Source organism: Nonomuraea harbinensis (assembly GCF_019396385.1).
In the GTDB taxonomy this organism is placed as follows: Bacteria; Actinomycetota; Actinomycetes; order Streptosporangiales; family Streptosporangiaceae; genus Nonomuraea; species Nonomuraea ferruginea.
This window is the reverse complement of the sequence record NZ_JAHKRN010000019.1, coordinates 55750-111139: the sequence shown is the minus strand read 5'-3', so window position 1 is coordinate 111139 and position 55390 is coordinate 55750. Positions and strand designations below refer to the sequence as shown.

At 73.0% G+C, this 55390-nt stretch carries 53 protein-coding genes, 1 pseudogene and 1 riboswitch (1 of these 55 cut by a window edge); of the genes and pseudogenes, 31 read left to right on the top strand and 23 right to left on the bottom strand.

The features are described from left to right. Window positions 1–822, top strand: the 3' portion of a protein-coding gene (locus tag KME79_RS20960) for a GerMN domain-containing protein (protein ID WP_148031809.1). 63 nt of this gene lie to the left of the window's left edge; 822 of the gene's 885 nt are visible here — the last part of the coding sequence; its start codon lies off the left edge, out of view; its stop codon occupies window positions 820–822. A gap of 19 nt (window positions 823–841) precedes the next feature. Here KME79_RS20960 and KME79_RS20955 read toward each other — a convergent pair whose 3' ends face one another. The 3 genes from KME79_RS20955 to KME79_RS20945 form a co-directional block, all read right to left on the bottom strand. Next, the gene (locus KME79_RS20955) at window positions 842–2419 is read right to left on the bottom strand and encodes an ABC transporter permease (protein WP_219545871.1); all 1578 of its coding nucleotides are present in this window, start codon (window positions 2417–2419) and stop codon (window positions 842–844) included. Beyond that, the gene (locus tag KME79_RS20950; RefSeq protein WP_219545870.1) at window positions 2416–3318 is read right to left on the bottom strand and encodes an ABC transporter ATP-binding protein; all 903 of its coding nucleotides are present in this window, start codon (window positions 3316–3318) and stop codon (window positions 2416–2418) included. Before KME79_RS20950 ends, KME79_RS20955 begins: the two co-directional genes overlap by 4 nt. A 201-nt stretch (window positions 3319–3519) precedes the next feature. Next, on the bottom strand, window positions 3520–5010 hold the full coding sequence (locus KME79_RS20945) for an MFS transporter (protein WP_219545869.1): 1491 nt from the start codon (window positions 5008–5010) through the stop codon (window positions 3520–3522). Between the two features lie 59 nt (window positions 5011–5069). On the opposite strand from KME79_RS20945, the gene KME79_RS20940 reads away from it, so the two are divergent. The 3 genes from KME79_RS20940 to KME79_RS20930 all read left to right on the top strand — a co-directional run bounded on the left by KME79_RS20940 (window position 5070) and on the right by KME79_RS20930 (window position 8504). Beyond that, window positions 5070–7106 (top strand): AfsR/SARP family transcriptional regulator, encoded by a 2037-nt coding sequence (locus KME79_RS20940; RefSeq protein WP_219545868.1) that lies wholly within the window; start codon window positions 5070–5072, stop codon window positions 7104–7106. A 164-nt stretch (window positions 7107–7270) separates the two neighbouring features. Further along, entirely contained in the window at window positions 7271–8011 is a 741-nt protein-coding gene (locus tag KME79_RS20935) for a DUF2249 domain-containing protein (protein WP_219545867.1), read from the top strand. Between the two features lie 277 nt (window positions 8012–8288). Further along, the gene (locus KME79_RS20930; RefSeq protein ID WP_219545866.1) at window positions 8289–8504 is read left to right on the top strand and encodes a hypothetical protein; all 216 of its coding nucleotides are present in this window, start codon (window positions 8289–8291) and stop codon (window positions 8502–8504) included. A 195-nt stretch (window positions 8505–8699) separates the two neighbouring features. On the opposite strand, the gene KME79_RS47040 is transcribed toward KME79_RS20930, so the two are convergent. Further along, window positions 8700–12515 carry a DUF8744 domain-containing protein gene (locus KME79_RS47040; protein ID WP_308248994.1) on the bottom strand — a complete coding sequence of 1272 codons (3816 nt, stop codon included), beginning with the start codon at window positions 12513–12515 and terminating at the stop codon, window positions 8700–8702. A gap of 234 nt (window positions 12516–12749) precedes the next feature. On the opposite strand from KME79_RS47040, the gene KME79_RS20920 reads away from it, so the two are divergent. After that, on the top strand, window positions 12750–13544 hold the full coding sequence (locus KME79_RS20920) for a universal stress protein (protein ID WP_219545865.1): 795 nt from the start codon (window positions 12750–12752) through the stop codon (window positions 13542–13544). A 42-nt stretch (window positions 13545–13586) separates the two neighbouring features. Then, window positions 13587–14327: a hypothetical protein gene (locus KME79_RS20915; protein WP_148031817.1), complete on the top strand. Its 741-nt coding sequence runs from the start codon at window positions 13587–13589 to the stop codon at window positions 14325–14327. Window positions 14328–14335: 8 nt separating this feature from the next. Here KME79_RS20915 and KME79_RS20910 read toward each other — a convergent pair whose 3' ends face one another. Beyond that, window positions 14336–15223 (bottom strand): LysR family transcriptional regulator, encoded by an 888-nt coding sequence (locus KME79_RS20910; RefSeq protein WP_219545864.1) that lies wholly within the window; start codon window positions 15221–15223, stop codon window positions 14336–14338. Between the two features lie 72 nt (window positions 15224–15295). Between KME79_RS20910 and KME79_RS20905 the strand changes: the two genes are divergently transcribed. The 3 genes from KME79_RS20905 to KME79_RS20895 all read left to right on the top strand — a co-directional run bounded on the left by KME79_RS20905 (window position 15296) and on the right by KME79_RS20895 (window position 17189). Further along, window positions 15296–15682, top strand: a complete 387-nt coding sequence (locus tag KME79_RS20905) for a RidA family protein (protein ID WP_148031819.1) — start codon at window positions 15296–15298, stop codon at window positions 15680–15682. Window positions 15683–15725: 43 nt separating this feature from the next. After that, window positions 15726–16112 (top strand): VOC family protein, encoded by a 387-nt coding sequence (locus tag KME79_RS20900; protein WP_219545863.1) that lies wholly within the window; start codon window positions 15726–15728, stop codon window positions 16110–16112. A gap of 72 nt (window positions 16113–16184) precedes the next feature. After that, window positions 16185–17189, top strand: coding sequence for a LacI family DNA-binding transcriptional regulator (locus KME79_RS20895; RefSeq protein WP_219545862.1), 1005 nt, complete (start codon window positions 16185–16187; stop codon window positions 17187–17189). A gap of 21 nt (window positions 17190–17210) precedes the next feature. Here KME79_RS20895 and KME79_RS20890 read toward each other — a convergent pair whose 3' ends face one another. From KME79_RS20890 to KME79_RS20880, 3 genes are all read right to left on the bottom strand, one after another. Beyond that, a complete protein-coding gene (locus KME79_RS20890) occupies window positions 17211–17585 on the bottom strand; it encodes a DoxX family protein (RefSeq protein ID WP_219545861.1) in 375 nt (124 codons plus the stop codon). 105 nt (window positions 17586–17690) lie between these two features. Next, entirely contained in the window at window positions 17691–18584 is an 894-nt protein-coding gene (locus KME79_RS20885; protein WP_219545860.1) for a D-alanyl-D-alanine carboxypeptidase family protein, read from the bottom strand. 12 nt (window positions 18585–18596) lie between these two features. Beyond that, a riboswitch (cyclic di-AMP (ydaO/yuaA leader) is annotated at window positions 18597–18730 on the bottom strand. Between the two features lie 108 nt (window positions 18731–18838). After that, entirely contained in the window at window positions 18839–19285 is a 447-nt protein-coding gene (locus tag KME79_RS20880) for a hypothetical protein (protein WP_219545859.1), read from the bottom strand. A 213-nt stretch (window positions 19286–19498) separates the two neighbouring features. On the opposite strand from KME79_RS20880, the gene KME79_RS20875 reads away from it, so the two are divergent. After that, complete coding sequence (locus KME79_RS20875; protein WP_219545858.1) at window positions 19499–20950, top strand: family 43 glycosylhydrolase; 1452 nt, start codon at window positions 19499–19501, stop codon at window positions 20948–20950. A gap of 12 nt (window positions 20951–20962) precedes the next feature. On the opposite strand, the gene KME79_RS20870 is transcribed toward KME79_RS20875, so the two are convergent. Beyond that, window positions 20963–21547: a TetR/AcrR family transcriptional regulator gene (locus KME79_RS20870; RefSeq protein WP_219545857.1), complete on the bottom strand. Its 585-nt coding sequence runs from the start codon at window positions 21545–21547 to the stop codon at window positions 20963–20965. Window positions 21548–21692: 145 nt separating this feature from the next. Here KME79_RS20870 and KME79_RS20865 point away from each other — a divergent pair, with 145 nt between their 5' ends. From KME79_RS20865 to KME79_RS20850, 4 genes are all read left to right on the top strand, one after another. Beyond that, the gene (locus KME79_RS20865) at window positions 21693–22637 is read left to right on the top strand and encodes an alpha/beta hydrolase family protein (protein ID WP_219545856.1); all 945 of its coding nucleotides are present in this window, start codon (window positions 21693–21695) and stop codon (window positions 22635–22637) included. A gap of 143 nt (window positions 22638–22780) precedes the next feature. Next, window positions 22781–23275, top strand: a complete 495-nt coding sequence (locus tag KME79_RS20860; protein ID WP_148031827.1) for a signal peptidase II — start codon at window positions 22781–22783, stop codon at window positions 23273–23275. A gap of 72 nt (window positions 23276–23347) precedes the next feature. Continuing rightward, on the top strand, window positions 23348–24292 hold the full coding sequence (locus KME79_RS20855) for an ATP-binding cassette domain-containing protein (protein ID WP_219545855.1): 945 nt from the start codon (window positions 23348–23350) through the stop codon (window positions 24290–24292). Beyond that, window positions 24289–25050, top strand: coding sequence for an ABC transporter permease (locus KME79_RS20850; RefSeq protein WP_219545854.1), 762 nt, complete (start codon window positions 24289–24291; stop codon window positions 25048–25050). Before KME79_RS20855 ends, KME79_RS20850 begins: the two co-directional genes overlap by 4 nt. On the opposite strand, the gene KME79_RS20845 is transcribed toward KME79_RS20850, so the two are convergent. Continuing rightward, entirely contained in the window at window positions 25034–28183 is a 3150-nt protein-coding gene (locus KME79_RS20845; RefSeq protein ID WP_504739481.1) for an AfsR/SARP family transcriptional regulator, read from the bottom strand. The two genes, KME79_RS20850 and KME79_RS20845, sit on opposite strands and share 17 nt — an antisense overlap. Window positions 28184–28344: 161 nt before the next feature. Here KME79_RS20845 and KME79_RS20840 point away from each other — a divergent pair, with 161 nt between their 5' ends. Continuing rightward, on the top strand, window positions 28345–29541 hold the full coding sequence (locus tag KME79_RS20840; protein ID WP_219545852.1) for a cytochrome P450: 1197 nt from the start codon (window positions 28345–28347) through the stop codon (window positions 29539–29541). A gap of 15 nt (window positions 29542–29556) precedes the next feature. Here the strand turns inward: KME79_RS20840 and KME79_RS20835 are convergent, their stop codons facing one another. From KME79_RS20835 to KME79_RS20820, 4 genes are all read right to left on the bottom strand, one after another. Next, entirely contained in the window at window positions 29557–30195 is a 639-nt protein-coding gene (locus tag KME79_RS20835; RefSeq protein ID WP_219545851.1) for a GNAT family N-acetyltransferase, read from the bottom strand. A 63-nt stretch (window positions 30196–30258) separates the two neighbouring features. Further along, a complete protein-coding gene (locus tag KME79_RS20830) occupies window positions 30259–31020 on the bottom strand; it encodes an ABC transporter permease (protein ID WP_219545850.1) in 762 nt (253 codons plus the stop codon). Beyond that, entirely contained in the window at window positions 31017–32543 is a 1527-nt protein-coding gene (locus KME79_RS20825) for a DUF1349 domain-containing protein (RefSeq protein WP_219545849.1), read from the bottom strand. The genes KME79_RS20830 and KME79_RS20825 overlap by 4 nt, the downstream gene beginning before the upstream one ends. Beyond that, window positions 32540–33463, bottom strand: coding sequence for an ATP-binding cassette domain-containing protein (locus tag KME79_RS20820; protein WP_219545848.1), 924 nt, complete (start codon window positions 33461–33463; stop codon window positions 32540–32542). Before KME79_RS20820 ends, KME79_RS20825 begins: the two co-directional genes overlap by 4 nt. Before the next feature lie 354 nt (window positions 33464–33817). Between KME79_RS20820 and KME79_RS46415 the strand changes: the two genes are divergently transcribed. Both KME79_RS46415 and KME79_RS20810 read left to right on the top strand, forming a co-directional pair. Further along, window positions 33818–35200 carry a sensor histidine kinase gene (locus KME79_RS46415; RefSeq protein WP_219545847.1) on the top strand — a complete coding sequence of 461 codons (1383 nt, stop codon included), beginning with the start codon at window positions 33818–33820 and terminating at the stop codon, window positions 35198–35200. 112 nt (window positions 35201–35312) lie between these two features. Continuing rightward, window positions 35313–35951 carry a response regulator gene (locus KME79_RS20810; RefSeq protein ID WP_308248993.1) on the top strand — a complete coding sequence of 213 codons (639 nt, stop codon included), beginning with the start codon at window positions 35313–35315 and terminating at the stop codon, window positions 35949–35951. A gap of 7 nt (window positions 35952–35958) precedes the next feature. Here the strand turns inward: KME79_RS20810 and KME79_RS20805 are convergent, their stop codons facing one another. Beyond that, window positions 35959–36933, bottom strand: a complete 975-nt coding sequence (locus KME79_RS20805; protein ID WP_219545845.1) for an aldo/keto reductase — start codon at window positions 36931–36933, stop codon at window positions 35959–35961. Window positions 36934–37023: 90 nt separating this feature from the next. On the opposite strand from KME79_RS20805, the gene KME79_RS20800 reads away from it, so the two are divergent. From KME79_RS20800 to KME79_RS20790, 3 genes are all read left to right on the top strand, one after another. Then, window positions 37024–37656 carry a TetR/AcrR family transcriptional regulator gene (locus KME79_RS20800; RefSeq protein WP_219545844.1) on the top strand — a complete coding sequence of 211 codons (633 nt, stop codon included), beginning with the start codon at window positions 37024–37026 and terminating at the stop codon, window positions 37654–37656. 94 nt (window positions 37657–37750) lie between these two features. After that, the gene (locus tag KME79_RS20795) at window positions 37751–38647 is read left to right on the top strand and encodes an alpha/beta hydrolase (protein WP_148034617.1); all 897 of its coding nucleotides are present in this window, start codon (window positions 37751–37753) and stop codon (window positions 38645–38647) included. A gap of 54 nt (window positions 38648–38701) precedes the next feature. Beyond that, window positions 38702–39184: a GNAT family N-acetyltransferase gene (locus tag KME79_RS20790; protein ID WP_219545843.1), complete on the top strand. Its 483-nt coding sequence runs from the start codon at window positions 38702–38704 to the stop codon at window positions 39182–39184. On the opposite strand, the gene KME79_RS20785 is transcribed toward KME79_RS20790, so the two are convergent. Further along, on the bottom strand, window positions 39165–40337 hold the full coding sequence (locus KME79_RS20785) for an ATP-grasp domain-containing protein (RefSeq protein WP_219545842.1): 1173 nt from the start codon (window positions 40335–40337) through the stop codon (window positions 39165–39167). The two genes, KME79_RS20790 and KME79_RS20785, sit on opposite strands and share 20 nt — an antisense overlap. A gap of 50 nt (window positions 40338–40387) precedes the next feature. On the opposite strand from KME79_RS20785, the gene KME79_RS20780 reads away from it, so the two are divergent. After that, window positions 40388–40951 carry a TetR/AcrR family transcriptional regulator gene (locus KME79_RS20780; RefSeq protein ID WP_219545841.1) on the top strand — a complete coding sequence of 188 codons (564 nt, stop codon included), beginning with the start codon at window positions 40388–40390 and terminating at the stop codon, window positions 40949–40951. Between the two features lie 28 nt (window positions 40952–40979). Further along, window positions 40980–41876 carry an SMP-30/gluconolactonase/LRE family protein gene (locus KME79_RS20775; protein WP_219545840.1) on the top strand — a complete coding sequence of 299 codons (897 nt, stop codon included), beginning with the start codon at window positions 40980–40982 and terminating at the stop codon, window positions 41874–41876. A 4-nt stretch (window positions 41877–41880) separates the two neighbouring features. Here KME79_RS20775 and KME79_RS20770 read toward each other — a convergent pair whose 3' ends face one another. After that, window positions 41881–42612 (bottom strand): TetR/AcrR family transcriptional regulator, encoded by a 732-nt coding sequence (locus KME79_RS20770; RefSeq protein ID WP_219545839.1) that lies wholly within the window; start codon window positions 42610–42612, stop codon window positions 41881–41883. Window positions 42613–42650: 38 nt separating this feature from the next. Next, window positions 42651–43214, bottom strand: coding sequence for a GPP34 family phosphoprotein (locus tag KME79_RS20765; protein ID WP_219545838.1), 564 nt, complete (start codon window positions 43212–43214; stop codon window positions 42651–42653). A 107-nt stretch (window positions 43215–43321) separates the two neighbouring features. Here KME79_RS20765 and KME79_RS20760 point away from each other — a divergent pair, with 107 nt between their 5' ends. Then, on the top strand, window positions 43322–44158 hold the full coding sequence (locus KME79_RS20760) for an alpha/beta fold hydrolase (protein WP_219545837.1): 837 nt from the start codon (window positions 43322–43324) through the stop codon (window positions 44156–44158). After that, the gene (locus tag KME79_RS20755; protein ID WP_219545836.1) at window positions 44151–44714 is read left to right on the top strand and encodes a TetR-like C-terminal domain-containing protein; all 564 of its coding nucleotides are present in this window, start codon (window positions 44151–44153) and stop codon (window positions 44712–44714) included. The genes KME79_RS20760 and KME79_RS20755 overlap by 8 nt, the downstream gene beginning before the upstream one ends. Here the strand turns inward: KME79_RS20755 and KME79_RS20750 are convergent. Beyond that, window positions 44711–45604 carry an NAD(P)-dependent oxidoreductase gene (locus tag KME79_RS20750; protein ID WP_219545835.1) on the bottom strand — a complete coding sequence of 298 codons (894 nt, stop codon included), beginning with the start codon at window positions 45602–45604 and terminating at the stop codon, window positions 44711–44713. The genes KME79_RS20755 and KME79_RS20750 overlap by 4 nt on opposite strands. A gap of 77 nt (window positions 45605–45681) precedes the next feature. Here KME79_RS20750 and KME79_RS20745 point away from each other — a divergent pair, with 77 nt between their 5' ends. Then, complete coding sequence (locus KME79_RS20745) at window positions 45682–46035, top strand: winged helix-turn-helix transcriptional regulator (RefSeq protein WP_219545834.1); 354 nt, start codon at window positions 45682–45684, stop codon at window positions 46033–46035. 283 nt (window positions 46036–46318) lie between these two features. On the opposite strand, the gene KME79_RS46410 is transcribed toward KME79_RS20745, so the two are convergent. Both KME79_RS46410 and KME79_RS20735 read right to left on the bottom strand, forming a co-directional pair. Continuing rightward, a complete protein-coding gene (locus KME79_RS46410; RefSeq protein ID WP_281429443.1) occupies window positions 46319–47281 on the bottom strand; it encodes a response regulator in 963 nt (320 codons plus the stop codon). Continuing rightward, window positions 47278–48597 carry a sensor histidine kinase gene (locus KME79_RS20735; protein ID WP_219545833.1) on the bottom strand — a complete coding sequence of 440 codons (1320 nt, stop codon included), beginning with the start codon at window positions 48595–48597 and terminating at the stop codon, window positions 47278–47280. Before KME79_RS20735 ends, KME79_RS46410 begins: the two co-directional genes overlap by 4 nt. 111 nt (window positions 48598–48708) lie before the next feature. On the opposite strand from KME79_RS20735, the gene KME79_RS20730 reads away from it, so the two are divergent. Next, entirely contained in the window at window positions 48709–49392 is a 684-nt protein-coding gene (locus KME79_RS20730) for an ABC transporter ATP-binding protein (protein WP_219545832.1), read from the top strand. Next, window positions 49389–50120, top strand: coding sequence for an ABC transporter permease (locus KME79_RS20725; RefSeq protein WP_219545831.1), 732 nt, complete (start codon window positions 49389–49391; stop codon window positions 50118–50120). Before KME79_RS20730 ends, KME79_RS20725 begins: the two co-directional genes overlap by 4 nt. A 79-nt stretch (window positions 50121–50199) precedes the next feature. Here the strand turns inward: KME79_RS20725 and KME79_RS20720 are convergent, their stop codons facing one another. Further along, complete coding sequence (locus KME79_RS20720) at window positions 50200–50358, bottom strand: toxin-antitoxin system HicB family antitoxin (RefSeq protein ID WP_219545830.1); 159 nt, start codon at window positions 50356–50358, stop codon at window positions 50200–50202. A 36-nt stretch (window positions 50359–50394) separates the two neighbouring features. Here KME79_RS20720 and KME79_RS45030 point away from each other — a divergent pair, with 36 nt between their 5' ends. The 4 genes and pseudogenes from KME79_RS45030 to KME79_RS20705 all read left to right on the top strand — a co-directional run bounded on the left by KME79_RS45030 (window position 50395) and on the right by KME79_RS20705 (window position 54128). Further along, entirely contained in the window at window positions 50395–50775 is a 381-nt protein-coding gene (locus KME79_RS45030) for a hypothetical protein (protein ID WP_246640161.1), read from the top strand. A gap of 309 nt (window positions 50776–51084) precedes the next feature. Continuing rightward, window positions 51085–51594: pseudogene (locus KME79_RS45025) on the top strand (RNA-guided endonuclease InsQ/TnpB family protein); the annotation flags it as partial. A gap of 254 nt (window positions 51595–51848) precedes the next feature. Beyond that, window positions 51849–52322, top strand: a complete 474-nt coding sequence (locus tag KME79_RS20710; RefSeq protein ID WP_261808580.1) for a hypothetical protein — start codon at window positions 51849–51851, stop codon at window positions 52320–52322. A gap of 318 nt (window positions 52323–52640) precedes the next feature. Beyond that, complete coding sequence (locus KME79_RS20705; protein ID WP_219545829.1) at window positions 52641–54128, top strand: serine/threonine-protein kinase; 1488 nt, start codon at window positions 52641–52643, stop codon at window positions 54126–54128. 4 nt (window positions 54129–54132) lie between these two features. On the opposite strand, the gene KME79_RS20700 is transcribed toward KME79_RS20705, so the two are convergent. After that, window positions 54133–55005 carry a hypothetical protein gene (locus tag KME79_RS20700; protein WP_219545828.1) on the bottom strand — a complete coding sequence of 291 codons (873 nt, stop codon included), beginning with the start codon at window positions 55003–55005 and terminating at the stop codon, window positions 54133–54135. Window positions 55006–55390 lie beyond the last annotated feature (385 nt).

The following is a 55390-nucleotide window of genomic DNA, read 5'->3' as shown; positions in this document are numbered from 1 at the left end:
GTACCGGCGCAGGCCGTCCAGCAGGCCACGCCCACGCTCGTCGGGATCCGGGCCGCGCACCACAACGGCCTGGACCGGCTGGTCTTCGAGTTCCGCGGGCGGGTGCCCGACCAGCGGGACGTCCGCTACGTGTCCAAGCTGATCGCCGACGGCTCCGGCCGGCGGGTGAACGCGGTGGGCAGCGCGCTGCTGCGGATCCGCTTCGCCGGGGCCGACGGCCACGACCGTAACGGCAAGGTCACCTACGGCCCGGCCAGCCGGACGTACGCGCTGCCCGGCCTCATCCAGGTCGTCAACACCGGCGACTTCGAGGCCGCCTTAACCTTCGGCGCGGGGCTGGCCTGGCGCGCGCCCTACCGGGTCTACACGCTCACCCGGCCGAGCCGTGTCGTCATCGACATCGCCACGCCCCATCGGACGGTGCCGGTACGTGCCCACTTCCTCGACACCGCCAGGTACGAGACCGGACGGGAGCCGCACACCACCGGCGTACGGCGGCCGGTGATTCCACCCGCCACCGCCCACGGCGCGCTGCAGCGGCTGTTCGCCGGCCCCACCCAGGCGGAGAAGGCGCACGGGCTGCGCTTCGTCAGCTCCAGGGCCACCGGCTTCAGCAGGCTCACCGTGAAGAACGGAGTCGCCAGGGTCTACCTGACCGGCCGTCTCACCAGCGGAGGGTCGACGTTCACGGTCGCCGACCAGATCAGGCCGACGCTCAAGCAGTTCCCCTCCGTCAAGTGGGTGAAGATCTACGACGCCGGTGGCCACACGCAGCGGCCCTACGGCCCGTCCGACTCCGTCCCGGAGTCGCTGGAGCCGTGAGGCGGGCCTCCTGCGGCGATCATGGCGGCTGGAGCCGTCCGCCCGTCCTGCGCCGGGCTTCCACGACGGCGAGGGCCGCCATCCCGCCCAGGGTCCAGAACGTCACCATGGCGAGGTCCGTCCACGGCCACGGCCGTCCCGCCAGCGCGGCGAGCACCGTGTGCGACACGTGCTTGAGCGGGAAGACGTCCCCGGCGATGCGCAGCGCGCCGGGGAGTTCGCCCCCGATGACGAAGACGTCGGAGACGAAGGCCAGGGGGAGGAACGTGCCGAGGGTGATGGCGTTGACGGTCTGCTGCCTGCTCGCGAACGCCACCACGAGGGCTCCGAGCACGGTGAAGCACGCCGTGCCGAGGACGATCGCGGCGAGCATGCCGGCGAGCGCGCCGGGCCCGATCCTGACGCCGTGGCCGAGCGCGGCCACCAGCGCCAGCAGGACGGTGGTGGCCGTGGTGACCAGCAGTGCGGTGGCGAGGTGGCCGGTGTGGTAGGCCCAGCGCGGCAGCGGGGTGCCGGCCAGCCGTTTGAGCACGCCGCGCTCGCGATCGCCGGCGATCGTGTCGGGAATGTTCACGTACGAGGCCACGCCCACCGTGTAGGTGATCATCGCGGCGAGCATGAACACCGGCAGCCGCACCCCCGAGACCCGGGCGCCGGCGAAGATCAGTGAGATCAGCGCGAGCAGCAGGACCGGCAGGATCACCGTGAAGAACGCCGTGGACAGGTCCCTGCGCAACCGGACCAGCGCGTGCGTGACCTGATCGGTCACCAGCCGCCATCGCGCGGGGCGCCCCTGCCGCAGGGGACGCCGGTTCCGCGCCGCCCTCGCGGTCTGGGCATGAGCCTGGGGCCGTTCCCAGCGGAAGCGCCAGACGGCCACCACGGCGCCGCCGGCGCCCCATGCCGCCAGCACCGCCAGGTGGCCGGCCTGGAAGCCCGCTCCGGTGAGTAACGGGTTCATGGCGTCGCGGACGGCGTGCGCGAAGTGCCGCAAGGGGAAGACCCAGCCCACGACGTCCAGCCAGGCGGGCAGCCGGGCGCCGACGAGGATGACGTCGGAGATGAACGCCAGCGCCAGCAGCAGGCCGGTGCCGAGTAACTGCACCGCCGCCGCGTTGCGCAGCAGCGCCACCATCGCGAAGCCGAGCGCGGTGAAGCAGGCCGCCCCGAGCAGCAGGGTGAGCAGCAGAGCGGGCAGCGTGCGCCAGACCATCTGAGTGCCGTAGAAGAGTCCGCCGACGGTGAGCAGCACGGCCACCGTCGTGGCCGCGACCGCCAGCGACGCCCCTGTCAGCCCGGCGAGCACCGCCGAGGCCGGCACCGGCGTGCCGTGCAGCCGCTTGAGCCAGCCGCGGTCACGCAGATCCGCCAGGCGGATGGCGAGCGCGCCGAAGCAGCCCTGGGCGACGCCGAACACGGCCATGACGGGGATCACGAACTGCATGACGCGCACGTCCGTACCGGGCTGGACGACCTGGTTCCCCACCGCCGCCCCGACGATCACCGTCATCAGCAGGGGCATCGCGACGGTGAAGAACGCCGCCATCGGGGTGCGGACGAAGGAGAGGGTCTCGTGCCGGACCAGCCGCCCGATCATGATGGCACCTCGCCGACCAAGTCGAGATAGACGTCCTCCAGCGACGGCCGGGACAGGGTCAGCGAGGTCAGTTCGATGCCGCGCTCCAGCGACCAGCCGGTCAGCGCGTGCAGGTCGTGGGCGGGCCGCGCGGTCTCGACCGACACCGCCGCGCCACGCACCTCGACGCGGCCGGTGAGCGGTGGCAGGTCGGCTGCGGCCGTGCCCTCGGGCAGGAGGAAGGACAGCACGCTGGCCCGCTCGGCCGCGATGAGGGTGTCCGGCGTGCCGCAGGCGGCCAACCGGCCCGCGCGCAGCACCGCGACCCTGTCGGCGAGGTGCTGGGCCTCGTCCATGTAGTGGGTGGTGAGCAGGATCGTCGTGCCGAGCGAACGCAGGCCGTCGATCAGTTCCCACGCGTGATGGCGGGCCGACGGGTCGAAGCCGGTGGTCGGCTCGTCCAGGAACAGCACGTCCGGGCGCCCGACCAGGCCGAGCGCCAGGTCCAGCCGGCGCCGCTGCCCACCGGACAGCGTCCGCACGCGGGCGTCGCGCTTGTCCTGAAGCCCGACCTGCTCGACAACCTCGTCAGGATCGCGTGGGCGCGGGTAGAAGCCTGCGTACAGCCGCACCAGCTCGAAGACGGAGAACTCCTCCTCGAAGCCGGCCTCCTGCAGGACGATCCCGATGTGCTCGCGGAAGGCCCGGCCGCCGGTGGCCGGATCGAAGCCCAGCACCGACACGTGACCGGCGTCGCGCCCGCGGTGCCCTTCCAGGATCTCCACCGTGGTGGTCTTGCCCGCGCCGTTCGGTCCGAGCAGCGCGAACACCTCTCCCCGTTCGACGGTGAAGCTCACCCCGTCGACGGCCTTCACCGTCCCGTACTGTTTGCGCAGTCCCTCGACCATCACCGCTGACATGCCGGCTCCTCCATCCGCTGGGCCATCTCCACGAGCCGGTCGGCACAGCCCCATGCGTTGTCGTAGCAGCCGTTGATTCCGATGCTCATGCCCTCATCGTCCGGCGATCCCGGCTCGTGGGTCAGAGGCCACGGTCCCGCGATGGGACGGACCTTCGCCCCTCGTCCCGGCGGGCCGTCATCCCGCTTCCGGCGGCGGTGCTTACCGGTCCCCGCCGATCGGGCGGAGATGCCTCAGCAAGGTCATGGCGGTCACGGCCAGGCCGAGCACGAGCACCCCGCTCAGGGCCGTGACGACGAGCAGCCCCTGGGTGAAGGCGGCCTGCGCCTCCGCCACCAGGTCCGCGGCCTGTCCCGGCGGCAGCGCGGCGGCGGCGGTCAGCGCCTCGCCGAGCGAGCCGCCCGCGTGCGGCGAGGTGACCGTGCCGCCGTAGACGGCGGTGCCGACGCTGCCGAGCAGCGCGATGCCGAGCGCGATGCCCAGCTCGCCGCCGCACTCGGCCATCGCCGACGCGGACCCGGACCGCTCCGGCGGCGCCGCTCCGACGATGAGGCCGAGCCCCAGCGCGCCCACGGGCGCCATGCCGAGGAAGGCGATCGTGACACCCGCGATCAGCGTGCCGAGGCCGTCGCCCGCCACGACGACGGCGAACCCGGCGGCGGACATCACCAGCCCGGCCCCGACGACGAGGCCCGGCCGGAACACGCCCGCGACGAGCGGCGCCGCGAGCGACCCCGCGACCAGGCCCAGAGCGGGGACGGCCATCCACAGGCCCGCGGCCAGCGGCGAGAGGCCCTCGACGAGCTGCAGGTGCTGGCTCACGAACAGGTAGACGCCGCCCTGCAGCACCATGGCCAGCGCCAGGATCAGCAGGGCCGCGCTGAACGAGCGGTCGCCGAACAGGCGCAGGTCCACCAGCGGCTCCGCCAGCCGGCGCTGCCGCCGGACGAACGCCCAGCCGAACGCCAGCCCGACGCCGAGGGCCGCGTACGCCACCGGCTGCCCCGGATCGTCGGCCAGCTCCTTCAGTCCGTGGACGAGCGGCAGGATCGCGGCCAGCGACATCGCCACGCTCGCCAGGTCGAGCCTGCCGGAGCCCTCGGCCCTGGTCTCCGGCAGCAGGACCAGACCGCCCACCAGGACGGCCACCATGATCGGCACCCCCATCAGGAACACCGAACCCCACCAGAAGTGCTCCAGGAGCACCCCGCCGATCACCGGCCCGGCCGCCGCCCCGCCCATGAAGCAGGCGGTGAACACGCCGATGGCCAGGGCGCGCCGCCTGGCGTCGGCGAACAGCCCGGCCACCAGCGCCAGCGCGGACGGCCCGATCGTGGCGCCCGCGATCCCCAGCAGCACGCGGGCGCCGATCAGCATCACGGTCGTGGTGGAGTACGCGGCCACGAGCGAGGCGGCGGCGAACGCGGCCGCACCGATCAGCAGCAGCCTGCGCCGGCCGATCCGGTCGCCGATCGAGCCCATGGTGATGATGAATCCGGCGATCATGAACCCGTACACGTCGGTGATCCACAGCAGCTCGGTTGCGCTGGGGTTCAGGTCGGCGGCCAGGTGAGGCAGCGCGAGCATCAGCACCGTGTTGTCCACGGCGAGCAGGAGCGTGGCCAGGGCGAGCACGAGCAGCCCCAGCCACGCCCGCGCCCCGGTCCTGGGGGAAGTCGTGGTGGTCGTCATGCGATCAGCCTGGAGGGCGGACGTTCGGGTCCTGTTCGGAACTGCTTAGGGTGAGATCCATGCGCTTCGCCGTACTCGGGCCGCTCGAGGTGATCGCCGACGACGGGCGTGCCGTGCGCGTGCCCGAGCTCAAGGTACGGGCGCTCCTGGCCTGCCTGCTCGCCGGAGACGGGCAGGTCGTGGCCGCCGACCGGCTGATCGGGAACCTGTGGGGGCCGGAGCCGCCGGGCAACCCGCTGGGCGCGCTGCGCGCCAAGGCGTCGCAGCTGCGCAGGGCGCTGGACGAGGCGGAGCCGGGTGCCAGGGAGCTGATCGTCACGCGGTCGCCGGGCTACCTGGTCGACGGCGACACCGACGCCCGCCGCTTCCGCGAGGTCGCCGGCCGGGCCGGAGCCGCCCGGGACCCCCGGGAGAGAGCCGCCCTGCTGGCCGAGGCGCTGTCGTGGTGGCGCGGCCCGGCCTTCGCCGGCTTCCCCGGCGAACCGCTCGTGCGGGGGGCCGCGGCCCGGCTGGAGGAGCAGCGGCTGACGGCTCTGGAGGACTACGCCGACGTACGGCTGGCTCTCGGGCAGGACTCGTCCCAGATCGGCGAGCTGGCCGAACTGGCCGCTCAGCACCCCACGAGGGAACGCTTCCACGGGCTGCTCATGCGCGCCCTCTACCGTTCGGGGCGGCAGACCGAGGCGCTGGAGGTCTACCGGTCCCTGCGTGAGCGCGTCCGCGACGAGCTGGGCCTCGACCCCGGCCCCGAGCTCGCCGCTCTCCACCAGGCGATCCTGGAGCAGAGCCCCGGCCTGCGCCGCCCGGCGGTCGTCCCGGCGCCCGCCCCCGCCCGGCTGCCCGAACCGCTCACCGAGCTCGTGGGCCGCGACGAGGCCCTCGACGAACTGGCCGCGCTGCCACCCACGACCCGGCTCGTGACGCTCACCGGCACGGCCGGCGTCGGCAAGAGCCGCCTCGCCCTGGCTGCCGCCCACCGGCTCGCCGGCGACTTCCCCGGCGGCGCGTACCTGGTGGAACTGTCATCGGTCACCGCGGGCCCGGACCTGGCCGAAACCATCGCGACGACACTCGGGGTGCCCGGCGGAATGGGGGAGTCGATCGCCGCGGTCTTCGGCGATCGCCGGGCTCTGCTGGTGCTCGACAACTGCGAGCATGTGGTGGAGGCGGTGGCCGAGCTTGTGGAGCGGCTGCTGCGCGGTGGGTCCGGGTTGTGCGTCATCGCCACCAGCCGGGAGCCTCTGGGGGTGACCGGCGAGGTGGTGCGGGAGGTGCCGCCGCTGGACGTATGGGCGGCGATGCGGCTGTTCGCCGCCCGGGCCGCCGACGCGCAGCCGGGTTTCGCGCTGACGGCCGGGGACGCCGACGCCGCCGAGGTGATCTGCCGCCGCCTCGACGGCATCCCGCTGGCGCTGGAGCTGGCCGCCGCCCGGACGCGTTCGCTGGGCGTGGCGGCCCTGGCGGCGCGGCTGGACGACCGCTTCCGGCTGCTGTCGGCGGGACGCCGGGCCGGCCCCGCCCACCAGCGGACCCTCAGGGCGGCACTCGACTGGAGCTGGGAGCTGCTCACCGAGCCCGAACGCGTGGTGCTGCGCCGCCTGGCCGTCCACGTGGGCGGCTGCACGCTGGAGGCCGCCGAACGGGTCTGCGCCGTGCCCGTGCCGATCCAGGGAGCGCCGCCCGCCCGCGGGCCGGACCTCGCGCCGGACGACGTCGCCGATCTGCTGGCCCGGCTGGTGGACCGGTCGCTGATCGTACGGTCGGGCGACAGGTACCGGTTGCTGGAGTCCGTGGCCGCGTACGGGCTGGAGCGCCTGCGCGAGGCAGGCGAGCACGACCGCGTCCTGAGCTGGTACGCCACCTACTACACCCAGCTCGCCGAGTGCGCGGAGTCGTACCGGAGCGGGCCCGCGCGGCACCGCTGGATCCGGCGGCTGGACGCCGAGGCCGCCAACCTGCGCGGCGCGCTCGATGCCGCCATGAGCCTGGGCGACACGCGGCTGACCGAGCGGTTCACCGCCTCGCTCGGCTGGTACTGGGTGCAGGCCGGCCGGTTGACCGAGGAGCCGGGCCTGCGTGACCTGCAGGCCACGTGAGCTATCGCCCGCCAGAGGCGAAGGGCCCGGAAACCGGGGTCCAAGTGCCCGCGCGCCCGGTGACTTGTAGCCGGTGACACGGGCCGGAACCGCGGCCTAGCGTTTCAGCATGCCGAGTACGCGCGGCCGCGCCCCGTTGCTCACCCGACAGAAAGGCTGAACCCATGACCGCATCCACGGACCGCGGCACTCAGGACGGTGTGCTGGCGACGATCCGCGCCCACCACGACCAGCTCGGCCGGACCATGTCCGACCACGCGCTCACCATCAGCCGCTCGATCGACCGTCTGGCGTCGCCCGCGGCCCGGCGCGGGGTGCTGGTCGACTTCTGCAACCAGGAGGTGCTCCCGCACGCCATGGCGGAGGAGGAGACGGTGTACCGCGTCGCCGCCGACCTGCCCAGGACCAGGCTGCTGGTGCGGGCGATGCACGACGAGCACCTGACGCTGCGCGAGCTGGTCGGCGACCTCGCCTCGGCCGGCTCCCCGGGAGAGATCTCCGCCGCAGCCACGGCGCTGAACGCCGTCTTCCAGAGCCACGTGGAGAAGGAGAACGAGATCCTGCTGCCCGCGCTGGCGGACGCGGGAGTCGACCTCGCCGCCCTGCTCAAGGGCATGCAGGAGGTCCTCGGCGGCGAGCAGGACACCGTCGAGGCCGTCGAGGAGGAGCGGGCCCCGGCCGAGTCGCCGGAGCTCGACGTGCGCCGGCTGGTCCCGGCGCAGCGCCACGAGCAGATCTTCGCCACGTTCGGCGAACTGACCGTGCGTACGGCGTTCGTGCTGGTCAACGACCATGACCCGAAACCTCTCTACTACCAGTTCGCCGCCGAGCACCCCGGCGAGTTCACCTGGGAGTACCTCGAGTCGGGCCCGACTGTCTGGAAGGTCCGCATCGGCCGTCCCTGACCACAAGGCCCGGCCACCTCGGCCAGAGCGCCACAAGGGCTGCCATGATGGTCAAGAGCCGGTCGCGTCCGTCAGCCGCGGCAACATCACGGCGAACTGCCGCGCACGGCAGCATGTCAATCAAGTTCACAGCCTGGTAGCCGAGCCACAGCACGACCGGCATCCTCCGGAGTGACGCTCGCCGGATTCGACGGCGGCCTGAGCGAACACCCGGCCATTCTGAGTGCGCGAATTCCTCACCTCCCGGCGCGCCAAGATCACTCCCGAGCGTGCCGGGATGAGCGTGAAGTATTACGCCAAGCTCGAACGCGCCCACCTGCCGCGCCTCGCGCACGAAACCAACGGCGGCAACGCCATCCCGCGCCGCCGCCCCACGCAGCCGACGGCACGCCCCGGCCTGCAGTGGATGCTCGACACCCTCACCACCGCCCCGGCGATCGTCGGCAACGACCGGTCGGAACCGCCAACCTCCTGGGCCGCGCCCTGTGCCTGACGTCTGCGTGCCTGACGTCTGCGCCCACCTCACCCGGCCGCCGAACTTCGCCGGTTTCACCTTCCTCGACGCCCGGGCCGCTTCGACCTGGTCGGCGAACTGCCCACTCTCGGCGACGACTCCCGCCGCCGCTGGGGCGCCCACGACGTCCGCATCTGGCGCGGCGGTGGGGTGCGAGGGCGGGCATGGCTCCGCTCAACGGGCGCTCACCTTGAACAGGCCGTGCGCGCCGGCCTCCGCCTGGCGCATCGTGTGGTCCACGACCGGGTACGTGCCCGCCTCCGGGAAGACCAGCTCGGCGAAGCCGCCCTGGGCGGGGGCCAGATCCAGCACCTGCGCGCCGCCCGCGTCGTCCTTCCGCAGCCGGTACGCGCCCTCCTTGTAGATCGTGTCGAACGGCGCCCCCACGACGTGCAGTGCCGTGCCCGAGCTAGGACCTGCGGCGACGGCCCAGATCCGCACCCGCTCCCCGGCCTTCGCCGCCAGTGGCGCGTGGTCGTACCCGGCGGCGGTGCCGTTGAACATCCAGCCGTCGGGACGTCCCTCGCGGATCTTGGCCACCTGGGCGTCGCCGCCCGGCTCGCCGAGGTGGAGCTCGCCCTGCACCAGGAGGTACTCGCGGTCCACCTCCGGCAGCTCCGGCGGATCGATGATCACCGCGCCGTACATGCCGTTCGCGATGTGCTGCGTCATCGGCATGGTCGAGCAGTGGTACAGCCAGGCTCCGGCGTGCCCGGCGCGGAAGCGGTAGGTGAGGCGTTCGCCCGGCTCGATGGTGCGCATGACCTCGTCCGGCGCGTTCGCCCCGGCGTGGAAGTCGATGCCGTGGCCCATCGTGCCGCCGTTCACGAACGTGACCGTGAAGGTGTCGCCGACCTTGCCGCGCAGCACCGGGCCAGGAACCTTGCCGTTGAACGTCCACACGCGCTGCCGCACGCCGGGCGCGACCTCCTGGACGGCCTGGTCGTCCACGCGGATCTCGACCTGGTGTTCCACGCCTCCCGGCGCGGGCTTGAGCGTCGCGTCGTGCGGGGTCCATTCCGGTGACATGGGCGCGGACAGGTCGAGGCGGGCGGGGGCCGCAGTGTCGCCGCCGGTGTCGCCGCCGGTGTCGCCGCCGGTGGCGTGGCCGCCGTGCGCGGTGCCGGCGGGGACGATGCGCATGGTCATGCCCGCGGCGCGGTGCCCGGCCACGGTGCACCAGCCGTCGACCGCCTCCGCCAGGGGCGGCAGCGTGAGCGTGGCGCTCTCGCCGCGGCCCAGCAGCGGGGTGCGCTCGCCGGTGGCCAGCCGCAGGTCGTGCCGCTGGGCGTCGGTGTTGGTGACGCGCAGCGTCAGCACGGTGCCGGGGGCGGCCTCGATCACCGAGGGCCTGATGCTCATCCCGGCCAGGGTCACCTCGACCGTCCGCGCCCCCGTAGCGGTGACCCTTTCCGCCGTCCCTTCACCACCGGTCGTCGACACCACGACCGCCGCCGCCGTCAGCAGAATCCCCACCACCACCCCGGCCAGCCCGGGCCAAGCCCGCCGCCACCCACCACCAGTCCCGTCACTACCGTCGGCCGTCGCGCCACCGATGGAGCCGCTGCGTGGCGCGACGCCGCCGGTGGGGCCGTGGCCTGGTGTCGTGACGGTTGTCTTCTCGGCTGCGGGGCGCGTACGCCCGAGCGCTCGGGAACGGGTCAGGGCGATCGTGGCCAGGGTCACGAACGCGGCGGTCGCGGCGAGCACGAGTGCCCAGCCGAGCAGGCGCAGGGGCGCGGGCACCGGCAGCGCCAGTAGCGGCACCCCGAGGTTGAAGGCCGCCAGCCGCACCGCCCAGCCGCGCTCCAGCAGCGCCGCGTTCTCCTTGAAACGGGCCGGGCCGCCGCCCAGCACCGCAGGGAGCAGGTGCAGCAGCGAGCCGAGCAGCACCTGGGCGACGAACCCGGCGAGCACCAGCGGCAGCAGCGGATCCAGCCCGGCGGTGACCTCGGCGGCCGGACGGGTGGCCACGATCGCCAGGTTCGCGGCCAGCGCGATCCCGAACCAGACGACGCCCGCTCCCATCGTCCAGGCCGCCCCGGTGTGCGGGCGCCGCCGGCGCACCGCCTCGGCCAGCGGTGCCAGCGCCGCCACGGTGCCGGCCGCGTAGGCGGCCAGCCCGGCGACCGCGGCCCACCGCCAGCCGGTCAGCAGCCCGGCCACGGTCACCGCCAGGCCGGGGGCGGCCAGCCACAGCCCGATCCTGGAGGCCCGGCGGGTCCGATCGGGCATGCGGGTGCGCAGCACGGTCGGCCACAGCGTGAACAGCGTGCCGAGCACGGTCAGCCCCACCCAGCCGAGCAGGTTCACCTCGGCGTGCGCGGCCTGCATGCGCTCGTGGGCATCGGCGTGCGGGACGTGCGCGGCCAGCAGCCCGCCGAGCACGCCACCGGCCGCCAAAGCGCCGGCCGCGCTCACGTACCAGCCGATGACGTGCCCGAACCTGCCGGGCAGCGCCCGGCGCAGCAGCGCGACCAGCACGTACGCGTGCCACAGCACCACGGCCACCACCACGCCCGCGCCGGCCGCGGCGAGCGGCCAGGGACCGGCGGCGACCCCGTACAGGATCGCGATCGTGGCGGCGTTGAGCAGCGCGAGCCGGGTGAGGCTCGCCGTCTGCGCGGGGGTCCTGGTGCGCAGCAGCGCGACGGTGAAGTGCTCGCTCCAGATGAGGATCGCGGTGGAGACCCCGCCGAGCAGGAACACGTGGATCAGCAGCCAGCGCGGCGCCGGCAGCACGTCGCCGGCCAGCGCCACCGCGACGGTGAGGGCCAGCCAGCCGACCACGATCGCGTTCGCCCGCAGGTGCCACGACGCGCGCGGGCGCTGCGGCGGCGTGCTCGGGGCACCCGGCCTCTGACGGATCTCGACGGGGTTCACCGCCGGCACCTCCTTATCGTGACCGGACCGCGAGCGCGACGCCGCGACGGCGCATCCGGCGAACAAGAGCAGGGAGAACACGGCCAGGACGCCGCCGAGTGTGCGGACCGCGTCCAGGGCGGCCAGGTCACCGGCGACCCGGGCGGCCACGGCCACGTGCAGCAGCGTCAGCGGCGCGTACAGAACGGGCCGGTACGGGAGCCGCACCCGCAGCACCGCCGGCAGGATCACCGGGGCGTGGCCGAAGACCATCGACATCACGAATCCGAGGAACAGCGCGTGCAGGGCCGCGTCGTACAGGTAGCGGCCGGACGACAGGCCGGTGGCGGCCCACAGGGCTCCCGCCACGCCGAGCCAGGCGTAGCCGGCCAGCAGGCACGCGGCGGCGTACCGGGGCAGGCCGGAGCCGCGGACGGTGTGGCGGGCCACGTCGCGCCAGGCCAGCCAGACGGCGACCAGGACCATCCCGGCCCCGGCCGTCCGCGCGCCCATGGCCGGGTCGGCGAACGAGACGAGGGCGCCGCCGCCGACCAGCGCGGCCGCGGCCACCAGGCCGCCCCACGCCCCGGGTCGCAGGAAGACGACGTGCGCCAGCTCCAGCCGTTCGGCGGCGATGGTCAGCACGTGGAAGGCGGCGAACCAGACCACCAGCTCCGGGATCGGCCGTCCGGCCAGCCACAGCAGGCCGCCGCCGAACCAGGCCAGCGCGCCGGCCAGCTGCATGAGCGTCTCGCGGCTCACCCGCCGGCCCAGCAGCGCGACGTAGACGGCCACCAGCCAGCCGGCGGCGGCGGTCAGCGCCGCCTTGCCGGCCTGTTCGGCGCCGGCGGCCAGGGCGACCGCCCCGAAAGCGGACAGCGCGGGGGCCGCGTATCCCCAGAGCTGCCGGAGCGCCACCGCCCGTTCCAGCGAGATGAGCGTGCCCAGGAAGCCCAGCGCCATCAGCGGCCCGTGCTGCTCCGTGAACGCCGCGGGGGCGGGCAGCCAGGCGACCAGCAGGGCCACTCCGCCGAACAGGCCCGCGACCAGCGCCACCGCGGCCCCGGCCAGCAGGGGGAGCCGCCCGGCGGCCAGGCGGGGGCCGGGGTGCGCACGGGTCGTCGGCACGGGCGGTTGCTCCACTTCCGGGAGGGACGTGACCAACGTAGGGCGAGCTCAGGCCGCCGGTCGGGGGCCGAAGGTCATCTCGGGAAGGACCAAAGTCCTTTTCCACCCGATCGGCAGACGGGGTCAAGGAAGCCGCGTACGGAGCGTGACCCGGGGTATGGGGCGCCCCACCGCCCTCGACAAGCGACCACGCCGCGAGATCATCTGCTCCACCACGCCAAGGAGGACATTTCCGTGGAACGCGTCATCGCCGGATTCGACGGCTCGCCGGGCTCCGTCAGGGCGCTCGGGTGGGCGCTCGGCCAGGCTCGCCTGCACCGCGCCGAGCTCCAGCCCTGGACGATCCTGCCGGACCGGACATCGGCGACCGGCGAGAAGACCGAGGAAGACCTGCGCCGGGCGGCCGGCGACATCACCCGGGGCTACGCCGAACCGCGCTTCGGCCACGGCGGTGCCTCGGCCGGCCTCATCGCCGCCTGCTCCCCCGGTGACCTGCTCGTCGTCGGTTCGCGGGGCCACAACCGGCTCGCCGGGCTGCTGCTCGGCTCGGTCAGCAAGGCCTGCCTGTACCAGGCGCCCTGCCCGGTGACCGTCGTCCCGGACCTGCCGCGCCTGTCCGACTCGCACAGCCATGTGATCGCCGCGGTCGACGGATCGGAGCACGCCCGGCACGCCCTGCGGGTGGCGGCCGAGGAAGCCGCGCTGCGCGGCGTCGACCTGCACGCCGTGCACGCCGTGCACTGGGACTCCGTCGGGATCGAACTGGTCAAGCCCGACACCGACCGGCTGATGGAGTGGGGCGAGCGCACGCTGGACCGCGAACTGGCCGAGACCGGCGTCAAGGCCCGGCCCCTCGTCGTCCAGGGCCACCCCGCCGACGTGCTGACGAGGCTCGGCGCCGAGGCGGACCTGCTCGTCCTCGGTTCCCACGGCCGCAGCCGGCTGGAAGGCGTCCTGCTCGGGTCCACCAGCGAGTACTGCGCCCAGCACGCGCCCTGCCCGGTCATGATCACCCGTGACGTGACGTGACGGCTGGCCATTCCACGGGCGCGGGCCGTACGATTCCGCGTCATGATCATTCGTTTGTCGGCGGCGGTGGCCGCCGGTGTGGTGCTTCTGTCAGGTGCGGCCCACGCCGACCCGGTCAAGGGCGCCCCTGAACTGACCCACAACGCGCTCTACAAGGCGGCCAAGCTGCCCAAGGTCTCCTGCGGGGCGGCCAAGGGCACGACCGCCGCCTCGACCAGGACGTACATCACCAAGCTCGTCGGCTGTCTCAACAAGGCGTGGAAGCCGGCCATCAAGGACTTCCAGCCGGTCAAGGTGGAGTTCAGGGCCAAGGACGACCTCCAGTCCTGCTCCAGCGGCATGGACCTGCGCGAGTCCTTCTCCGAGGTCTGCGGCACCGTCATCAAGGTGCGGCTGGCCGACGACTGGATCAGGGCGAAGAAGGACGACAAGATCCTCTCCTCGCTCACCCGGACGTGGAGCGGCGTCGTCCTCGGCCAGACCGGCATCGGCCGGGCCTGGTGGGCGCTGCGGAACGACGGCTCGGAGAAGGTGATGAACGAGCAGAACCGCCGGTACGGCCTGCAGTCCGACTGCCTCCAGGGCGTGTCGGTGAAGAGCCTGGGCCGCACCGTCAAGGACTGGCCGGCCTTCCTCAAGTCCGCTCAGCCCAAGGCGTATGCCAGGTTCGCCAAGAACGACGGCAAGCCCGCCAACCGCGCTCACTGGGCCGGGCAGGGCCACAAGGCCGGCAAGCCGGGTGCGTGCAACACGTGGAAGGCGCCGTCCGCCAAGGTCGCGTGACCCCCTCGTCAGGGCAGCGTCGCCAGGAAGTTGGCGACCACCGGGTTCGGGTCGTCACGGCACCAGGCGGCGGCGACGCGGGTGCGGGCCGTGCCGGGCGTGATCGCGCGGAAGGCGACCCCGGCGAGCCGGACGCGCCGGATGCTCGCCGGGGCCAGTGACACGCCCAGCCCGGCCTCCACCAGGGCGCACACCGTCAGCCATTCCACCGCGTGCCGGCCGATCCGCGGGGTGAAGCCCGCGCCGGCGCACAGGTCCGTGATCTGGTCGTACAGGCCCGGCCCCGCCGCGCGGGGCAGGAGCACGAACGGCGAGTCCGCGAGCCGCGCCAGCGGGACGGACCGGAGGGACGCCAGCGGATGCGCGGACGGCAGGACGGCGACGAAGGGCTCGGTCAGCACCGTCGCGAAGCCGAGCTCCGCCTCACCGGAGTGCGGCTCGCGCAGCAGGCCGACGTCGATCGTCCCGTCGTGCAGGGCGGCGAGCTGCGGGGCCGTGGTCATCTCGCGGATGTCGGGCCGCACCTCGGGGAACCGTTCCAGGAAGGCGCGCAGCAGGCCGGGCAGCACGGTCAGCGCCAGTGAGGCGGCGAACCCGATCCGCAGCCGGCCGGTCCGCCCGCTTCCCGCGTCCCGCGCGGCGGCGAGCCCGGCCGCGACGCCGGCGAGGGCCCGCTGGGCGGCCGGCAGCAGCTCCCGGCCCGCGGCGGTGAGGGAGATCCGGCCCGGCTCGCGGTGGAAGAGCGGGTGGCCGACCCTCTCCTCCAGGCGGCGGATCTGCTGGCTCAGCGGCGGCTGCGCGATGCCGAGGCGGACGGCCGCGTGGCCGAAGTGGAGTTCCTCGGCGAGCACGGCGAACGCGTGCAGGTGGTGCAGCGGAAGCTCGGGACGGTCCATACGCCCAGAGATATCAGTCCATGAGCCCACGCGTCTTCGACGTATCGCCGCCGATCACCTATCGTGCCGCGCATGACAGAGCGACGCGCCATCCTCAGCGGTTCGGTCTTCGAGGAGCAGATCGGCTACGCCCGCGCCGTGGTGGACGGCGACTGGGTGCACGTGTCCGGGACGACCGGCTTCGACTACGCCACCATGACGATCTCCGGCGACGTGGTGGAGCAGGCCGAGCAGTGCCTGCGCAACATCGGCTCGGCGCTCGCCGAGGCGGGGTGCGGCTTCGGCGACGTGGTCAGGGTGCGCTACCTGCTGCCCGACCGCGCCGACTTCGAGCCCTGCTGGCCCGCGCTGCGCCGCTGTTTCGGCGAGGTCCGCCCGGCCGCGACGATGCTGGTCTGCGGGCTCGCGGACCCGCGCATGAAGATCGAGATCGAGGTGTACGCGCGCCGCCCGTCCTGACCGGCGGCGCCTGATCCGGTGCCGGCGGGGAACGCTCCGGGTCATGGAAGTGCTGAGCAGCCGCGTACTGCTGCGCCCCGGCGACCTGGAGCGCAGCCGCCGTTTCTACGCCGAGACGCTCGGCCTGGCCGTCTACCGGGAGTTCGGCCCGCCGGACCATCCCGGCGTGGTCTTCTTCCTCGGGCAGGGGTTCCTCGAACTGTCGGGGCACTCCGGCGGACCGGCGGGCGAGCGCATGATGCTGTGGTTGCAGGTCCGCGACGTGGGCCGGGAGGAGGAGCGGCTGCGGCGGGCGGGCGTCACCGTGCTGCGCGAGGCCAGGCGGGAGCCGTGGGGGCTGGTCGAGCTCTGGATCGCCGACCCCGACGGGCACCGGATCGTGCTGGTGGAGGTGCCGCCCGAGCATCCGCTGCGGCGCGATCCGCGCTGAGACGCGGTCTCTCGGGGGCGCCCGTAGCATTGATACGGTTCAAGCGCCGCCGCACTTCATGACCGAGGAACGATGCCGAGCATCAAAGACGTCGCCCGACTCGCCGGGGTTTCCGTCGGCACCGTGAGCAACGTGCTCAACCGGCCCGAGATGGTGGCCAGGGAGACCCGCATGCGGGTGGAGGCGGCGGTGGCCCAGCTCGGCTACGTGCGCAACGGCTCCGCCCGCCAGTTGCGGGCCGGGCGCAGCACGACGATCGCCGTGGTCGCGCTCGACCTGACCAACCCGTTCTTCATCGACGTGCTGAACGGCGTCGAGACCGCCGCGCAGGACGTGGACGTCAACGTGATGGTGGTCAACAGCAGCAAGGACGCCGCCCGGGAGGCGCGGCTGCTGCGCATGTTCGAGGAGGAGCGCCCGCTGGGCGTGCTGATCACCCCGGTCAACGCCTCGGGCCAGCGGGAGCGGCTGGGCGGGCTGATCTCCCGGGGCATCCCTGTGGTGACGTTCGACAGCTCGTCACGCCACTCCTACGGGTGCGCCGTCTCGGTGGACGACGTGCTCGGCGGCCGGCTCGCCGGGCGGCACCTGCTCGACCGGGGTCACCGGCGGATCGCCTTCGCCGGCGGGCCGTTCCCCGTCCGCCAGGTGGAGGACCGCCACCACGGCCTGGCCGGTGTGCTGGGCCCGGACGGCGAGCTGACCGTGATCCCGCTGCCGGACCTCACCGTCGCCACCGGCCGCCAGGCCGGCAAGGAGCTGGCCGGCCTGGCCCGCGAGGAGCGGCCCACCGCCGTGTTCTGCGCGAACGACCTGGTGGCGATGGGCGTGCTGCAGGAGCTCACCCAGCGCGGCCTGCGGGTCCCCGCCGACGTGGCGATTCTCGGGTACGACGACATCGACTTCGCCGCGGCGGCGGCCGTGCCGCTGTCGTCGATCCGCCAGCCGCGCGAGCAGCTGGGCCGCACCGCGGCGCTGATGCTGCTGGAGGAGGCCAACAGCCCCGGCGGCCACGAGCACCGTCACGTGGTCTTCCAGCCTGACCTGGTGGAGCGGGTCTCGACGGCGCACCCGTGAATCCCGGGCCGAGCTGTCACGTCAGAAGGCATGGGGGCCGAAGCGGCCCCAGGCCACGAACGCGGCCAGGACGAGCAGCACCACGTTGACGGCGATCGCCGGATGCTCCCCGCGCCGGCCGTGCGTGACCGCGGCGCCGATCATGACGATGACCAGCCCGGCCGCCGCCAGCGGGGTGAGGATCGGGACGACGCCGAACGTCGCCGGCAGGATCAGCCCGAGCGCGGCCAGCACCTCCAGCCCGCCGATGGCCTTGACGGCGCCGGCGGAGAAGTCCTCCGTCCAGGCCAGGCCGGAGGCCGCGAGCCTCTCCTTGGGTTGCGCCAGCTTCATCAGCCCGGCCACACCGAACACGGCGGCCAGCAGGCCCGCGACGATCCACAGTGCGAGGTTCATGGGGGGTCCCGTTCTCACGCGGCTTGAAATGTTCAACAGGACCTTAGAGGGTGCGGCGGTCCGTCCGTGCGAGCGGCCCTGGCCGGGCCGCTCGTACGGAGACCGCTATCGCTGTGCGGCCGCGGCGCCGGCCCAGCCGAGCAGGGCCTCGGCGGTCTGGAAGCGGCGGCTGGAGCTGGTCTCGCCGAGGAGGACGCCGACGAGCCGGCTGCCGCCCCGATCGGCGGCGAAGGCGAGCGTGTAACCGGCGGCGCGGGTGTAGCCGGTCTTGACGCCGAGCGCGCCGGGGGTGCCGAGCAGGCGGTTGGTGTTGCGCCACGCGTACGAACGGCGCTCGGAGGTCGCGGGGACGGTGTGGTACTGGGTCGAGGTGACCTTCTCCAGGGTCGGGTTCTCCAGCACCTTCTGGGCCAGGCGGACCTGGTCGCGGGCGGTGGAGTGGCCGCCGCCGCCGTAGGGCATGCCGTCCGCGTTGACGTACAGCGTGTCGTTCATGCCGAGCTGCCGGGCGGTGGCGTTCATCGCGGCCACGAACTCCTCGACGCCCGGCCCGTACGTGCGCGCGAGCGCGTGCGCGGCGTCGGCGCCGGAGGGCAGCATGAGCGCGTGCAGCATGTCCTCGACGGTCAGCGTGTCGCCGGCGCGCAGGTGGGCGACCGCGGCGCCGCCCCTGGCGGCGTAGCCGACGTCGGCGGTGGTGACCTCGACCTCGTCGGTGGGCTCGGCCCGCTGGAGCACCACGTACGCGGTCATCATCTTGGTGAGGCTGGCGACCGGCCTGCGCAGGTCGGCCTCCTTGCTGAAGTGGACCTGGCCGGTGGTGGCGTCGACCAGGTGGGCGGCCGTGGCCAGGACGGCGGGGGCGGCTGGGGCGTGCGCGGCGTCGACGGGGGTGGCGACCGGCGGGGCGGCGTGGGCGGCGGTGCTGCCGGCGGTCAGCGCCGCGGCGGCGACGGCGAGGCCGATCAGCGCTCCGCCGAACCGGTGGGTGACGTTCATCTGGGGGCTTGCTCCTAGCTTCCATGCCGCCTACCGGGTTAGCTGACGGGTTCGGGCGTGGAAGTGCCCTACGGCGCGTGGTGCGCCGATTCACCCCAAGGGGAATGGGTCCCCGGCTCCGCGAACGGATTCGGCGGCCGTGCGCTCCCCGGGGGTGGGGCACGCACGGTCTGGGCAAATGAAGCCTTAACGTAATGCAATCCGACAAACGCCGCAACTCACCACAATTCGGATTTGACCGGCGCTATCGCCGGTCACGCTCCCGGCCGGACGACCATCAGCACGACCACGGCCGCCCAGACCAGGTTGTAGAAGCCGGCGAGCATGGACAGCGCGCGCAGCCGGCTCCCGTCGTCCGGGTCGCGCAGCGCGTCCCGCTGGCGCGGGTAGATCTGGGTGGCCAGCAGGACGGCCGCGACGCCGGTCAGCGCCATCGAGGCGACGATCCAGAGCTCCCCCATCCGGCCCTGCGCGAGGGCCATCACGATGCCGACGGCGGGCACCACCAGACCGAACAGGCTGTAGCCGCGGGTGATGCGGTGCAGCGCGGCGGCCACGGCCGGGCTGCGCTCGCCCTCGCCCGGCGGGCCCGCCACGGGGGCGTAGCGGGGAAACAGGCTCGCGGCCACGGCCGAGCCCCCGACGAACACGATGGCCGCCAGGACGTGCACGGACAGCAGGACGTGATCCCTCACGTTCATCCTCCAACCTTCAGGGTTACTGAAGCTTAGCGGAAGCTTCAGGCACTCTGAAGGTTGCCCTACCTCCCAGCCGGCGACGGAGGCGCCCTTGACGGTTGCGGTGTTGGCGTTAACACTTGGCACACATCTCTCCACCAGCAAGTGAGCACGACGAAGCAACCGGTTGTGTTAGCGCTAACACAACCAGTCGACCCCACCCCCCAAGGAGTCCTCGTGTTGGCTTCCCTGCCGGGCACGGCGCGCCGGATCCTGACGCTCGCCGTCGTCACGATCGTCCTGTCAGCCCTGTTCACGACCGGCCGCGCCCAGGCGGCGCCCGGCCCGTCCTTCACCAACCCCGTCGTCCCGACGCCCAACAGCGCCGACCCGACGCTGGTCTTCCACAACGGCTTCTACTACTACGTCGCCACGACGTGGAACTCCGACGTGGTCATGCGCCGCTCGGCGACGATCGCCGGGCTGCGCAGCGCGCCCGAGCAGGTCGTCGTACGGACCGGCGGCAACACGATGTGGGCGCCGCACCTGGAGATGGTCGGGAGCCGCTGGTACCTGTACTACTCGGTGGAGCAGGGCAGCCTGCCCCGCCGCACGCACGTCGCCGAGAGCGCCGGGTCCGACCCGATGGGGCCCTACACCGTCCGCGGGATCGTCAACCTGATGCCCGACAACGGATGGGCGATCGACGCCAGCCTGCTCAAGCTCGACGGCAACCTCTACATGACGTTCTCGGCGTTCGCGTCCGACGGCCTGCAGTCGCTGTTCATCGCGCCGATGTCGAACCCGTGGACGGCGAGCGCGTTCGGCAGGCGGATCTCGGCCCCGACCCTGGACTGGGAGCGTCAGAACGGCGCCGTCAACGAGGGCTCCTTCGCGCTGCAGCGGGGCGGCCGCACCTTCCTGACCTACTCGGCCAGCCACTGCAACGGCCCCAACTACAAGCTCGGCATGCTGGAGTACCGCGGCGGTGACCCGCTGTCGGCCGCGTCCTGGACCAAGTTCCCCAGCCCGATCTTCCAGCGCAACGACGCGAACGGCGTCTACGGCCCCGGCCACCACTCCTTCTTCACCTCGCCCGACGGCACCGAGACCTGGATCGCCTACCACGCCAACTCCTCGTCGAGCCAGGGCTGCGGCACCACCCGCACCACCCGGGTGCAGAAGATCTCCTGGAACGCCGACGGCACGCCCAACCTCGGCGTCCCCGTCTCGACCTCGACCGTGATCCCCGGCCCCTCGGGCGAGCCCACCCCTGCCACGGTGCGGATCCGCAACCGGCACAGCGGCCTCTGCCTGGACGACTACAACTGGGTGACCACGCCGGGCGCGGAGGTCCGCCAGTGGACCTGCAACGGCCTCGCCACGCAGGACTGGCAGATCACCCCGGCCGCCGACGGCTACTCCACGATCACCAACCGGCACAGCGGCCTCTGCCTCGACAACTACAACTTCGGCACCACCCCAGGCTCAGAAGTACGCCAGTGGACCTGCAACGGCCTGGCCGTCCAGCAATGGCGCGTCACGTCCGTGGGAGGCGGCTACTCCACCCTCACCAACCGGCACAGCGGCCTGTGCCTGGACAACTACAACTTCGGCACCGCCCCGGGCTCCGAAGTGCGGCAGTGGACCTGCAACGGCAACAACGCCCAGCAGTGGACCGTCTCCTGACCAGGAGAGGCCCTAGCCGAGGCGCAGCCCCGCGACGAGGAGCCCGACCATGCGGCGGGCGTCGTAGCGGGGATCGCCGGCGCCGACGCAGAGGTTGCCGATGCCCCGCATGAGTTCGAGGGCGTCCTGGCCGGGGCGGATCTCGCCGGCGGCGGCGGCCGCTTCGAGCAACCGGGCGCACACGGGCACGAGCCGGTCGAGGAAGTAGGCGTGCAGGGCGTCGAAGCCGGCGTTGTCGGACTGCAGGACGGCGGCGAGCCCGTGCTTGGTGACCAGGAAGTCCACGAAGAGGTTGATCCAGCGCTCCAGGGCGGCGTACGGCGTGGCACTGGTCGCCAGCAGGGCCGGACCGGCCTCGGCGCAGGCTTCGACCTGGTGCCGGTAGACGGCGATGATCAGATCCGCCCGCGTCGGGAAGTGACGGTAGATCGTGGCCGTGCCGACGCCCGCCTTGGCCGCGATGTCGCGTATCGGCGCGTCGACGCCCGACGTGACGAAGACTTCTCCGGCGGCGTCGAGCAGGTTCTTCTCGTTGCGCCGGGCGTCCGCCCGTTTGGGCCGGGCCGCGCGCCCCGCGCCCCGCTCGCCGTCGTTCATCGCGCCGTGCCTCCGGTGTTGCTAAACGGGACAGTGTCCCGTATCGTCAAACGGGACGCTGTCCCGCTTCTTTCATGATGCCAGAGCGGGCGCCCGCCGGCCAACCACGCCGGCCACTTCACCCACGAACGAGGAAGACCTTCTTATGAGCCGATCAGTCATCGCGCCCGCACACGCGGCCCAGGGCGCGCCCCTCCCGGTCCTCTCGGCGCGGCCGGTGGTGCTGCCGGCCCCCGGCCGGGGTGAGGACCTCCAGGTGCGCGTGTCCGCGCCCGCCGCCGGGCGCGACCTGCCGATCATCGTCTTCTCGCACGGCTTCGGCTGGTCGATGGACGGGTACGACCCGCTGGCCGGCTTCTGGGCCGCCCACGGCTTCGCGGTGGTCCAGCCCACCCATCTCGACTCCAGGACGCTGAACCTTCCGCCCGACGATCCCCGTACCCCGCTGATCTGGCGGTTCCGGGTCGAGGACCTGAAGCGCGTACTCGACCACCTCGACCTGGTCGAAGCCGCCGTCCCCGGCCTGAGCGGGCGTCTCGACCGGAGCCGCGTCGCCGTGGCCGGGCACTCCTGGGGCGCCCAGACGGCGAGCATGCTGCTGGGCGCGCGGATCGTCGATCCCGAAGGCGGGCCGGGACAGGACCTGTCCGACCCCAGGGTCAAGGCGGGTGTGCTGCTCGCCGCGCCCGGCCGGGGCGGCGCCGACCTGACGCCGTTCGCCGCCGAGCACATGCCCTTCATGAACCCGGACTTCAGCCACATGACCACACCGGCCCTCGTGGTCGCGGGCGACCGGGACCAGTCCCACCTGACCGTCCGGGGGCCGGACTGGTTCACCGACCCGTACACCTTGAGCCCGGGCGGCAAGAGCCTGCTCACGCTGTTCGGGGCCGAGCACGGGCTCGGCGGCATCGTCGGCCGCGACGTCACGGAGACGACGGACGAGAACCCCGAACGGGTCGCCCTGATCCAGCGGCTCACCACGGCCTACCTGCGCAGCGCGCTCGACCCGGAGGATTCCGGCTGGACGGCGGCGCGCGCGGCGTTGCTGGAGAGCGCCGACCCGCTGGGTCGCGTCGACTCCGACTGAAGCCCCGCCCGCCGGCCCTCCTCGTCACCCGGACCGTATCGGGCGTCTCCCCCTCGCGTGGCCGCTAGATTGGGCGAAACGGTCATCGGATGGCGAGGTCGAAGGTGCCGATCGGACGAGGGTCCCGGGAGCCGGGACGGGGCATGCGGCCCTACGGATGGATGCTGGTGCTCGCCGCGGCGGTGCTCGCCGTGGACCAGGCGTCCAAGCTCTGGGCGGTCTCGGCGCTCTCCGGCGGCGAGCGCGTCACGGTGATCCCGGAGCTGATCCAGCTGCGGCTGCTGTTCAACCCCGGTGCCGCGTTCTCGATAGGGGCCGGCGCGACGTGGGTGTTCACCCTGACGGCGGCCGCCGCCGTCGCCGGCATCCTCTACACCGGGCGGCGGCTGCGCTCGCCCGCCTGGACCGTCGTGCTGGGCGCGCTGCTCGGCGGCGCCACCTCCCATCTGCTCGACCGCCTGTTCCGCCCGCCGGGCTTCGCTCAGGGTCATGTCGTCGACTTCATCGACTACGGCGGCCTGTTCGTCGGCAACGTCGCCGACATCGCGCTGACCGCCAGTTGCGTCGTCCTCATGGTGCTCACCGTGCGCGGCATCCCCCTGGCCGGCGCGGACGCCGGGGAGCGCCCGAGCTCGTAGCCAGGGCCGTGTCAGCGGCCGCGTCAGCCCGGCGACGGCCCCGTGTCAGAGCGGCCGGCGATGGTGGGCGCCATGAACGATTCAGCCATCGCCGCCTCCGGGCTGCGCAAGGCGTACAAGGACAAGGTCGTGCTCGACGGCGTCGACCTGGACGTCCGGACCGGCACGGTCTTCGCCCTGCTGGGGCCCAACGGCGCCGGGAAGACCACGACGGTGCACGTGCTGACCACGCTGCTGGCCCCCGACGCCGGGAAGGCCGTCGTCGCCGGGCACGACGTGGCCACGGAGACCAAGGCGGTGCGCGCGGCCATCGGGGTCACCGGGCAGTTCGCCTCGGTCGACGACCTCCTCACCGGCGAGGAGAACCTGCTGATGACGGCGGACCTCCTGCACCTGCCCAGGGCGGAGGGCAGGAGGATCGCCGGCCGGTTGCTCGACCGGTTCGACCTGGCCGGATCGGCGGGCAAGCTGGTGGCGTCCTACTCGGGCGGCATGCGCCGCAAGCTGGACCTGGCCATGACGCTGGTCGGCAAGCCGCGGATCATCTTCCTGGACGAGCCCACGACGGGACTCGATCCGCGCAGCCGCCGCACCATGTGGCAGATCATCAGGGAACTCGTGGCCGACGGCACGACCATCTTCCTGACCACTCAGTATCTCCAGGAGGCCGACGAGCTCGCCGGCCGGATCGCCGTGCTCGACCAGGGCCGGCTGGTCGCCGAGGGCACGGCCGACGAGCTCAAGCGCCGGGTTCCGGGCGGTCATGTCCGGCTGCGGTTCACCAGCCGGGAGGAACTCGACGCCGCGGCGCGGGTCCTGCCCGGGTCCACGAGGGACGACGAGGAGCTGACCTTGCGGGTGCCCGGCGACGGCGGGGTGCGGTCGCTCCGGGCGCTGCTCGAACGGCTCGACACGCATGCGGTGGAGGTCGGCGAACTGTCGGTGCACACGCCGGATCTGGATGACGTCTTCTTCGCCCTCACCGGGCACGGGAACAAGGAGGTCAGTGCCCGATGAACGCCTTCTCGGCTTTCCTGGCGGACTCCGCCACCATGGTGCGGCGCGACTTCAGGCACACGATGCGCAATCCGCTGACGCTGTTCAACGCCGTGTTCGTGCCGGTGTTCGTGATGTTCCTCATGGTCCACGTGTTCGGCGGCGCCTTCGACGTCGGGGCCGACTACGTCGACTACGCGACGCCTGGATTGATCATCATGACCATCGGCTACGGCATCGGCCCCACCGCGACCGCGGTGAACTCGGACATGACGACCGGATTCATCAACCGGCTCCGCGTCATGGACGTGTCCAGGGCCGCGGTGCTGAACGCGCACGTGATCGCGATCATGCTGCGGACCATGGTGGCCATCGCGATCATCATCGGGGTGGCGGTGCTGCTGGGATTCCGGCCGGCGGCGAGTCTCCCGCAGTGGCTCGGCGCGATCGGCATCGTCGCGTTGACGGTGCTGGCGATCGGCTGGCTGACCGTCGCATCCGGGCTCGCCGCGAAGACGCCGGAAGGCGCGGGACTCGCCGGGGTCCCGCTGATGCTCCTTCCCTTTCTGAGCAGCGCCTTCGTGCCGGCCGAGACGATGGGGCCGGGTGCGCGGCAGTTCGCCGAGTACCAACCGTTCACCTCGATCATCGAGACCCTGCGCGGGCTGCTGTCCGGCACGCCGTCGGCGGGCCCAGCCATCACGGCGGTCGCCTGGTGCGCCGGGCTCACGCTGGTCGGCTACCTGTGGGCGCGCAGGACGTTCACGAAGCGAGCGTGATCCCGGCCAGCTCGCGCCAGTCCTGCCGCTGACCGGCACGGAACGCCTCGGCGAACACGGTCTCGCCGAGGCGGCTCCGCGTGGCCGCGGCGATCCTGGCGGCGTCCGGCTGCGAACGGTCCGGCGTGCCGCGTACACCGTCGCTCGCCGCCAGCAGCCGCACGGCCTGTTCGTACTCCCCCTGGCGCAGCGCGAGGTCCGCGATCCCGATCAGCATCTCGGCGATCATCGGCGGGTGCGGGTGCTCCGTGGCCGCGGCCGCGCGGAACGCCTCCTTCCGGTAGGCGCGGGCCTCCTCGATGTCCTCGGTGAGGTAGCCGTACAGGTGCATGGTCATGGCGTGGACCGAGCCGGGCATGCCCGGCTCGCCCATCACCGCCCGCACCGTGGCCAGGTGCTCGTGCGCCTGGTCCGGCTCACCGCGCCAGCGCGCCAGCTGCGCCTTCGACAGCGCCAGCTCGGCGAGCGCGTCCGGCCAGACGATCCCGCCCGCGCACCGCTGCGCCTCCGCCATGGCGGACGCGCTGGACCGCTCGTCGCCGAGCAGCCAGTACAGCTGGGCCTGTCGCGCCCGCACGCCGACCACGTCCTCGACGGCGCCCACCTCGGTCAGCGCCCCGACGACCTCCTCGTGGTGCTCGCAGGCGCGGGCGAACTCGCCGCGGGTGGCGAGCCGGTCGGCCAGGAAGGTCAGCGCCAGCGCGATGCCCATCCGGTCGCCCAGCGCGCGGAACTCGGCGAGCGCGGTCCCGGCGTCGAGGTCCACGTCGGTCTCGTCGCCGCCGAGCGTGAGCCGGAACCGGCCCCGGGTGAGCCTGGCCTGCGCGCGCACCCACGGATCGGCGCCGGCGATGAGCGGCTCGAACGCGGGCATGAACTCCGCCGGGCCCCGCAGCGTCCGCTCCAGCAGCTCGACGAAGCCGAGCAGCGGGCGGCGGGACCCGCTGCGCCGGGCCAACCGGTGCGCCTCCTGGATCCACTCCCGCGCCTGATACTGGTCACCGCCGATCCCGGCGGTCACGAACATGGTCACGATGAGGTACGCCATCGCCCGCACCTCGTCGGACACCTCGCCGGGCAGCGAGGCCGCCGCGACGCTCAGCTCGGCGCCCTCGGCTCGGTGCCCGCCGAGATACCAGAAGTAGCCCGCGGCCGCGACCAGCCGCATCGACTCCTGGGCCCATCCCCCGGCGATGGCCCGGCGCAGGGCCGCGGTGATGTTGTCGTGCTCGGCGTCGAGCGTGGCCAGCCATTCCAGCTGCCCGGCCCGGCGCAGGTGCGGATCGGCCGTCTCGGCCAGCTCGGTGAAGTACGCGAGATGCGCCCGGCGCGCAGGCTCGGTCTCCCCGGCTTCGGCGAGCCGGTAGGCCGCGTACTCCCTGATGGTGTCGAGCATCCGGTAGCGCATCGCGCCCCCGCCGTCGGCGAGCAGCAGCGACTTCTCGATCAACGCGGTCAGCACGTCGAACACCTGCTCCCCGCCGGACGACTCGTCCCCGCACACCCGTACGGCCGCTTCCAGGCTCGCCCCGCCGGAGAACACCGAGAGCCGCCGCAGCACGCGTCGCTCGGCCTCGCTCAGCAGGTCCCAGCTCCAGTCGACGACCGCGCGCAGCGTCTTGTGCCGGGGGAGCGCCGTCCGGCTGCCGCTGGTCAGCAGCCGGAACCGATCGTCCAGCCCGCGTGCCAGCTGATCGACGGACATCGTGCGCAGCCGTGCCGCGGCGAGCTCGATCGCCAGCGGCATCCCGTCGAGCGCCCGGCAGATCCGCGCCATGGCCGGCAGGGCGGCCGCGTCGGCGCCGAGGTCCTGGCGCACCAGGCGCGCGCGGTCGCGCAGCAGCCGCACCGCGGGCGAGGACCCGATCTCGGCGGGGTCCGCCCGCTCGGCGGGCAGCGCGAGCGGCTCGACCTGCCACAGCACCTCCCCCGTGATCCCGAGCGGCTCCCTGCTGGTGGCCAGGATCCGCAGGCTGCGGCACTCCCCCAGCAGCCGATCGGCGAAGGCCGCGGCCTCCTCGATCACGTGCTCGCAGTTGTCCAGGATCAGCAGGATCGCGCGTTCCCGGACCGCGGCGATGAGCCGGTCCGTCCGGTCCCCGCCCCGCACGCCGCCGAGCAGGGCCTGTTCGCGCAGGCCGATCGCGGTGAGCGCGGCCTGCGCCAGCTCACCGCCCGCCCGCACCGGGGCCAGCTCGACCAGCCACGCCCCGTCCGGCAGCTCGGCGAGCATCGTCCGGGCGGTCTCCGCGGCCAGCCTCGTCTTACCCGAGCCGCCCGGCCCGGTCAAGGTGACCAGCCGGTGCCTGACGGCCAGGGCGGCGACCGCGGAGACGTCCTCGTCCTTGCCGACGAAGCTCGTCAGCTCGGCGCGCAGGTTGGTGCGGCGGTGCTCCGCCCGCTCGCCCACCTCGCCGCGGAGCAGCGCGACGTGCAGCGCGGACAGCTCGGCCGACGGGTCGGCGCCCAGCTCCTCGGCCAGCCGCTCACGCGTCCGCTGGTAGACGGTCAGCGCCTCGGGCGTGCGCCCCGCCTCGGCGAGCGCCCGCATCAACGCCGCCACGAACCCCTCGCGCAGCGGGTACGCGGCGACCAGGTCGGTCAGCTCGGAGACCAGCTCCGAGCCGCGGCCGAGGCGGATGTCCGCGTCCACCCGGTCCCCGAGCGCGGCCACGTGGAGCTCGTCCAGCCGCCTGACGGCGGCGTCGAACAGCTCGCTGTCCCGCAGCGCGAGGTCCGCCATCGCCGTGCCGCGCCACAAGGCCAGGGCCGTGCGCAGCAGGTCCGCCCGGGCCGCGGGCTCGGCGGCACGGGCCTGACCGGTCAGGCGCTCGAACCGGCACGCGTCCACGGCATCGGGGGCGACGGCCAGCCGGTAGCCGCCGGAATCCGCCTCGATCACCCCGTCGGGTAACACCCTGCGCAGCCGGGACACCAGCGCCTGCAGGGCGTTCACCGCGTCCGCGGGCGGTCGCCGCCCCCAGATCCAGTCGACCAGTCTCGTACGGGGGACGATCCGGCCGGGTTCGAGGGCGAGCGCGGCGAGCAACGCGCGCAGCCGGACCCCGGGGACCTCCACCACGGCCCCGTCGGGATTGCGGACCTCGAACGGCCCGAGCAGTCCAACTCGCACAGGGGCCATTGTGCCGAACCTCGGCGGCGTCCCGGACCGTCGGGCGGCAGGAAGCTGAGTCGCGTCAGCGGCCGTGTCAGCACGGCGACGGCCCGGTGTCAGAGGCGCAGGCGAAGGTTGGACGCGATGACCGTTCGACAACGACACCAAGGCGGATGACCATGGAACACACCGTCGCCACGATGCCGACCGCGCGCCGGCCCGGATGTCCCTTCGACCCGCCCGGCGAGCTGATCCAGGCCCGCGAGCACGGCCCGATCAGCCGCTACACCTTCCCCGGGGGCAGGCCCGGCTGGCTGATCACCGGATACGACCTGGTCAGGTCGGTCCTGGCCGACGCGCGGTTCAGCTCACGCAAGGAGCTCATGCTCCACCCGTCCATCGACGTCAGCGGCATGGAGATCCCTCCCGCGCCGCCCGGCGAGTTCCTCCTCATGGACGAGCCGCAGCACGGGCGCTACCGGAAACCGCTGGTGGGCAAGTTCACCGTGCGGCGCATGCGGCAGCTCACCGAGCGCGTCGAGCAGATCACCGCCGACCACCTGGACGCCATGGAGAAGGCCGGGCCGCCGGTGAACCTGGTGACCGCGTTCGCCAAGCCCATCCCCACCATCGTCATCTGCGAGCTGCTGGGCGTGCCGTACGAGGACCGGGGCTCCTTCCAGGAGCAGGTCGACTCGTTCCTCAGCGGGGAGACGAGCGACGAGGACATGCTCGCCGCCTACACGGCGACCCAGCGCTATCTCGGGGAGCTGGTGGCCGCCAAGCGCGCGAACCCGACTGACGACGTGCTCAGCGACCTCACCGACGGCGACCTGACCGACGAGGAGCTGCGGGGCATCGCTCTCATCCTGCTCGCGGCCGGGCTCGACACCACCGCGAACATGCTGGCGCTGGGCACCTTCGCGCTGCTGCGCAACCCGGCGCAGCTGGCCGCGCTCCGCGCCGACCCCGCGCTCACCGACCGGGCCGTGGAGGAGCTGCTGCGGTATCTGAGCGTCGCCAAGACGTTCATGCGGACGGCGCTGGAGGACGTCGAGCTGGGCGGCCGGACCATCGAGGCCGGGACGACGGTCATCCTGTCGTACAACACCGCCAACCGCGACCCCGAGCGCTTCGCCGACCCCCACGTGCTGGACCTGGGGCGGGAGGCCCCCGGGCATCTGGCGTTCGGCCACGGCATCCACCAGTGCCTGGGTCAGCAGCTGGCCCGCGTCGAGATGCGGGTCGCCTTCCCCGCGCTGGTCACCCGCTTCCCCACGCTGCGCCTGGCCGTGCCGCCGGAGGAGGTCGGGCTGCGCCCGGAGACCGCGGACATCTACGGGCTGAAGAGCCTGCCGGTCGCCTGGGACGTGTGACCCGCGAGGCGCGCGTCAGGGGCTCCACACCATCGTCCGCTGGTGGACGCGCCCGCCCTGGTGGCGCAGGCCCGGCACCAGGGGCGCGGGGCCGTGCGCGGTGAAACCGGCCCGTTCGAAGAACCGCACCGCCCGGGTGTTCTCCACCAGCGTCTGCAGGTGGCAGCCCGGCGATCCCGCCTCCTTGAGCCGCCGCTGCCACGACTCCATGAGCCCCTGGGCGGCGCCGGTGCCGCGGGCTTCAGGGGCGACGTTGATGTGCAGGTGGGAGGGCCAGCGCGGGTCCTCGAAGTCGCCGGGGCCCGGCTGCCGGCGGATCGCCGCCCCCGCCGCGTCGAGCATGGCGTGGGCGAAGAAGGCCGCCGGGCCGCGCCGCAGGTAGAGCCGGTGCCTTCTGATCGCCCGCGTCATCCGCTCGCTCTCGCCGGGGAACGTCGCGCCGTCCAGGCAACCGGTCAGGTAGCCGACGAGGACGCCCCGGTCGGCGGCGAGGAACAGCGAGTCCGGCTCCTGGTCCATGTAGGGCTCCAGGTAGATGTCACGCTCGGACTCCACGTGCCCCCACAGCGAGCCGGTGGGCGACCCCTCCCCCGCGCGCGCGAACAGCTCGCGCAGCTCGGCTCGATCGTCTTCCCTGAACGTCCGGATCTCCATCGGCACTCCTCAAAACTGTGTATGTCGTACAGAGTAATCGATGGCGCCGGTCGACGACGCGGATCACGACGCGTCTCGGGCCCGCAGCAGCAGCCCGCCGGCCAGCAGCGCCGCCGCCGACCAGGCCGCGAGCACGCCGAGACCCGCCCAGGGCGGGATCGGCAGGCTCGCCACGTTCACGGTGGTCTGCACGGCGAGGCCGGCGTTCATCGGCGCCAGGCTCCACAGGACCCGGTGCCAGCCCGGATCCGACACCATGTGCGCCAGCAGCGGGAACAGGTAGAGCAGCCCGAGCACGGCCGCGATCGACGCCGCCGGATCGCGTACGGCCATCGCGATCCCCACGCCGAGCAGCGCGACCAGCGCGAGGTAGAGCACCGAGCCGGCGGCCGCGCGCAGCGTCGGCCCGTCGGCCAGCGACAGTGCCGGGTAGCCGCGGCCGGGCAGGATGAGCCGCCCGGCCAGCGCCGACGCGAGGACGGCGACGGTCCCCGCGACCGCGGTCAGCCCGGCGACGACGGCCGCCTTGGCCGCCAGCACCCGCCCGCGGCGCGGTATCGCCGTCAGGGTGGTGCCGATCATGCCGGTGCCGTACTCGCCGCCGACGGCCAGCACCGCCAGCAGGGCGACGCATGCCTGGCTCACCGGGAGTCCGCTGAACGTGAGCTTGACGGAGTCCTGCGCGCACCGTCCCCAGGGGCAGGTCAGCGTGGCGGCCAGGGCGGCGCCCATGGCCACGGTCAGCACGACGGCGAGCAGCAGCAGCGGGCCGGTCCCCGCCACGGTGCGCAGCTTGGTCCACTCGGCGTGCAGCGCCCGGTTCACGCGTCCCTCCTGTTCAGCCTCACCACGGCCAGGGCGAGCGCGAGCGCGGCGTAGCAGCACAGCACGCCCAGCCCGGCCCACGGCGGCAGCGGGTAGTAGCCGCCCTGCGGCACGTAGAAGTCGACCACCTGCGGATACTCGGGAATGCTCTGCTGGACGGCGAACGCGGCGGCGGGCGTGATCCGCAGCAGCCACAGCGACAGCTCGACGGGCAGCACGGAGGCGGTGGCCAGCACGTGCGGCAGCAGGATCAGCGCCAGCGCGGTGACGACCGCCGCCGCGCTGCGCCTGAACAGCGTCCCGAGCGCCAGCGCCAGCACGGCGGACACGGCCAGCAGCGCGGCCACCCCCGCGATCACCCGCACCTCGGTGAGCGCGGGCACCGGCAGCACGTGGTTGCCGTTGCCCCGCAGCAGATGCTTGCCGACCGGCATCGCGACCGCGCTCGCGGCCAGCCCGGCGGCGAACACGACCCCGCCGATCACCAGGGCCTTGGCCGCGAGCACCCGGCCCCGGCGCGGCGAGGCCGCCAGGGTGACGCGGACGAGCCCGCGCCGGTACTCGGCGGTCACGAACAGCACCGCCACGACGACCACCACCACCAGCGCGAACAGTATCCCGGTCAGCGTCAGCTCCACCGCCATGCCGCCGTCGGTGCCGACCGGCGCGATGTCGCCGCTCCCGACCACGGTGAACGTGCCGCCCGACTCCACGGCGCTGCCCGGGTGGTGGACCTCCCCGGGGTTCGTGCCGGGCGTGGGGCTCACGTCGGTGTGCCGCCACGCCCCGGGCGCCGCGCCCTCGACCTTCACCTGGTCGAACACGGCGGTGGTCTCGGTGAACCGCATCTGCTCGATCAGCCCGCCCAGATCGGCCTGCTTCACGGTCAGGTCACCCGGCGAGGCGGCGAACATGCCGATCTCCACCTCGGCGGGCAGATCCGGCAGGCGGACGGCGGCGACCTCGGCCCACTGCCGTCCGTCGGCGGACTCGTACCCGGTGAGGGTTTCTCCCGCGCGGGTCAGCCGCAGCCAGCGCGGCGCCCCGCCGGGCCGGCCCGCCACGTCCCCGGTGTAGTCGTGCTGCATCCGCACGCCGTGCTCGCCGGTGGCCATGACCGCCGCGTAGGACGAGCCCGGCTCCATGCTCGCCTTGACGATCACTCCGGCCTTCGCCCACGGCACCAGGCCCGGCACGATCTCGTCGTGGTCCGGCGGCGGGTAGGTGATGATGCCGGACATCGACGTCAGCCGCACGGTGATGGAGCCGTCGCCGTCCAGCGTCCGGTGCACGAAGAAGAACTTGTCATGCACAGCGCGGCCGTCAGGGCCCAGCGGCGGCTCGGGACAGGCGGTCTCGACCCCGTTCCTGTCACACGAGGCGTGGCTGCCCGCCGCGGAGACCGCTGCGAGCAGCGGGACGAGCAGCGCCGCGACCACCGTGCCGAGCACCCAGCCGCGGACCGTGCGGAACTTCGTCCACTCCGCGCGCAGCGTCCGTGCGAACCCGGCCGCCGGGCTCATCGGCCCGCCCCGTCCGCGCGGAACTCGACGGCGTCCCTGGTCAGCTCCATGTACGCCTCCTCCAGCGTGGCCCGGTGGGCCGTCACCTCCGAGAACGGCACCCCGCCTCCGGTCAGCAGCTCCACCACCCGCTCGGCGGGCGGCCCCGACGCGGTGACGGTGTCGCCGCCCGTGACGGCGACCGTGGCGCCCGCCCCCGCCAGGGTCTCCATCGCACGGGAGCGGGCCGTGGTGCGGATGGTCACCCGGTCGTGGGAGGCCGCCTCGATCAGCTCGGCCACGCCCATGTCGGCCACCACCCGGCCCCGCCCGGCCACGACGAGCTGACCGGCGGTGCCCTCCAGCTCGCTCATCAGATGGCTGGACACCAGCACCGCCCGGCCCTCGGCGGCCAGTGACCGCAGCAGGCCGCGGATCCACACGATGCCGTCCGGGTCCAGGCCGTTGAACGGCTCGTCCAGCATGAGCACCGGCGGGTCGCCGAGCAGCGCGGCGGCGATCCCGAGCCGCTGCCGCATGCCCAGCGAGTAGCCGCCCGCCCGCCTGCGCGCCGTCCCGCCCAGCCCCACCAGGCCGATCACCTCGTCCACCCGCGCCGCCCCGAGCCCCTGGGAGTGGGCCAGCCACAGCAGGTGGTCGCGGCCCGTCCGGCTCGGCTGCAACGCGCCCGCGTCCAGCAGCGCGCCCACGCGGGTGAGCGGCTCCTCCAGACTCCGGTACGGCACGCCCCCGACCAGCGCCCGGCCCTCGTCGGGGGCGTCCAGGCCGAGGATCACCCGCATCGTGGTGGACTTGCCCGCGCCGTTCGGCCCCACGAACCCGGTGACCCGGCCCGGCGGCACCCTGAACGTCATCCCGTCCAGCGCCACGGTCCGTCCGAACCGCTTGCGCAGCCCGGTTACCTCGATCGTCGCTTCCATGCCGCGCAGCCTAGGCAGCGGCGGCACCCCGGGTCGTCACGCCGCCGAGCGATCCTCTCCCTCCCTGCCTCCAGCGACCCTGCCTCCCTCATACGGGGGACTCCGGCGTTTCCGGGCGCCGACGTTCCCCACACGAGGGATTCCGGCGCCTCGACGTTTTCGGGCACCGGAGGGAGCCGCGCCCGCGTTCACTTCCCCGCGAGGCGGACGGTCGTGGATCTCTCATGCGGGGATTCCCCGGCTCGCACCCACCCTTCTCCTCCGTGCGGGCTGAAGGTTCTGTCCCGCCGTACGCCGTCTTCGTCCCTCGTACGAGGGATGTCAGCTTTCTGGTGAGCCGAGAGAATGGCCGTCGTGGGTGGAGGAACGTACGGGCGATGGGTCATGGGGCACGCGCCCGTGGTGGCGGGGGTGTCGGCGGCGGTGCTGGCGGTCGGCGAGATCGCCCTGCGGGCGGAGGGAGCCCGGCCGCTCACCCTGGCGATGCTCTTCCTGGTGGGACTGGCGACCACGGCCCCGCCGGCTCTGCTGCCCGGGCAACCGGCCGTGGCCGCCGCCGTGGTGACCGTGTCGGTGCTGCTGTCCCTGACGGCGTTCCAGACCCTGACCGTCGCGGGGGCGGCGGCCCAGCTCGCCTGCGGGTACCGGCTCGGGCGGCACGGCTCCTGGCGGCTCGCCGTACTGCTCGCGGCCCCCTTTCCCCTGCTGGCCCTGTTCCCTGCCCTGACCGCGACCGACGTACGAGTCCCGGCACAGATCTCGACCCCAGCACCGTCGCAGCCCCCGACCCCAGGGCTTTCACCATCAGGAGAGCCCGCATCCACTGCAGAACTGACACCACACGAAAGGCCCGCGCCGTCAATCGGGCCGACCTCCACGGGAGCGCCGCACTCCGCGGACGCGCCGCACTCCGCGGAAGCGCCGCACTCCGCGGAAGCGCCGCACTTCACGGGAGCGGCGGACTCCGCTGGAGGGGCGGCGGGGTTGGTGTTGGTGCTGGGGTCGCTCGCTCCTGCGGCGGCGCTGGCGGGGACGGCGCGGCGGGCGCACGTGGACGCCGCGGCCGGGAGCGCGGCACGTCAGGAGATCGCCGGGACCCTGCTGGAGCACACAGCCCGCGGCGAGCGCGCCCGCATCGCCCGTGAGCTGCACGACGTGGTGGCCCACCATGTTTCCATGGTCGCCGTGCAAGCGGAGTCGGCAAGGCTGGCCGTCCCCGGGATGCCCGCCGCCGGCGCCGAACGGCTGTCCGCCATCGGCGACACGGCCCGTGCCGCGCTGACCGAGATGCGACGGCTGCTCGGCGTGCTGCGTGAGGACACCGAGGTGGAGCGCCGCCCGCAGCCGGGGCTGACGCTGGAGGAGCTGATCGAGCTGGTCGACGAGTCGAGGGACGCTTCCGGGTCCACCACGAGGCTCATACTCAGCGGCACGCCGGTCCCGCTGGACCCGGGCGTCGAACTGGCCGCGTACCGCATCGTGCAGGAGGCCCTCACCAACGCCCGCCGTCACGCCCCCGGCGCCGCGGTCGACGTGGAACTGCGCTACGACGGCGACGGCCTCCTCCTTCTCATCCGCGACAACGGCGGCACGCTCCCCACCGACCCGGACGGTGGTTTCGGCCTGGCCGGCATGCGCGAGCGCGCCACCGCCGCCGGAGGCGACCTCCGAGCCGGCCCCGCCGAGGGCGGCGGATTCCTGGTGGAAGCCCACCTACCACGAGAGGCGACGGCATGAAGGCGACCGCGTTCCCGGTGAAACGCCGCCGACCGGAAAGTACGACGTGAGCGGCGAACACGCCCCCGGACCAGCACCCCAGGCTGGGAGAGGTGGCGGGCGGGTTCGGATCGTGGTGGCCGACGATCACCTCGTGGTGCGTACCGGGTTCGGGGAGTTGCTCGACACGCAGCCGGACTTCGAGGTGGCCGGCACCGCCGCCGACGGCGCGGAGGCGGTGCGGGTGTGCGGCGAGGTCCGGCCGGACGTGGTGCTCATGGACGTGCGCATGCCGCGCATGGACGGCATCGAGGCCACCAGACGGCTGGCCGGCTCGGGCCCGCGGGTGCTCATCCTGACGACGTTCGACCTGGACGAGTACGTCTACGACGCGTTGCGGGCCGGGGCCAGCGGGTTCCTGCTCAAGGACGTCACCGCCGAGCGGCTGTTCGACGCCGTACGGGTGGTCGCCGCCGGGGACGCGCTGCTGGCCCCGGCCGTGACCAGGCGGCTGATCAGCGAGTTCGCCCGGCTGCGGCCGGAGACGGAGGCGGTGCCGATCGCCGCGCTCACCCCGCGCGAGACCCAGGTGCTGCGCCTGCTCGCCGAAGGGCTGTCGAACCCGGAGATCGCCGCCCGGCTCATGGTCACCGAGGAGACGGTGAAGACGCACGTCAGCCGGGTGCTGGCCAAGCTCGGGCTACGCGACCGTACGCAGGCCGTGGTGGCCGCGTACGAGTCGGGCCTGGTGGTGCCGCGCACCCGCCGGTGATCCGAGGTCACTCCCAGACGGGGAGCATGCCCTGCGGGTAACGGGCGCCGTAGCCGCCGGTCGGCAGGATCTCGGCGATCCGCGTAAGGTCGGCGTCGTCGAGGACGAGGTCGGCGGCGGCGACGTTCTCCGCCAGCCGCTCGGGGCTGCGGGTGCCGGGGATGGGCACGATGTCGTCGCCCTGGGCGAGGAGCCAGGCCAGGGCGAGCTGGGCCACGGTGGCCCCCTTGCCCGCGGCCAGCTCGCCGAGCAGCCGGGTGGCCTCCAGGTTCTTCTCGTAGTTGCCCGGCTGGAAGCGGGCGTCCCAGCTGCGCATGTCGCTCTCGTCGTACTCGGCGCCGGGCTTGGCCTGGCCGGTGAGGAAGCCGCGGCCGAGCGGCGAGTAGGCGACGAACCCGATGCCGAGCTCGCGCAGGACCGGGAAGAGCGCCTCCACCTCCCGCTCGAACAGGGAGTATTCCGTCTGCAGGACCGAGACGGGCTGGACGGCGTGCGCCCGGCGGATGGTGCCGGCCCCGGCCTCGCTCAGCCCGAAGTAGCGGACCTTGCCGGCGTCGACCAACTCCTTGACGGTGCCCGCCACGTCCTCGATCGGCACGTTCGGGTCGACGCGGTGCTGGTAGAGCACGTCGATGACGTCGACGCCGAGGTAGCGCAGGCTGTTGTCGACGACCTCGCGGATGTGCTCGGGCCTGCTGTCGACGCCGCCCTCTCTCGTACCGGTGAAGTCGAAGCCGAACTTGGTCGCGATGACCACCTCGTCGCGCACCGGCGCGAGCGCCGCGCCGACGATCCGCTCGTTCTCGCCCTGGCCGTAGAGCTCGGCGGTGTCGAAGAACGTCACGCCCAGCTCGTGGGCGCGGCGGATGGTGGCCTCGCCCTCTTTCTTGTCCGAAGGGCCGTAGGCGAAGGAGACGCCCATCGCTCCGTATCCGATCGCCGAGACCGTCAGTCCCTGCCGTCCGAGGCTCCGCTGCCGCATGATGCTCACCTTCCCGTGGGTGAATGTAAGAGCACTCTAACATCAGAATGTGAGAGTACTCTAACATCCGGAAAGGGAGGATCGTCCACCGTGAGCAGTCCCACGACGCCGCGCCGCCGCTACCATCACGGCGACCTGCGCGCCGGCCTGGTCCGCGAAGGCATCGCGCTCCTGGCCGAGACCGGGGTCGCGGGCTTCTCCGTGGCCAAGGTCGCGGTGCGGGCGGGCGTGTCGTCGGCCGCGCCCTACCGCCACTTCCCCGACCGGGAGGCGCTGCTCGCCGCCTGCGCGGCCGCCGTCATCGGCGAGATCACCGACCTGCTCGCCGAGGCGGCCGAGCGTGCCGGGCCCGACCCGGCCGACCGGCTCGCCGCCACCGCGAGCGCCTATACCCGCTACGCGCTGGACCATCGCGCCGGCGTCGAACTCGTCTATACCCACGACTTCGCCGCCGAGCACTGCCAGACCGTCCACGAGCAGAGCCGCCGGCTCACCGACACGCTGACCCGGCTGGCCGCGGACGTGCTGCCCGCCGACACCCCGTGGGCCGAGCTCCTGGACTTCGTGTACGTGCACCTGTCGACGGCGCACGGCTACGCGACCCTGCTAACGAAGGGCGGCCGCCTGCCCCGCGACGCCGACGCGCACGCCGCGCGCGCCAGGACGGCGGCCCGTGACCACATCGCCGGCTACCTGGCGCGCCGCGCCGCCGGACAGCCCTGACCCGGGCGGGCCGCGCCGATCGGCGCACGATCCGGTCACGATGCCCGACGGTCGGCGGCTGATCCCCGGCGGTGGGGACGCGAGTATGGCTGGCATGGATCCCGAACTCGAAGCGTTCATCCCGCTGTTCCCCCGCGCCGACCTGACCGACCCGGTCGTCGAGCGCAAGAGCTTCGCCGAACTCGCCACCTCGGTCCCGGCGCCCGACACCTCGAACATGGACGTCGAGGACCACACGGTGCCCGCCGACCCCGGCGTGCCCGTACGGCTCTACCGCCCGCACGGGGCGCAGGGCGCGATCATCTGGCTGCACGGCGGCGGCTTCGTCATGGGCGACGTGGACACCGAGCACCCGTGGGCGGCCAGGCTCGCGGACGTCTCCGGCACGACGGTGATCTCGGTGGGCTACCGCCTGGCCCCCGAGAACCCCTTCCCCGCGGCCCTGGACGACGGCTACGCGGTGCTGGCCTGGGCGTCCGAGCACGCCGCCGAGCTGGGCCTCGACCCGGCCAGGATCGCGGTCGGCGGTCACAGCGCCGGGGCGGGGCTCGCGGCGGCGATGGCGCTGCGCTCGCGTGACCAGCAGGGGCCGCCGATCCGCTTCCAGCTGCTCAACCAGCCCGGCCTCGACGACCGGCAGCAGACGTGGTCGGCGCGGAACTTCACCGACACGCCCTGGATGAACCGCGCCAAGGTCACCGCGGCCTGGGGACACTACCTGGGCTCCGCGCCCGCCACCCCGTACGCCGCACCGGCGCGGGCCACCGACCTGTCCGGCCTGCCGCCGGCCTACATCGCCACGGCGGAGCTCGACCCGAACCGCGACGAGGACATCGAGTACGCGCTGCGCCTGCTCCAGGCCGGCGTGTCGGTCGAGCTGCACCAGTGGTCCGGCACCTTCCACGGCTCGCAGGCCATCCTGTCGGCCGAGGTGTCACAGCGGCAGATCGCCGAACTCGGCGCCGCCCTGCGCCGCGCCCTGGCCGGGTGAGCCGCCTGTAAAGCCCGTTGCCCGGCGGCGAGCGGCCTCGCTAACGTCGGGGGGATGGTCAGAGCGCGCAAGGCGACGGCGGCGGACGCCGCGGAGCTGGTACGACTGCGAGCGGTGATGCTGGCGAGCATGACCGGCCGCGAGCCGGCGGACGACGGGTGGCGCGAGGCGGCCGAGCGGAGGCTGCGGGCGCGGCTGGACGAGCCGGACCCGCGGATGCTCGCCTTCGTGGTGGACGCGCCGGGCGGCGGGCTGGCCGCGTGCGCGACCGGCACGGTCGAGGAGCGGCTCGGCGGGCCGGGCGCCCCCGAGGGCCTGGTCGGCTACGTCTTCAACGTCGCCACCCACCCGGAGCACCGGCGGCGCGGCTACTCTCGGGCCTGCGTGACCGCCCTGGTCGAGTGGTATCGCGAGCGCGGCATCGCCACGGTCGACCTGCGCAGCTCCGCGGAGGGCGAGCCGCTCTACGCCTCGCTGGGCTTCGTACGCACCCACGACCCGGCCATGCGGCTGCGGTTCACGGAGCCGCGCCCGTGATGAGCCGCCAGCCCTCAGGTTCGAGGGCGTACGCGGTCACGCTGCCCGAGGCGAACCACCGCCAGGCTGCCGGGCGCACCAGCGTGGCCCCGGCCGCGGCGGCCACCAGGGCCATGGCGCGCGGGTCGAAGCCCGGCGTGAGCTCCTCCGTGCCTCCCTCGTAGGGACCGCGGCGGAGCACGGCGCCCGCCAGCTCGGCCAGCACCGCGGCGCGGCCGCGCGAGGCCGCGCCCAGGACGGCGAGCAGCAGCTGGTGCGTCCGCACGCCCGGCACCGCGGCGGGCTGCGGCCGGGCCGCCCGCCCCAGCGCCAGGTCGAGCAGGGGCGTGATCAGGTCGACCCCCGACAGCAGGGCGTTGACCGGCTCGACCAGGCGCGGGTTGACGTCGATGAACGCCGGCCCGTCCGCGCCCAGCACCACGTCCGCCGACAGCGCGCCGTGCCAGCCGAGCCCTTCGCCCAGGGCCCGCAGGTGCTCGCGCACCTCCGGCAGCGCCACCCCGCGCTTGTGCCCGGCGCCGCCCCTGGCGCCCTCCCGCACCCGCAGGCAGGCGTGGAAGGCCACGAGCGCCCCGGTGTCGAACACCGACTGCACCATGGCCAGCGGCCCTTGGACCTCACGTTGCACCAGCAGCTCCGGCTCGCCGTCCCACGAGGGGCCGAGCGGCTCCCCCGGCCCGGCGAGCCGCCGCACGCCGCTGCCGGCGGTGCCGATCGGCCGTTTCACGTACGCGGGATAGCCGTCCCACCCGGCCAGGTCGCGTACGACGGCGGACGCCGGCTGCGGCAGCCCGAACCGGGCCAGCGTGGCGTGCGCGGACACCTTGTCCTGCACCGCGGCGAGCGCCGTGAAGGGCGGCACGGCGGTGGCGGTGCCGGCTCCGCCTTCCCGCGAGAGCACCGCGACCTGTTCCTGCGTCGGCAGCAGCACGTCGAACCCGCCCCGCCGGTAGACGCCGGTGGCGGCCGCCAGCCAGCCGTACGGGTCGGCGCCGTAGGAGGGCACCCGGTGCACGCGGCGGACATGCCGGGTGAACGCGCACAGGCAGCGCGGATCAGGCGAGAGCGCCTCGACGTGGTGCCCCGCCCGCGACAGCACGGTGGCGCACTGCCGCGAGGTGACGCCCGACCCGTCCGACAGCAGGATCCGCATGGCCGCCTCCCGTTTGTGTATGAGGTAAGCGTACGTCATATACTTACGCCATGGGCAGACCCGCGCAGATCAGTCGTCCCGCCGTCCTGGCCGCCGCGCTGGAGGTCGCCGACGAGCACGGCCTCGACGCGGTGACCATGCAGGCCGTCGCCGCCCGGCTCGGCGTCACCGCGATGGCCCTCTACCGGCACGTACGAAGCAAGGACGACCTGCTCGACGGGCTGGTGGAGGCGCTGCTGACCGAGTTCCCGCCGCCGGACCCCGGCCTGCCGTGGCGCGAGCGGCTGGCTCTGACGGCCACCGCGGTCAGGGCCTCGGCGGGCCGCCATCCGGCGGTGTTCCCGTTGCTGCTGCGGCGGCCCGCCGAGACGGACCAGGCACGGCGGGTGCGCGACGGCGTGCTCGCGGCGCTGCGCGAAGCCGGGCTCGACGACGAGCGGGCCGCCCGCGCCGAACGGCTGATCAGCACCGCCGTGCTCGGGTACGCCGCCAGTGAGGCCGCCGGCCGGTTCGGCCACCACGCGCGGGAGGTGCGGGACGCCGATTTCGAGATTCTCCTGGACGTCATCGGCGCGTGTGTCGATCCGGGCGGGAGCCGTTCGTGTAGGGAGTGAGACCCACGACCACGAGAGGGACGAGACCATGACGGCACCGCGCATCCTGATGGACGGCCTGGGCATCGGCGAGTCGCCGCGCTGGCACGACGGCCGGCTCTGGTTCTGCAACTGGGGGGACGACGAGGTGATCGCCCTGAGCCCGGACGGCCGGGCCGAGGTCGTGTTCTCCGAGCCCGGGGTCGGCGCCCACTCGATCGACTGGCTGCCCGACGGCCGGATGCTGATCGTGCCCAAGAACACCGACCGGGGCCGGCTGCTGCGCCGGGAGGCCGACGGCTCGCTGGTCCCGCACGCCGACCTCAGCGGCCTGCCCTCGGGCTTCAACGAGATCGTGGTCGACGGCCGCGGCAACGTCTACGTCAACGGCGCCGACTTCGACTTCCTCGCCTTCCTGGAGAAGGCCATGGCCGACGGCATGGACACGCCGCTGCACGAGCGACCGGACTTCGTGCCCGGCTACATCGCGCTGATCACCCCCGACGGGCGGGCCCGGCAGGTGGCCGGCGACATCGCGTTCCCCAACGGCATGGTCGTCTCACCGGACGGCCGTACGCTGATCATCGCCGAGTCGTTCACCGGCACGCTCACGGCGTTCGACGTCGCGTCCGACGGGAGCCTGTCGAACCGCCGCACCTGGGCCGCCGGGCTGGGCCCCGACGGGATCTGCATGGACGCGGAAGGCGCGGTGTGGACCTCGACCGGAGGCAACGAGGTGGTGCGGGTGCGCGAGGGCGGCGAGGTGCTGGAGCGGGTCGAGCTGGACCGGGGCCCGTTCGCGTGCATGCTGGGCGGCCCGGACGGGCGGACGCTGTATGTCGTGGCCGCCGAGTGGAACCCGGCCGACCCGTTCGGCGGCCCGCGCACCGGCCAGGTGCTGGCCGTCGACGCCCCGGCCCCGCGGGCGGGCTGGCCGGGACACTGACAGGTCAGCGGGCGCGACGGGCGACGAGCGCCTCGACGCCGTCGAGCAGCAGGTCCAGGCCGAAGGTGAAGTCGGCGTCGTCCGTCCAGCCCTCCGCCCCGCGGAACGCGCCCTCTCGCACCGCCGCCGACAGCGCCGGGTAGGCCGCGGGGTCGAGCAGCGCGTCCAGCATCTGGCCGTAGTCTGCGGCCCCGGAGAGGCCGTCGTAGCCGGCCGGGGCGGGGGCGCGCATCGCGTACGTGAGCATGGCGTCGGAGGCCGCATACCCGGAGAGCGTGGTGGCGGCGCGGACCCGCTCCCCCGCGTCCAGCCCGGCGTCGCCGAGCGCGGCCAGCGCCCGGTCCAGCCAGAGCATGGCGCGCGGGCCGGCGGGCGGGACGGACCGGTCGACGGAGAGCAGCCAGGGCCGGGCCAGCAGGAAGTCGCGGTTGGCACGGGCCCACAGACCGAGGTAGTCGCGCCAGGGCAGGCCGTCACGCTCGGGAGGGTCGGGCGCGGCGCTGTCGGCCATGATCGTCAGCAGCTCGGCCTTGCTGCCGACGTAGCGGTAGAGCGCCATGGTGGCCACGCCGACGCGCGAGGCGACGGTGGCCATGGAGACGCCGCCCAGCCCTTCGGCGTCGGCGATCTCGATGCAGGCGGCCACGATGCGCGCCAGGTCGAGCCGCGGTTTCGGGCCGCGGCGCGGCACCGGCTCGCGCCCCCACATCCGCGCCACCACCGGCGGCAGTTCCATGGCGACCAGCTTAGCCGCGGCTGATCAGCGGAGAGCCGCTAGAGCGTGCCGTTGGCGGCGGCGGGCCAGGCGAGCTCGGCGACGATCGCCGACTCGACGGCCACCCGCAGCCAGTGGTCCCTGGTGAGCCCGTCGATCTTGCGTGCCCGCTCCCGCCTGGGCAGGTCGCGGAACCACCGGCGGTGCAGGTCGCAGGCGCGCATGATGGCCAGCAGGGCCACCGTGTCGTGGTGCGCGGGCAGGCCGCGCAGGGCGGTGAGCAGCCGGTCGACGATCGCGTACTCGGCTCCGTACTCGGGCGCCGACAGCCGCGTCACCGTCCGGTCGTGGAAGAGCCCGCGCGCCGGCCGCTCGCAGACGACGACCCTGCCCTGCTCGCGCAGCGCCGCGATGCGCCGCAGGTGAGGGCGGCCCGCCGCGACGCTGACGATCCGCTGCGGCAGTCCCGGCTGCGGGCCGTGCCGGGCGAGCTCGGCCGCCGCCAGCCCGAGGTCGAGGTGCGGCGGCAGCCTGACCTTGCCGTCGCGACCGATGACCCATCCGTCGGAGGACGCGCACAGGGCCAGGATCAGCAGCTCGTCCGCCATCGCCAGCCGCGACATGCCCGTAGCCTACGCCGGGCCGGGCGGCCGAGACAGACCCGGATCCTTGACATCGCTGGCTAATGACATTAGCTTTCAAGCTATACATCGTAGCTGGAGGCGGGACCATGGCAGAGACACTGGAACTGGAAGGCGGGCGGCTCGGATACGAGGTGTCCGGGGAGGGCCCGCTCGTCGTGCTGGCGCCCGGCATGGGCAACGACCGCGCCGCCTACCGGTTCCTGGCGCCGCGGCTGACCGCCGCCGGATACCGGGTGGCGGTCACCGACCTGCGCGGCCACGGCGACTCGACGCTCGGCTGGTCCTCCTACTCGCGCACCGACACCGCGCACGACCTCCTGGCCCTGATCCGCCACCTGGGCGGGCCCGCCGTGATCGTGGGTCACTCGTTCTCCGGCGGGGCGGCCACCATCGCCGCCGCGCGGGAGCCCGAGCTGGTGCGCGCCGTGGTGGAGATCGCCCCGTTCACCCGCCCGCAGCAGCCGGACCTGGGTGGGCTCGTGCGCAACCCCGCCTACCGCAAGGGCATGTCGCTGCTGATGGCCACCGGGACGCTGCGCAGCCTCGGCCTGTGGAAGCGCTACCTGCACCACGCCTACCCGGGCCGCAAGCCCGCCGACTTCGCCGCTTATCTGGACGAGCTGGGCCGCGACCTGAGCAGGCCCGGCCGGATGGCGGTGATCAGCAAGATGGGCATGGCCGCGCCCAAGGACGCCGGCGCCCAGCTGGCCGGCGTCCGCTCCCCCGCGCTGGTCGTCATGGGCACGGCCGACCCCGACTGGAACGACCCGCGCGCCGAGGCCGAGGGGGTCGTCGCCGGGATGCCCGACGGGATCGGCCAGGTCGTGATGATCGAGGGCGCGGGCCACTACCCGCACGCGCAGTATCCCGACGAGGTCGCCGCGGCCATCCTGACCTTCCTGAAGGAGCGCCTGGATGGCTAGGGCCGCGCTCTCGTCCAAGGCGGTGGTCGGCCTCGCGCTGGAGATCGTGGACGAGTCAGGGCCGGCCGCGCTCACGCTCGCCGCGGTCGCCGCCCGCGCCGGGGTGGCGCCGCCGTCGCTCTACAAGCACGTGCGCAACCTCGCCGAGCTGCGGGTGCTGGTGTCCGGCCAGGTCATGGAGGAGTTCGCCGAGCACGGGAACGCGGCCGTGCTCGGCCGCTCGGGCGACGACGCGCTGCGGGCGCTCATGCGGGCCTGGCGCGCGTACGTGGTCCGCAACCCGCACCGCTACGCCGCCATCCTCCAGTCCCCGGAGCCCGCCACCGCCGCGATCGCCGAGCGGCTGGTGGACATCCTGCTGGCCGCGCTGCGCGCGTACGACCTGGAGGGATCGCAGGCGATCCACGCCGCGCGCTGCATGCGCGCCGCCGCCCACGGGTTCGCGGTGCTGGAGACCGGCGGTGCCTTCCAGCTGCCGGAGGACCTGGACGAAAGCTACGAGCTGCTCATCGACATGGTCATCGCGGGCCTCCGGCGAGAGCCGCCGCGCTCCTAGTGAGCCGCCGGAAGCAGGGACACCAGACCCGCCAGGCCCTCGTCGCCGTGCCCCTGGGCCACCCGATGGCGCATCAGCTCCATGAACGGGACGAGCAGCCGGGGATCCACGCCCTGGTCCCGCGCCGTGGCCAGGAGCGAGTCGTTGCCCGCCGCCATCATGGCGAGGTTGGAGGTGACGCCCTCGGTGTAGTCGCCGCTCGCCAGCTGCGCGGCCATCTCCTGGCTGCTGCCCGCCATCGCGCCGAGCCACTCCGCGAGCAGCCCGGCGAACCTGGCCAGGTCGAGGTCCTTCTCCCGGCTCACCAGGGCGAAGGCGTGGGTGATGCCCGCGAGCATGCCGGTCATCGCGCTGAGCAGGGCGATGTCGTGCAGCGCCGCGTGGCCGGGGTCCTCGCCGACGAACTCCGCCCCGGCCGGGACCTCCAGCGCCTCGCGGTGGCGGTCGAACAGCTCCCGGTCGCCGCTGTAGAACACGTAGCCGCCGGTCTCCGGACGGCCGATCATCGGGGGGACGGCCATGATCCCGCCGTCCAGGAAACGGGCCCCGCGCTCATTCACCCAGCGGGCACGCCGCCAGGCCTGGGCGGGGGTGCCGGTGGTCAGGTTGACGACGTCCTTGCCGTTCAGGTCGGCGCCGTCCAGGGTCTCGCCCACGGAGTCGTCGTCCAGCAGGCAGAGGACGACGGGACCGGCGGCCGACGCGACCGCCTCCGCCGCCGTGTCCGCCGCCCGCGCGCCGCCGCGTACGAGCGGTTCGGCCTTCTCCCGGGTACGGTTCCACACGGTCAGCGGATGCCCCGCGGCGAGCCAGGAGTGGGCGAGCGCGGTCCCCATGTCGCCGAGGCCCAGGAGGGTGATGGGAGTCTTCGAGGTGATGCCGGTATCCATGTCCACCAGGTTCGGGCACGCCCTGGACCATGATCAAGTACGCACTCTTTTGTGGGTGGTTACCTTAAGGTAAGTGCATGACCAGGCGAGACACGTACGTGTGCGGCATCGACGCGGCCATCGACGTGGTCGGCGGCAAGTGGAAGGTGCTCATCCTCTGGGCCCTGGACGAAGGCCCGCTCCGGTTCGGCGAGCTGCGCCGCGGCATCCCCGGCGTCACCGAGAAAGTCCTCACCACCCATCTGCGCGAGCTGGAGAACGACGGCATCGTCTCCCGCGACGAGGCCTTCGAAGGAGCGGTGCGCCGGGTCGCCTACACCCTCACCCCGCTCGGCGTCTCCCTCAACGAAGCGCTGGCACCGCTCGGCGACTGGGGCCGGAAGCACCTCCTCAGCGAGCATCACGAACCCGGCGAAGTGTCCCCGCGCTGAACTCCTCCCGCTTCACAGTCGGGCCACCCGCGAGCGGAAGCGCCTCGTCCCACGGCATCGCCAGACCACTGGCCTGACAGCGGTACGGCGCCCGCACCGGATATCCCGTCCCCATGCAGGACCAGACCACCGACCCACCACCAGCACAACGCCCGCACCCGACATCCCGTCCCCATGCAGGACCAGACCACCGACCCACCAGCAGTACGACGCCCGCACCTGATGTCCCGTCCCCATAGCGGGACCAGAGCACTGACCTACCAGCGGTATTGAACTCCGGTCCTCATGGCGGGGCCAGACCTTGGCGGAAGGCGTAGGTGACGGCTTGGGCGCGGTCGCGGACCCGGGTTTTGGCGAACAGGTTGTTGATGTGGGTCTTCACGGTGGCTTCGGAGATGTGGAGTTGCCCAGCGATCTCCGCATTGGACCGGCCCTGGGCGATCAGCCCGAGCACCTCCACCTCCCGCTGCGTCAGCCCGTCAGGCCGCCTCGGCTGAACATTCTCCGGCCCGGTCTGGTCACCCCGCCCTGCTGCACCCCTCCGCCGCCCGTTGATGTCCCGGCCCCTGCTGAAGCCCTGTCCGACATCAGCGCCCCCGCCTTCGTCGAAACCTCGTCCGCCATCAGCGCCCCGGCCCGCGCCGAATCCCCGCCCAACACCAGCGCCCCCGCCCACGCCCGAGCCCCGTCCAACATCACCACCCCCGCCCGTACCGAGTCCCCGCCCATCCGCACCCGCGTGGGCGTTCCCAGGCCCCGCATACCCCCGCCTCTCCTCGATACCTGATCCCGCTCCAGGGCTCAGGACCTCGCCATCCCCGGGACCGCCCGCCACGGTCTCCGCCAGGCGGCGTTGCACAGGAGGCGCGAAGTGTGCTTCGCCCTCAGCCACCACCGAGACGGCCCTGGCCAGGGACTCGGCGTCGGTGTCCTTCGTCAGGTAACCCCGGGCCCCGGCCCTCAGAGCCGCGAAGACAGACTCGTCGTCGGAGTACGTCGACAACACCACGACCTCGGTACGGGGGTGCTCCCGTCGGATGATCCGCGTCGCCGCGACCCCGTCCATGCGAGGCATGCGCAGGTCCATCAGCACGACGTCCGGGGCCAGTTCGGCCACCAGCCTGACCGCCTCCTCGCCGTCACCGGCGGCGCCCACCACCTCGGTGTCCGGGAGCAGCCCGAGGAGCAGCACCAATCCTTCGCGCACGACGGTCTGATCGTCGGCCACGAGCACGCGCACCGTCATGCCGGCACCCGCAGCACCACCGCGAACCCTCCGTCGTCGGCCCCCGCCGTCAGCGATCCCCCGATCAGCTCTGCCCGCTCACGCATGCCGATCAGCCCGTAACCCGCACCGCTTCCCGCGGCCATCTGCCCGCCCGGCTCCGCGGCTCCTTCACCAACCCCATCCCTGACACCCCCGATGTCGGCGTCGTCAGACGAACATGTGCCGCCACTGCCTGACGAGTGGGGCCGGTCAGCCGTGTGCCCGATGCCGTTCCCCTGCTGAGCGCTGTCGTTGCTCAGGGCAGGACCGCTGCCCGGAGGGCTTCCCGTATCAGAGAGGCCGGGACCGGGCGGGCGGGCCGCAGGGGCGCCGCCGTCGCGGATCTCCAGCTCGCACCAGCGGCCGAGCAGGCGCAGCGACACCTCGGCCGGCGCGCCGGGAGCGTGCTTGCGGACGTTGGTGAGCGCCTCCTGGGCGGTGCGGGCGACGGCGAGCTTGGCCTCCGCCGACAGCCCGGCCGCACCGGCGTCGACGGTGAGCACGCACGACGCCCCGGTGGTCGCGCGGAACTCGGCGGCGAGGCGTTCGAGGCGCTCCGGCAGCGGCAGGTCCCTGCCGCGCAGCGTGTCGAGAGCGCGACGGGTCTCCTCCAGGCCCACCCTGGCCAGGTGGACGGCCCGCTCCACCCGGTCGAGCGCCAGCGCCGGGTCGGCGCCCGTCCTGAGCAGGACGCGGGCACCTTCCAGATGGACGATCTGCGCGGACTGCGCGTGGGCCAGGATGTCGTGGACCTCGCGGGCCAGGCGGGCGCGCTCCTGCAGCACCGCCTCGCCCGCGCGGGCCTCGGCCACCTCGACCGCCTGCCGCTTGGTCGTGGACACGTGCCAGATCAGGAACGAGAACACCACCGTGTAGGCCATCCCTGCCGTCATCCCCCACGCCGCCGCCATGTCGAACCCGGTCAGGTAGGACACCAGCGGCAGGGCGGCCAGCAGGAGCGCGGTCAGCGGGACGGCGGCGCGCAGCCGCACCCTGTGCGGCGCGGCGATGGCGGCGAAGAAGGCGAAGCCCAGGCCGGTGTAGGGCTCGATCGCCTGCATGGCCGCCGCCCCCGCGACGGTGACCAGGAGCGGTGGCACGTTGTGGCCGGAGACGGCGCGGGAGCGGAGCAGCCAGATCGCGCAGCCCCAGGTGGTGGCGCCGACGAGCAGCGCGAGCAGCGTCTCCTGGGCCGTCGCCCTGGAGTGCGCGATCGCGACGGGCCCCCAGAGCAGATAGAGGGCCACGAGGGCGAGCCCCGTGACGCGGGCCGCCCGGCTGCGGAGAAATGCCACGTCCCCCAAGGTAATCGGGGGCCGCGCCCCGCACATCAACCCGTGGTTGGAGAACGGAAATCAACCCCTGCTCCCATGCGCGACGACCCCGCGATCACCGATCGTAGGCGCATGACCTCGATCCGCGTCCATCGTCTGCGCAAGTCGTTCGGCAAGGTCCTGGCCGTCGACGACCTGTCCTTCACCGTGCCCGAGGGCACGATCACCGCCTTCCTCGGCCCCAACGGCGCCGGCAAGACCACCACCCTGCGCATGCTCCTCGGGCTGGTCAGGCCGACGTCCGGCGAGGCCGTCCTCGGCGGCGTGCCCTACCACGAGCTCGACCGCCCGCTGGAGCGGGTGGGCGCGGTCCTGGAGGCCACGTCCTTCCATCCCGGCCTCACCGCCGCCACCCATCTGGAGGCCGTACGGATCGCGGCCGGCCTTCCTGCGGCCCGGGTCGCCCGGGTGCTGGAGCAGGTCGGCCTCGAAGCGGCCGCTCACCGGAGGGTCGGCGGTTTCTCCCTGGGCATGCGCCAGCGGCTCGCCCTGGCCACGGCCCTGCTCGGCGAGCCTGACACGCTCATCCTGGACGAGCCGGCCAACGGGCTCGACCCGGCCGGCATGCGCTGGCTGCGCGGCTTCCTGCGCGCGTACGCCCACGAGGGCCACACGGTGCTGATCTCCACCCACGTGCTGGCCGAGGTCGAGCAGATCGCCGACCACGTCGTCATCATCGCCGCCGGGCGGTTGTGCTGGAGCGGCCCCCTGGCCGGAGCCGGTCTGGAAGACCTCTACCTGGAGGTGGCGGGATGATCCCCCTCATCAGGGCCGAGCTGCTCAAGGCCCGCGCGAGCCGCACGACCAGGGTGCTGGTGGCGGTCACGCCGTTGTTCTGCGCGCTGTGGGCCTGCCTGCCCGCGCTGATGCCGGCCGCGTCCGACGCCGTCCGGATGGCCAACGTCTACAACATGGCGCAGCAGGCGTACGTGTTCACAATGATCATCGGCATCCTGGGGATGTGCGGCGAGTTCCGTCACGGGACGATCACCTGGAGCTTCCTCGCCAGCCCCCGCCGGGGCCGGGTGGTGCTGGCCAAGCTGGCCGTCTACGGGCTGGTGGGGCTGGTCGTCTCGGCGCTGTCGGCGCTCGCGACGCTGGTGGCGGGTGCGGCGCTCCTGTCGTCGCAGGGGCATCCCGCGCTGAGCGCCGACGTGCCGTGGGTGCTGACCGGCGCGGTGCTGGGCAGCACCCTGTACGCGCTGCTCGGGGTCGGGCTCGGCGCGCTGATCCGCCACCAGGTGGGCGCGATCGCCCTGGCCTGCCTGCTGTTCATGTACGGTGACGCGTTCCTGGCCTGGCTGGTGCCCGACGTGTTCCGGTGGCTGCCGACCGGGGCGGCCAGGGCGCTCGGCGGCATGCGGCTCGACTCGGGCGGCGAGCTGTTGCCTGCCTGGGGAGGCGGCCTGCTGTTCGCCGGCTACATCGCCGCCGCGGTGCTCGCCGCCCGGTTCATCACTCTGCGGCGTGACATCACCGGATAAACCGGAGGATGCTCCGGCCTTCAGGCCGGGGAGGAATCCGGTTGCCCGCGTAGCGGAGCCAGGAAGCAGCGATTCGCCGTCAAGGTGAATCGCTGTTCGCCCGGGGAGTGCCGATTGCGGCCTCCAGTAGGTGCACGATCTCGGCATTGAGGGATCGCCGGTCGGTCTTCGCCTGCGCGGTAAGCCGGGCGTGGAGGTCGGCGGGTAGTCGAAGGGTGATGCGCACCTCGGTTTCCATGCGTTCATGGTGGCATGCCAGAGGTATAATGACACCATGACGACACCAAATGATGCCGAGGGGGCTGGGCATGCCCGGTGCACCTACCGGCTTCGCGTGTCGTCCAACGCACTCGCGGCGCTACTGACCGAGTGGGACCGGTGCCGGTGGGCGTGGAACCAGTGCGTGGCCACCTCCCGCGCCGCCCACAAGGCTCGTGAAGAGTGCGGCCCCGCCCGGCTGGACAAGATGCTGACCGGTTGGCGCGCTGGGAACGCCTGGCTAGGCGAAGGCGCGTGCGTGCCGCAGCAGCAGATCATCCGGGATTTCGCCAAGTCCCGGGCGAAAGCGTTGAAGGACATCAAGGCCCGGCTGCCCGTCATGCAGCGCGCGGGGATGCCGAAGTTCAAAAAGAAACACCTGGCGAAGCCGAGCTGAACTACACGCGGCGCGGTTTCCGGTTGAGGGACGGTCGCCTGCACGTGGCCGGGGGGTCGCGTTGACGGTGGTGTGGTCGCGGGATCTGCCCGAAGAGCCGTCCAGCGTGCGCATCTACCGCGACAGCCTCGGCCACTGGTACGCCTCCTTCGTCGTGCGGGCTGAGATGCGGCCCCTCCCGCAGACCGGTGCCATGATCGGCATTGACTGGGGCGTCACAGAGACCGCGACCACCACCAGCGGCGACCATGACCTGCCCCACGCCGGGCATGGGAAGAAAGCCGCCGCCCGGCTACCCGATACCAGCGGCAGATGGCCAGGCGGAAGCCCGCAAAAGGGAAAGCGGCCTCGAACGGTTACCGACAGGCCAGGCAGCAGGCCGCCAAGGCGCACAAGAAGGTCGCCCGGCAGCGGACCGACACCGCCCGCAAGTGGGCCAAGAAGGTCGTGCGTGACCATGATGCGCTGGCCGTGGAGGACTTCCGGCCGAAGTTCCTCGCCAAGTCCACCATGGCCCGCAAGGCGGCCGACGCGGCGATCTCGACCACCAAGCACGAGCTGATCAACATGGCGCGCAAGCACGGCCGGGACCTCCGGCTCGTGCACCCCGCGCACACCACCATGGACTGCGGACAGTGCGGAGCGAGAACCAAGCACGCACTCCCGCTGCCGGAACGCACATACACCTGCACCGCGTGCGGAACCGTGTCTCCCAGGGACAAGAACTCCGCCCGCGTGATGCTCGTCCGGGCTGGTCTGAACCCGGCTGGTGCTGATCGTGGAAGACCTCTCGTCCCGCTGGGGCAAGAGGCAGCGTGAGCCAGAAATCCCCTGAAGTCCCTGAAGGGCCGGGAAGAATCCCCTTCCTTCAGGGAGGGGAGCAGTCAATTGACCGGTTTTCTCAGATGGTCTTCATGTTCCGCAGAGGTCGTCTTCAGGCGGCCCGGCGAACATGGGTTGCGCAGGCCTCTGACGTGGAAAGACGGTTTCACGATGAAAACGGTGAGAATGAACGCGCCTCTCATGGCTCACACGGCCGGTGCGAGCCTCGTCACGGCGTCGGCGGGTGCGCGGTGAACCCGACGCTCGTGCGGCGCGCCCTGGCCGCGCTGACCGTCATCGCCATCTTCGGCGCCGGCTTCGAGCTCGCCGTGGAGCGCCACTGGCGCAGCGTCCAGCAGCTCGTGCCGTGGGCGGCGCTGACGCTGCTCGCCGTCGGCGTTCTCCTGCTGCTGGCCACCCGGCTCTCCGGCACGGTGCGGGTGATCGCCGCCGTGGTGCTGCTCGCCTCCGCCTTCGGCGTGTTCGCGCACGTGTCGGCCAACATGACGGTGGGGTCCTTCTCGGGCGCGCTCGACGGAGTGTCGATGATCGGGCAATGGTGGCACGCGTTCACCAAGTCGGTCGGTGACGCCCCGCCGCTGGCCCCCGGCATGCTCGCCCAGGCGGCCCTCCTGCTCCTGCTGGCCACCTACGTCACCGGCCGCCCCTCGGCGGGCAGGCACGCGGAGGCTCCGGTGGCGGTCAAGGAGCCGGCCGAGCGATGACAGGGCTGACCGGCTTCGGACGAGGGTGAAGCCGGTCGGCGAGTCACCGGAGGTGTCCGGCGATCAAGGACCCCTCGGCGAGGGTCGGTGAATCTGAGTCTTGCCACCTCCATCAGGCTCGACCGCTGAGAAGCTCACTGACCTCGGACCGGCAGCCCTCAGGTGGGACACAGGGAAGCACTGCGGCGCGCCTGCCCCGACTCCCGGGCGGGCCGCCGGCGTTTCTGCTTGATCCACGAATCGTCACTAAAATCTGACATGATCCTGGAGAATCCCGGCGTGCCGGTGGCAGCTCGCCCAACGTGCGTGGAGGAGATCATGTCCGCTGGCCCGTTGGAGCCGGGAGACCCACGTGTGCTCGGGGCGTTCCAGGTGGTCGCACGCCTGGGCGAGGGCGGCCAGGGGGTCGTCTACGAAGGGCGGAGCGCGTCCGGCGGCCGCGTTGCGATCAAGGTTCTCAGGGGTGGGAACGATCCTGACACCCGCCGCCGGCTGGCCAGGGAGCTGGAGTCGGCCCGCCGGGTGGCTCCCTTCTGCACGGCCCGCGTGCTGGAGGCCGAGCCTGACGGGCCGGTGCCGTATGTGGTGAGCGAATTCGTCGCGGGCCCGTCATTGCAGGAGCGGGTACGCGCGGGCGGTCCCCTGCGGGACGGCGACCTGGAGCGGCTGGCGGTCGGCACGGCCAGCGCCCTCGCGGCCATCCACGGCGCCGGGGTCGTCCATCGGGACTTCAAACCCGCGAACGTGCTGCTCGGTCCCGACGGGCCACGCGTGGTCGACTTCGGCATCGCCCGGCCGCTCGGCGACGGCACGGCGACCTCGACGATGTCGGGGACGCCACCGTACATGGCGCCTGAGCAGCTCAAAGGAGAGCACGGGTCTCCAGCGGCCGATGTCTTCGCCTGGGCCGCGACCATGGTCTACGCGGCGACCGGGCGGGCGCCGTTCGGCAGCGACACCGTTGCCGCCGTCTTCCACCGCATTCTCACCCTGGAGCCCGACCTTTCCGGCATTCCGCAGGGCCTGCGCGAGACCCTGGCCGCTTGCCTGTCGAAGGATCCCCGGGCCCGCCCTTCTGCCCGGTCGCTGCTGATCCGCCTGGTCGACCCCGGGGCCTCCACCGTCACGGTTCCCGACGTCGGCCCGGTTCCCAGCGCGTACGTCCCCCCGGACTGGCCGGCCCCGAGCCCGACCAAGGCCCTGCCGTCCGTCGACGGATCGACGGTGCGGGGGCAGGGCGACTTCTCGTACGGCGAGACGGTCACCCGGCGGAGGATGCGGCCGGCCCTGCCGTTGATCGCCGTCGCCCTGGCGGCTCTCGCGACGGCCGGTGTGCTGTACGCGACGGGGACGATCGGTGTCCCGGCCGAGGGCGGCGAGGCGACGACACAGACGGCGTCCGATCCGCCCGCTGACCGGGAATCGGCCTCCGGGCGGACTTCGACGTCATCTCCGGCATCGTCGTCCGGATCGGCTACGGCCGGGACGGGCGGGATCCCCGAAGCCTTCGCGGGGACTTGGACGGGACAGGTCGTCTCGCAGGACGACCGTAAGAAGAGCGTCGAGGTCACGGTCACCCTGACGGGCGGGCAGAGCGCCGGGACGTGGGCCGACGGCGACTGTGAGCAGCAGGCCACGCTGACTCGCGTCAGGAGCGACACCGTGCTCGACATGGCCGTGGCGCAGCGGGATCGGTGCGCGGGCGGAGACATGACGCTCACGTTGAACGCCGCCGGGACACTGGACCTCGTACGGCAGGAGGGCGCGGGCTCGCTGGAGTACCGCGGGAGCCTGCGCCGTTCCTGACCGTTCAGCCGGCGCGCGCGATCTGGAAGGAGTACGCCCCGGTCTTGGCCTCGCCCGACCTGACGACCAGCGCATAGCGCCCGTCCCCGCCCGAGAGTGGGATGTCGAACTCGTAGCCGCACAGCGGGATAGGCTGCCGGGCGTCGGCGACGCTCTTCTCCGCTGCGTCGTACAGTTCCAGCTGGATGGCCGTGCACGCCCCCGCGCCGCCGAGGACCTTGACGGCCGTCGCGCCGTCGGAGTCGAACTCGAAGCGGTCGATCCGTCCGGGGACGTCCAGCCGCCCGGCCCCGTCGGGGCTGCCCTCGCCGATCTGCAGGCCGACCGCCACGGGGAAGGTGCGGACCTTGACGGTCGCGATCCGGAAGCTGTATGCGCCTATGACGTTCGTGTTCCCCCAGACCTCCAGCCGGTGCCCGCCCGCCTTGGTCAGTTTGAAGAGCGAGGTGCCGAAGCTCATCGCGACGCTGGACGGGCCCAGCGGTTCGCCGTCGACTTCGGAGAACACCTGTAACTGGATGTCGGCACCCTGCATGCCGGCGACGTAGAACTCCTTGGCGTCGCCCAGGTCCAGGGTGAACTTGTCTTTCTGCCCCGCCCGGGTCAGTTCGGCCGACACCGTGCTGCCGTCGGTCAGGGTGCCGCCCGGCTCGACCGCCGTCGAAGGCTCGTCATTCGCTTCCTGGGCCGGCGCGCTCTCCGCCTGAGCGGGTGCACTTTCGCTGGTCGTATGGCTGGTCACGGGTGCCGGAGCGGTCTCAGCTCCCCCGGTCTCGCCACCGGCGAAGCCGCATCCCGAGAGCACAAGCAGGATGAGTACGAGGACGGCACTGGTGCGGCCGGGGGCGACTCTGCGCACCACAGAGGAATCTGTCATGTCACCCATTCTTCGGAGCCCGCTTACAAGCCGATTGCCCGCAACTATCCTCGCGCCGGAAGGCCGTGGGAAAGGCCGTTTCCCGTCACCTCTCGGCGTCCTGGACCCCGGCCTCTACCGAGACCCGGAGATCCCCAACAACACGCTCGTGCATCCGTACTTCACCTTGCACACCGACCACGGCGTACCGTCCGAGGCCGACCTCCTCGTGCGGGCCTACGCGGCGGCGCCCGAGGAGCGCGGCGCGGCGGTGGTGGCGGCGCTAAGGGTTTGTGCGGCGACCCGGGACCGCGCGAGCGGTCCGCGGCCGGGACGAGCTGCTCTTCCAGCTCAGTGCGGCAGAGCCGGCTGACCTTCGCGAGTCAGTCGCCCGCGTCCGCGCAGC

Excerpts from the sequence above, each read along its gene's own strand:
- KME79_RS20940 (WP_219545868.1), top strand. The coding sequence starts at position 5,070 with ATGCGCTTCGCCGTACTCGGGCCGCTCGAGGTGATCGCCGACGACGGG.
- KME79_RS20915 (WP_148031817.1), top strand. The coding sequence starts at position 13,587 with ATGATCATTCGTTTGTCGGCGGCGGTGGCCGCCGGTGTGGTGCTTCTG.
- KME79_RS20750 (WP_219545835.1), bottom strand. The coding sequence starts at position 45,604 with ATGGATACCGGCATCACCTCGAAGACTCCCATCACCCTCCTGGGCCTC.
- KME79_RS20790 (WP_219545843.1), top strand. The coding sequence starts at position 38,702 with ATGGTCAGAGCGCGCAAGGCGACGGCGGCGGACGCCGCGGAGCTGGTA.
- KME79_RS20700 (WP_219545828.1), bottom strand. The coding sequence starts at position 55,005 with ATGACAGATTCCTCTGTGGTGCGCAGAGTCGCCCCCGGCCGCACCAGT.
- KME79_RS20820 (WP_219545848.1), bottom strand. The coding sequence starts at position 33,463 with ATGGAAGCGACGATCGAGGTAACCGGGCTGCGCAAGCGGTTCGGACGG.
- KME79_RS20865 (WP_219545856.1), top strand. The coding sequence starts at position 21,693 with ATGAGCCGATCAGTCATCGCGCCCGCACACGCGGCCCAGGGCGCGCCC.
- KME79_RS20795 (WP_148034617.1), top strand. The coding sequence starts at position 37,751 with ATGGATCCCGAACTCGAAGCGTTCATCCCGCTGTTCCCCCGCGCCGAC.
- KME79_RS45030 (WP_246640161.1), top strand. The coding sequence starts at position 50,395 with ATGACGACACCAAATGATGCCGAGGGGGCTGGGCATGCCCGGTGCACC.
- KME79_RS20935 (WP_219545867.1), top strand. The coding sequence starts at position 7,271 with ATGACCGCATCCACGGACCGCGGCACTCAGGACGGTGTGCTGGCGACG.
- KME79_RS20955 (WP_219545871.1), bottom strand. The coding sequence starts at position 2,419 with ATGATCGGGCGGCTGGTCCGGCACGAGACCCTCTCCTTCGTCCGCACC.
- KME79_RS20930 (WP_219545866.1), top strand. The coding sequence starts at position 8,289 with ATGAGCGTGAAGTATTACGCCAAGCTCGAACGCGCCCACCTGCCGCGC.
- KME79_RS20805 (WP_219545845.1), bottom strand. The coding sequence starts at position 36,933 with ATGCGGCAGCGGAGCCTCGGACGGCAGGGACTGACGGTCTCGGCGATC.
- KME79_RS20825 (WP_219545849.1), bottom strand. The coding sequence starts at position 32,543 with ATGAGCCCGGCGGCCGGGTTCGCACGGACGCTGCGCGCGGAGTGGACG.
- KME79_RS20755 (WP_219545836.1), top strand. The coding sequence starts at position 44,151 with ATGGCTAGGGCCGCGCTCTCGTCCAAGGCGGTGGTCGGCCTCGCGCTG.
- KME79_RS20860 (WP_148031827.1), top strand. The coding sequence starts at position 22,781 with ATGCGGCCCTACGGATGGATGCTGGTGCTCGCCGCGGCGGTGCTCGCC.
- KME79_RS20900 (WP_219545863.1), top strand. The coding sequence starts at position 15,726 with ATGGAAGTGCTGAGCAGCCGCGTACTGCTGCGCCCCGGCGACCTGGAG.
- KME79_RS20885 (WP_219545860.1), bottom strand. The coding sequence starts at position 18,584 with ATGAACGTCACCCACCGGTTCGGCGGAGCGCTGATCGGCCTCGCCGTC.
- KME79_RS20950 (WP_219545870.1), bottom strand. The coding sequence starts at position 3,318 with ATGTCAGCGGTGATGGTCGAGGGACTGCGCAAACAGTACGGGACGGTG.
- KME79_RS20745 (WP_219545834.1), top strand. The coding sequence starts at position 45,682 with ATGACCAGGCGAGACACGTACGTGTGCGGCATCGACGCGGCCATCGAC.
- KME79_RS20850 (WP_219545854.1), top strand. The coding sequence starts at position 24,289 with ATGAACGCCTTCTCGGCTTTCCTGGCGGACTCCGCCACCATGGTGCGG.
- KME79_RS20705 (WP_219545829.1), top strand. The coding sequence starts at position 52,641 with ATGTCCGCTGGCCCGTTGGAGCCGGGAGACCCACGTGTGCTCGGGGCG.
- KME79_RS20835 (WP_219545851.1), bottom strand. The coding sequence starts at position 30,195 with ATGGAGATCCGGACGTTCAGGGAAGACGATCGAGCCGAGCTGCGCGAG.
- KME79_RS20880 (WP_219545859.1), bottom strand. The coding sequence starts at position 19,285 with ATGAACGTGAGGGATCACGTCCTGCTGTCCGTGCACGTCCTGGCGGCC.
- KME79_RS20765 (WP_219545838.1), bottom strand. The coding sequence starts at position 43,214 with ATGTCGCGGCTGGCGATGGCGGACGAGCTGCTGATCCTGGCCCTGTGC.
- KME79_RS20760 (WP_219545837.1), top strand. The coding sequence starts at position 43,322 with ATGGCAGAGACACTGGAACTGGAAGGCGGGCGGCTCGGATACGAGGTG.
- KME79_RS20840 (WP_219545852.1), top strand. The coding sequence starts at position 28,345 with ATGGAACACACCGTCGCCACGATGCCGACCGCGCGCCGGCCCGGATGT.
- KME79_RS20785 (WP_219545842.1), bottom strand. The coding sequence starts at position 40,337 with ATGCGGATCCTGCTGTCGGACGGGTCGGGCGTCACCTCGCGGCAGTGC.
- KME79_RS20725 (WP_219545831.1), top strand. The coding sequence starts at position 49,389 with ATGATCCCCCTCATCAGGGCCGAGCTGCTCAAGGCCCGCGCGAGCCGC.
- KME79_RS20945 (WP_219545869.1), bottom strand. The coding sequence starts at position 5,010 with ATGACGACCACCACGACTTCCCCCAGGACCGGGGCGCGGGCGTGGCTG.
- KME79_RS20895 (WP_219545862.1), top strand. The coding sequence starts at position 16,185 with ATGCCGAGCATCAAAGACGTCGCCCGACTCGCCGGGGTTTCCGTCGGC.
- KME79_RS46410 (WP_281429443.1), bottom strand. The coding sequence starts at position 47,281 with ATGACGGTGCGCGTGCTCGTGGCCGACGATCAGACCGTCGTGCGCGAA.
- KME79_RS20890 (WP_219545861.1), bottom strand. The coding sequence starts at position 17,585 with ATGAACCTCGCACTGTGGATCGTCGCGGGCCTGCTGGCCGCCGTGTTC.
- KME79_RS20870 (WP_219545857.1), bottom strand. The coding sequence starts at position 21,547 with ATGAACGACGGCGAGCGGGGCGCGGGGCGCGCGGCCCGGCCCAAACGG.
- KME79_RS20720 (WP_219545830.1), bottom strand. The coding sequence starts at position 50,358 with ATGGAAACCGAGGTGCGCATCACCCTTCGACTACCCGCCGACCTCCAC.
- KME79_RS20770 (WP_219545839.1), bottom strand. The coding sequence starts at position 42,612 with ATGGAACTGCCGCCGGTGGTGGCGCGGATGTGGGGGCGCGAGCCGGTG.
- KME79_RS20855 (WP_219545855.1), top strand. The coding sequence starts at position 23,348 with ATGAACGATTCAGCCATCGCCGCCTCCGGGCTGCGCAAGGCGTACAAG.
- KME79_RS20730 (WP_219545832.1), top strand. The coding sequence starts at position 48,709 with ATGACCTCGATCCGCGTCCATCGTCTGCGCAAGTCGTTCGGCAAGGTC.
- KME79_RS20910 (WP_219545864.1), bottom strand. The coding sequence starts at position 15,223 with ATGGACCGTCCCGAGCTTCCGCTGCACCACCTGCACGCGTTCGCCGTG.
- KME79_RS20905 (WP_148031819.1), top strand. The coding sequence starts at position 15,296 with ATGACAGAGCGACGCGCCATCCTCAGCGGTTCGGTCTTCGAGGAGCAG.
- KME79_RS20780 (WP_219545841.1), top strand. The coding sequence starts at position 40,388 with ATGGGCAGACCCGCGCAGATCAGTCGTCCCGCCGTCCTGGCCGCCGCG.
- KME79_RS20775 (WP_219545840.1), top strand. The coding sequence starts at position 40,980 with ATGACGGCACCGCGCATCCTGATGGACGGCCTGGGCATCGGCGAGTCG.